Here is a 57,671-nt window from a genome sequence, read left to right on the forward strand (position 1 = left end):
CGCAGGCGTCCGGCCAGGCCGCGGCGCAGGTGTTCGACGTGCAAGTGCCGTCGCAGGCCCTGGGCGCCGCGCTGAACGAGTTTTCGCGCCAGACCGGCGTGCAGGTGTTCGCCGCGGGCGACGTGGTCGCCGGAACGAGCTCGCGCGCCGTGGCAGGCAAGCTGACGGTGGAGCAGGCCCTGCGCCAGATGCTCGCCGGCTCCTCGCTCGAAGCCACGCGCACCGCCAACGGCGGCTTCGCCGTGCGCCGCGCCGCCGACATTTCCGGCGCCCAGAACACGCTGCCCGCCGTGCAGGTGGTGGCCAACGCCGACGAATCGCCGACCGGCCCCTTCCCCGGCTATGCGGCGCGCCGCACCGCCACGGCCACCAAGACCGACACCCCGGTGCTCGAGGTGCCGCAGTCGATCTCCGTCATCGGCCGCGAGGAAATGGACGCGCGCGGCGCGCAGGACGTCATGGAGGCCATTCGCTACACGCCGGGCGTCACCACCGGCATGTACGGCCCCGACAACCGCGGCTGGGAGTACATCCTGCTGCGCGGCTTCTCCACCACCTACGGCGTCTTCAGGGACGGCCTCGCCCAGCCGCCGTTCGGCCCCACCTACTACCTGACCGAGCCCTACGGGCTGGAACGCGTGGAGGTCTTGCGCGGCCCGGCGTCGATGGTGTTCGGCCAGGGCGACGCGGGCGGCATCGTCAACCGCGTGAGCAAGCTGGCCAACGGCGAGCGCATCCGCGAACTCGAGCTCCAGTACGGCAGCTTCCAGCGCAAGCAACTGGCATTCGACCTGGGTGACCAGATCGGCAACAACACCGACCTGAGCTATCGCCTGGTCGGCGTGAGCCTGGACAGCAACGACCAGGACCGCTACCCCGACGGCCGCAAGCTGAACCACACGCGCAGCTACATCGCGCCTTCCGTGCGCTGGCAGCCCAATGCCACCACCTCGCTGACCGTCTTCGGCGAATTCCTCAGGAACAACACGGGTGAGGACCCCTACTACCTCACCCAGAACTACCGTCTCTACCCGATCAAGGTGGGCGACTACAGCTTCGGCCAGCTCAAGCAGACGTCGAGCGCCGTCGGCTACCGCTTCGAAACGGCACTGAACGACAGCTGGACCCTGCGCCAGAACTTCCGCTACAGCCAGATCGACCTGAGCCGGCGCGTGGTCTGGGCCGACTCCCTCGGCGAAGACCAGCACACGCTCTCGCGCATCGCCAGGACCTGGAACGACCCCGTGGACCTGGCCGCGCTCGACACCAACGTCCAGGGCAAGCTGCGCTACGGCTCCGTCGAGCACACGGTGCTGCTGGGTGTCGACTACAGCGACCAGAAGGGCAAGCAGCGCCGCTTCATCGGCGCGGCCCCCGACCTCGACCTGTTCGCCCCCGTCTACGGCCAGGCCGTGACGCTGCCCACCGAGCCGCTGAGCAACCTGTCCCAGTCGACGCGCCAGACCGGCTTCTATGCCCAGGACCAGATCAAGTTCGGCGAGAACTGGGTCGTCACCCTCGGCGGGCGCCAGGACCACGTGCGCCAGATCACCGACAACTACCTGGACTACACCCACACACGCAAATCGGACAGCGCGTTCAGCGGCCGCGCGGGCCTGACCTACCTGCTGGGCAACGGCTGGGCGCCCTACGTCAGCTATGTCACGTCCTTCCTGCCCAACAGCGGTGTGGACGTCAACAGCGAACCCTTCAAGCCCAGCCGCGGCAAGCAGGTCGAGGTGGGTGTCAAGTTCCAGCCCGTGGGCACGCGCACCCTGTTCACCGCCGCGGCCTTCGACCTGCGCAAGACCAACGTGGTCACCGCCGACCCGGCGACCTCCGAGGAACGCCAGACCGGCAAGCAGCGCTCGCGCGGCATCGAGCTGGAGGCCAAGGGCGAAATCGCGCCGGGCCTGAACATTGCCGCCGCCTACACCTGGCTGGACATGAAGGTGCTCGCCAGCCTCGACCCCGACGAGGTCGGCAAGATCCCGCCGCTGGTGCCCAAGCAGTCCGCCTCGGTGTGGCTCGACTACACCCTGGGCAACGGCCTGGGGTTCGGCGGCGGCGTGCGCTACATCGGCAAGCGCCAGAACGACGAGCAGAACACCACGTTCGAACGCGGCGTGACGCTCATCGATGCGTCCGCGCACTACGAACGCGGCCCGTGGCGCTTCGCGCTCAACGTCTCCAACCTGGCGGACAAGAAGTACAACGCGATCTGCTACCACGGCGAGTGCTACCAGGGCACGCGCCGCTCGGCAACCCTGACGGCGCGGTACAAGTTCTGACCTGCCGGCAGCCCGCCGCATGACGAATGCGGCGCCCACCGTCAAGCCGCGGCCGTTGCGTCCCTGAGCTGCGCATCGCACAGGGCCGCATCCAGCTGGCCCAGCAGCGCAGGGTTGCGCACGATGCCCTGGTGGTCGGCGTCCACCTCGAGCGAGGCACGCGCCTCGCCCTCGAACTGCGACAGCAGCGCGGTCTTCTCCGCGGCGGCCCTTCCCTTCTTCCACCAGAAATGCGGCGCCACGTTCAGGCGCGGAAACGCGCCGATCTTCTGCGTGATCGCGTTCATGCGCCGGGTGGCCACGATCCCCTGGACGATGTCGGCCGGCCGCATGCCCATGCCGGTCGCCGCCACGATGTGCTCGACGGCGTCGCGCACGGTCTCGTCGGAGCCTGAGCGGATGGGCTCGAAGCGGTCGAGCATCGCGTCGACGGCTTCGCGGCCCATGCGGGCGTCGGCCGTGTCCCGCACGAAATCCCGGAAGTCGAGGTACCAGCCGTGCGGATCGAAGCGCTCGTCCAGAAGAAAGCTGTCGATCATGCCGAGGAAGGCCACATCGACGCCCTCCTGCTCCAGCAGCCTGGCGACATGCACCGCGACCACCGCGCCCAGCGACCAGCCGACGATGCCGACCGCGCCCTGCGGCCGCGTCCTGCGGATGGCGTCGACGTAGAACCGCGCCATCTGCTCGATGGAGTCCAGCGCGGCAACGTCACCGGTATAGCTCAGGCCGTAGACGGCGCGCGTGCCTTCCAGGTGGCGTGCCATCGGCCGATAGTCGATCGGATGGCGCAGCGCGGGCGGCACGCAAAAGAGCGGCATCGCCTGCGCCGGCCCGGCATGTGCGTTGAGCAACTGGACGGGCTGCGGCGGCGCGCCGATGTCCAGCTGCGCGACCAGCCCGGCAATCGTCTGTTTCTCGAGCAGGTCCTGCAGCGAAATCTGCACGCTCAGCACACGCGACTTGTTGATTCTGGCCAGCAGCCTGAGCGCCACGAGGGAATCGCCACCCAGCTCGAAGAAGTTGTCGTGGCGCCCCACGCGCGGCACGCGCAACACCTGTGCCCAGACGGCGGCCAGCGCGGCCTCCAATGCGCCCTGCGCGCCCTCCTGCGGCGGCTCGTCGGGCGCCTGCGCCACCCCGAACTCCGGCGCCGGGAGCGCCTTGCGGTCCACCTTGCCGTTCGCGTTCAGCGGCAAGGCCGCCAGCGCCACCAGCGCCGCGGGCACCATGTAGTCGGGCAGCAGCTCGCCGAGCCGGAGGCGCAGTGCCGCGGTGTCCAGGCCGTGCCCCGACACATAGCCCACCAGCCGCGCACCCGAAGGGCCTTCGCCGGCCACCACCACCGCCTCGCGCACGCCGGGCTGCGCCAGCAGGCTGGCCTCGATCTCGCCGAGTTCGACCCGGAAACCGCGGATCTTCACCTGGTGGTCGATGCGCCCGAGGTACTCCAGCTGGCCCTGCGCGTTCCATCGCACCAGGTCGCCCGTGCGGTAGAGCCGGCCGCCGGCGTCGTCGAACGGGTCCGCCACGAAGCGTTGCGCACTCAGCTCCGGGCGCCCCAGGTACCCGCGCGCCAGCAGCGCGCCGCCGATGCACAGCTCGCCCACCGCGCCTTGGGGCACGGGGCTGAAATCGGCGCCCACCACGCGCAGCGCGCGCCCGGCCAGCGGCACGCCGATCGGCATGCGCTGCGGCAGTTCGTGGCCGGCCTCCAGGTACGGCGCGCAGTCCAGCACCGACGCGGTGACCGTGGCCTCGGTCGGCCCGTAGGTGTTGAGCAGCGTGACCCCGCCCAGGCCCGCCGTGCGCCAGGCATGGAGCCCTTCGCTCGGCATGGCTTCGCCGCCCGCATGAACCTGCCGCAGCGCGCCATAGGAGCGCACGCCGTGCCGCGCGAAATCCTGCGCGAGCAGCAGCCAGTAGGCGGTGGTGAGGTCGGCCACGCTGATCTGCTTGTCGATGAGTTCGCGGTAGAAGGTGTCGCTGTCCCACAGCAGCGGCCCGCGCAGCACGATCGCGGCGCCCGCGACGAGCGGCGCGAAGGTCTGCTCGATGAAGCCGTCGAAGTTCAGCGTCGAGAACTGCAGCATGCGGTCCGCCGGCGTCAGGCCGAAGAAGCGCACGGACTCCTGCGCGTGCTGCACCAGCGCCCGGTGCGCGATGCCGACGCCCTTGGGCTTGCCGGTGGAGCCCGATGTGTAGATCAGGTAGGCCAGGCTCTCGCCATGCAGCGCGACCTGCGGGTCGTGCGCGGGCCAGGCCGGCTGGCCCGAGGCGTCGAGCTCCGGCGCGTCGCAGTCCGGCGTGTCCAGTTCCAGCACCGCCAGCGCCCGGCCGAAGGGCAGGCGCGCCGCCACGCTCGACTGCGTCAGCAGCAGCGCGATGGCGCTGTCCTCGGCCATGTGGGCCAGCCGGTCCGCCGGATAGCCCGGGTCCAGCGGCACGTAGGCGCCGCCCGCCTTCAGGATCGCGAGGATGCCCACCATCATGTCGATGGAGCGCTCCACCGCGATGCCCACCCTGGCCTCGGGCTTCACGCCCAGCGCCATCAGGCGATGCGCCAGGCGGTTGGCCCTCGCGTTGAGTTCGCCGTAGCTCAGCGTGCGCTCGCCGAACACCAGCGCGGGCGCCAGCGGCCTTTGCGCGGCATGGCGCTCGAACAGGCGGTGCACGGGCTGCGCGTCGTCGTGGCGCCGCGCGTTCACGCCCCAGGCCGACAGCTGCGAGCGCTCGGCCGGGCTCGACAGGTCGACGTCCGAGAAGACCTGGTCCGGATCGAGCGTCAACGCGCCGAGCAGGCGCACGTACCAGCCCGCCAGCCGTGCCACGCTGGCCTCGCCGAACAGGTCGGTGTTGTATTCGATCTGCGCGTGGGCCTTCGTCGGCTCGATGAAGAAATCCAGCGACAGGTCGAACTTGGCGCTCGCGTTGTCCGCGCCGATCTGCTGCGTGCGCGCCTCGCCGAACGCGAGGTCGGCCGCGCTGTCGCTCATCTGCACGCCGAACATCACCTGGAACAGCGGGTTGCGCGACGCATCGCGCTTCTCGTGGCGGCTGGCCAGCAGCGTCTGCAGCGGAAGGTCCGCATGCGCCAGTGCGCCGAGCGCATCGCGCCGCACCCCGCGGCAGATGTCGCGCAACGTGGCGCGCGGCGCCAGGCGCGCCCTGAACACCTGCGTCGTGATGAAGTACCCGACCAGGTCGCGCACCTCCTCCCGATGCCGCCCGGCATTGGCCACGCCGACCGCAAAGTCGTTCTGCCCGCTGTACCGGCCCAGCAGCATCTGCCAGGTCGCGAGCAGGACCATGAAGGGCGTGCACTTCTCGGCGCGGCAGAACTTCTGCAGCGCCGCCGCCAGCGCGGGCTCCAGCGCAAAGCGATGCACGGCGCCGCTGAAGGTCTGCCGCGACGCACGTGTGCCATCGAGCGGCAGCTCCAGCGGCGGCACGTCGGCGCCCAGGTGGGCGTTCCAGTAGGTCAGTTGCGTGGCCAGGCCATCCCCCTGCAGGCGCTCGCGCTGCCACAGCGCGTAGTCGGCGTACTGCACCGGCAAGGCCGGCAGCCGCACGGCCGCGCCCGACGCCGATGCCAGCCGGTAGGCCGACGCGAGGTCCGCCGACAGAAGGGGGTTGGACCAGGCGTCCGACACGATGTGGTGCAGGCAGACCGCCAGCACATGCCTGTCGTCGGACAACCTGATCAGGCGCGCCACCAGCGCGGGGGCGGCCTCCAGGTCGAACACATGCAGCGCCGTCTCGCCCGCGAGCGCGTCGGCGCGCGCCTGCCGCCCGGCCTCGGCCTGCCCGGACAGGTCGACGCGCTGCAGCACGAATGCCGCGTTGCGCAGCATCTGCTGCATGGGCACGCCGTCCTTCTCGAAGAAGCGGGTGCGCAGGATGCCGTGGCGATCGATCAGGGCCTGGAACGCACGCTCCAGCGCATCCGCGTCCAGCGGGCCGTGCAGGCTGAACCTGCGCGGCAGGTTGTAGGCCGTCAGCCCCGGCGCCAGGCGCTGCAGGACCCAGAGCTGCTCCTGCGCGGGAGACAAGGGCACCTCGTCGCCGTCGGAAACCCGGAGCCGGATGCCGTCGTCGACCTCCCACACTTCGCTGCGCGCCCCGTCGTTGATTGCCGAAATCCGCTGCGCCGCGTGGGTGCCGTTCATCGCTGTTCCATCCTGCATGTCGAACCGATCCTGTGCATGTGCATGTGCAACCCGCCGCTCATGCGCCGGGCGCATCCTGGCGCCGGGCCTCTTCGTGCGCGCGCGCACTCGTTTCCATTCGCTCGGCGTCCGCGCCCTCCATCGCCCGAAGCGCCGCCGCCAGCGAGGCGACCGAGGGATGGTCGAACACCAGCCCCGGCGCCACATCGACGCGCAGCAGCTTGCGCAGGCGCGCCACCAGCTTGATCACCAGCAGCGAGTGCCCGCCCAGTTCGAAGAAGTCGTCTTCCACGCCGATGGCGTCGCGCCCGACCAGCGTGGCCATGCACCCGGCCAGCACCGATTCAAGGGCGTCACGCGGCGGCGCCGTCACCGCCGTGGCCACCGTGCCCGCCATGCCCGCGCCCCGCTCGTCGGCGCTTGCCGCGGCCAGCAACGACTGCCGGTCGATCTTTCCGTTCGGCAGCCGCGCGAACTCCGCGACGAAGGTGCAACGCGCGGGCACCATGTGCGCCGGCAGCAGCGCGGCCAGCTGCCCCGTCAGCGCCGCACGTCCGGCCTCGGACGCGAGCGCCGCATCGGCCACGACGAAGGCCCGGAGCTCGGCGTCGGCACCGCCGCCGGCCGGCGCCAGAACCAGAACCGCGGCCTGCCGCACGCCGGGCTGCGACAGCAACACCGCCTCCACCTCGGCCGGCTCCACGCGAAAGCCCCGCACCTTGACCTGGTCGTCGGCGCGTCCCGCCAGGCGCAGGCCCCCCTCGGGCAGCACGCACGCCAGGTCGCCCGTGCGGTAGAGCCTTTGCCCGGGCAGGAACGGATCGGGCACGAAGGCGCCCTCCACCTCCCGGTTCAGGTAGCCGCGGCACAGCTGCGCGCCGCCGACGTACACCACCCCGAGCGCGCCGGCCGGCACCGGTTGCAAGGCCTCGTCCAGCACGTGGACGCGGTTGTTCGCCAGCACGCGCGACAGCGGCAACACCGAAGCCGGGCCCGACAGCGCGGACACGGCCGCCCCGCCGGCGGACACCCGGTGCACCATCACGCCCACCGTCGTTTCCGTGGGGCCGTAGTGGTTGTAGACCACGGTCTTCGGTGCAAGCCGGGCGATGCGCTCGATGAGCGAGCGCGGTGCGGCCTCGCCGCCCAGCACCAGCGTGGCGGGCAGCTGCGGCGCCTCGTCCTCCAGCAGGGCCTCCAGGTGGGAGGGCACGATCTTGAGTGCGTCGATGCGGCGCTCGCGCATGAAGCCCGCGAAAGCGTGCGCGTCCTTCACGTCGCCCGGTCCTGCCACGACGAGGCAGGCGCCGTTGTGGAACGCGCTGAAGAGCGCCGTGTTGCCCAGGTCCGCGACGACCGAGCTGGTGAGCGCCCAGCGGCGGCACCGGCCCAGGTCCATGGCCGACGACACCGCGGCCACGTAGTTGAGCAGCTGGCCCTGCTCGATCACCACGCCCTTGGGCGTGCCGGTCGAGCCCGAGGTGTAGAGCACATAGGCCAGGTCCTGCATCGCGGGCCGGTGTGCCGGCACGCTGCCGGGCGCGCCGTCGAGGTCCTGGTCGTCCATGGCATCCAGCGAAACCTCTCGCCACGGCACGGGGCCGGCCGGCAGCGGCCCGGCGGCATGGAGCACGAGCGACGGCCTGGCATCTTCCAGCACGGCCTGGCGGCGGGCGGCGGGCCACTCGGGGTCCAGCGGCAGGTAGCCCGCTCCGATGCGCCAACTCGCGAACATCGCCACCAGCAGGTCGGCCGAGCGCGCAAGGTCGAGCGCCACCAGCGTGCCGGCCACGGCCCCGCGGGCCCGCAGGCCGTGCGCCATGCGGTCGATCCGCGCATCGAATTCCCGGTAGCTCAGCCGCAGGTCGCCGGCCTCCAGCGCGGGCGCGTCCGGCGTCGTGCGTGCCCAGCCGGCGACCTGCTCGGCCAGCGTGCGGGTTCCGAAGTCGGCCACCGCGCCATGGGCCGCGCGCAGCAGCAGTTCGCGCTCGCGCTCGCCGACCAGCACGAGACCGCCGACCGGCGCATGCGGCTGCGCCAAGGCACTCGCCAGCAAGGCGGCGTACTGCCACAGCAGCCGCTCCAGCGATTGCGGCGAGTGGCGCGCCGCATCGGCATGCACGCGCAGGGAGAGCCCCCGTCCGAGCTGTCCGAGCTGTCCGGCCTGCCCGACCTGCAGCGCCAGCTCGAAGCAAGGCGACGGCCCGGGCGCGGCCTCCACGCGCCACGCCATGCCGCCTTGCAGCCGCACCGGCGCCTCGTCGAACGTGAACCCCACGTCGAGGTGCGCGGACATCGGCGGCGCATCGATCGCCCAGTACTCCTGCGCCTCGGTGTGCGCCTCGAGCGTTGCGCCCAGGCGCGCGAGCCAGTGCGAAAACCGCTCCTCGGGCGCGATGTCCACGACCATCGGCAGGATCTTCTCGAACACACCCACGGCGCCCTGCATCACCTCGTAGTTGCGCCGGCAATCGTTCTGCCAGCCGGCAACGAACGGCCGGTGGCCCGTCAACCGCGCCAGCAGCAGCCACCACACGGCCTGCATCAGCAGCGCCGTGTCGCAGCCGTTCTGCCCGGCCACTTCCTGCGCGCGGGCAGCAAGCGTTGCGTCCAGAGGCAGCGCGTGGCTGATGCAATTGCGCACGCCCGACGGCGCGGCCTCGCGCTCGCCGTCCATGCGGGTGTTCAGCCGTGGCGCCTGCAGCACGTCGGCACGCTCGATGCACGCACGCCAGTAGGCGCGCCCTTCGGCCGCTTCTTCGGCGCCGTCGAGGTCCTGGCGCCATTCGACGAACTGCGCGTACTGAAAGACCTCGTCCGCATCGACGGCCTGCCCCGTCAGGTAGGCCGTGGCCACCTGGTCCAGCAGGCACTGCAGGCTGCCCTTGTCCGCGGCGAACACGCTGGCCACCAACAGCAGCTTGTGCCGCGTTTCGCCGATCCGGGCGAGGCCGACGCGCAGCAGCGCGCCGCTTGCAACGTCCAGCGGCGCCTGGGTGCAGCCGGCGGTCCAGTCGGCCAGCGCGGCCGCGCTGTCGGCGCTGTCGGCGCTGTCGGCGCTGTCGGCCCTGTCGGCCCTGTCGGCCCTGTCGGCCCTGTCGGTGCCATCGCGAAGGTCGACCCTGTGCCAGTGCGGCGGCGGCGCCGCCGCATCGCGCGCCTGTTGCCGCAGGCCGCGGAAGCCGGGAACCTGCAACACCGCCGCGTGCAAGGCGCCATGGGTCCGCACGACCGATTGCACCGCGGCCTCCAGGCGCGCCGCATCGAGCTCGCCTTCAAGATCGGCCAGCAGCACGAGCCTGGGCGCGCCGGTCGCGGCGTGCTCCCCGTGCTGGGCCCAGGCGGCACGCTGCTCCGGGCTGAGCGGCAAGGAGGAAGAAGAGGCAAGGAAAGCCGGGGTCTCGAACATCGCAGCCATCGCTTCAGCCCTCCGACACCACGGGCTGCCCTGCGGCGGCGGGCAAGTTGCCCCCCGCGCCGGCAGCTCGCGCGAGCGTGGCGCGGTCGCACATCGCGCCCATCGCCACCACGATCTTGCGCGGCCCCTCGTACGGGTCGCGCGCGTGCGCCGCGAGCATGTTGTCGAGCATCACCACGTCGCCCTGGCGCCAGTCGAAGCGCACGGCGCAGGCTTCATACGCACGGCCGACGACGGCCATGGTCTGGTCGTCGATCGGCGTGCCGTCGCCATAGGTCACGTGGCGCGGCAGCCGGTCCAGGCCGCCGGCCACGGCCAGCAGGTCTTCGCGCGCATCCGCTTCCAGGCAGCTCGCGTGGTGCAGCTGGACCTGGTTGAAGAACACGCGCTCGCCCGTGACCGGGTGCGTGATCACCGCGGGACAGCGGGTGCGCGTCTGCAGCGTCTCGTCGTCCAGCCAGCGCCAGGCGGTGCCGGCCAGCGCGAGGCGGTGCTCGACCTGCGCCTTGCTGTCGGTCTTGAAGAAGTCCTGCCAGCTCACGTCCAGCCGGGGCATGAAGGTGCGCACGTACAGCAGTTCCTTGCGCTCGAACTCGGCCACGATGTCGGGCGGCAGGTGGCGCAGCATCTCCCGGCAATCGACGATGGGCGTGGCGCCCCCCACGGGCGAAGGCTGCTCGCAGTAGAACCACTGCTTGCGCGGCCAGCGCTCGAGGTGCGAACTCTCGTTGTGAAACAGGATCATCTGGCGCTCGGGGTACGGCGTCGAGCGGTAGGTATTGCGCCCGCCCTCCTTCTTCGGCAGGTCGCCGTAGCCGCCGTAGAGCTCGGGCTCGATCACTTCCGCGAAGGCCTCGAACTCCTGCGGCGTGCGCAGGCCGAAGTTGCGCAGCAGGATGCCGCCATGCGTGCACAGGCTGGCCTCGATGGAGTCGCGCTGCTCCCGGGCCCACGCCACCGCGTCGATGTCGCTGCTCGCGGCCTCGATGACCAGCGGGAACGTCCGCTGCGCCGAAAGGAAGGAGGTGCGCACGGGCGAGCGCGGCGCCGCCGGGGCCCCGCGCTCCTTCTCCGCGAATTTCTTGAGCTTGTGCAACTTGCCCAGCGCGGGCGAACTGGATGACATGGTTTTTGTTTCCGGGTTGGCTTGAATGACGAAATGCGCCAGCAGCCCCTCGGGGGCGGCGACCACCTGCTGCAGCAGGTCGCGCCACGCGAGCGATGCGCGCTCGATGGTTTCGCGCCGGTACAGGCCGGAGGCAAAGGTCCACTCGGCGCGCAGGCCGCGCGCGCTCTCGCTCACGAAGACCGCGAGATCGAACTTCGAGGTGGTCACGGGTTTCGGGATGGGCTCGACAACGACGCCCGGGATCTCGAAGCGCCCTTCGGGCGTGTTCTGCATGACGAACAGCACCTGCACCAGCGGGCTGTGTTCGCGGGTGCGGGGCACGCCGGCCAGCTCGACGATCTGCTCGAACGGCACGTCCTGGTGCTCGAAGGCCGACAGCGTGCTCTCCTTGACCTTCGCGAGCCACTGCACGAACGCCAGCGCGGGCGCGAGCCGGGAGCGCAGCGGCACGACGCCGACGAAGAAACCGATCAGGTCCTCGAGCGCCGGGTGGTCGCGCCCGGCAACGTCGGTGCCGACCACCAGGTCGTCGGTGGCCGCCTGCCGGTGCAGCATCAGCAGGAAGGTCGACAGCAGCACCACGTACAGCGAGGTCTTCTGCGCCCTGGCCAGGCCGTGCAAGGCCTGCGCGAGCGCGTGCCCCACGTCGACGCCGACCGTGTCGCCCGCCGTCGACGCCACGCGGGGGCGCGCGCGGTCCGGGCCCAGCGTGGACACGGCGGGGGCGCCTTGCAGGTAGCCGCGCCAGAACGCGGCATCGCGCGCAAAGCGCTGCGCGATCTTGCGGTGATGCCAGTCGGCGTAGTCCGCGTACTGGATTGCAAGGGGCGCGAGCGGCGAATCCCGCCCGGCCCGCAGCGCCGCGTACAAGGCCATGAAGTCCTGCACGAAGACGGCTTCCGACCAGCCGTCGAACACGATGTGGTGCACGCACAGCAGCAGCACATGCACCTCGGGCTGCAGCCGCAGCACGGCGGCCGCGAAGGCCGGGCGGGCGCCCAGGTCGAAGGCGGTGCCCGCGTGCGCGGCGAGCGCGTCGTGCATCGCGCTGGCCTGGCGTTCGCCCGCGAGGTGCGAGAGGTCCGTCAGTGGAACGACAAGGCCACCGCCCGGCGCGATGCGCGCCACGGGATCGCCGTCGTCGTTCTCGGGGAACCAGGTGCGCAGCACTTCGTGCCGCTGCACGAGCGCATCGAGCGTGGCCCGGACCAGATCGACGTCGAGCGCGCCCGACAGACGCAGCGCCGCGGAGATGTTGTAGGCCGCGTGCTGGCCCGCCGATGCATCGGCCAGCCGGTTCACCAGCCACAGGCGCTGTTGCGCAGGGGAAAGCTTCATCTCGGCCACGCGGCCGATCGGTTGCAGCACCGGCTCCTGGCCGGCCGGCGGGGCCTCGTGCATCGCCTGCCGGGCCACGCCTGCAAGATCGAGCAGCACCGGGTGCTCGAAGATCCGGCGCAGCGGCAGCTCGAAGCCGCCTTCGACGCGGGCCCTCGACGCCAGTTGCGCAGCCAGCAGCGAATGCCCGCCGAGCTCGAAGAAATTGTCGTGCCGCCCCACGCGCGCCACGCCCAGCACCTGGGCCCAGAGGGCGGCCAGCTGCGCTTCCACCGCGTCGGCGGGCGCCTCGTAGGCCCGCTCGCTCGCGAACTCCACCGCGCGCAGTGCCTTGCGATCGACCTTGCCGTTGCCGTTCAGGGGCAGGCGCTCGAGCACGACGACGGCGGCCGGAACCATGTAGTCGGGCAACGCCGCCGCGAGCCGCGTTCGCAGCACGGCGGTGTCCATCGCCTGCCCGGCCTGCAAGGCGATGTAGCCGACCAGCGACGCACCGCCGGTGCCGCCCGCACCATCCGCACTTTCGCGCGCCACCACCACGGCCTCCCGCACCTCGGGCTGTGCCAGCAGCTGCGCCTCGATCTCTCCCAGCTCGATGCGAAAGCCCCGCACCTTCACCTGGTGGTCGATGCGCCCCAGGTACGCCAGTTGCCCCTCGGCGTCCCAGCGCACCAGGTCGCCCGTGCGGTACAGCCGCTCTCCGTTCGCCGCCGCCACGAAGCGCTCCGACGTCAGGGCCGCGCGCTGGAAGTAGCCGCGCGCCAGGCCGATGCCGCCCAGGAACAGTTCGCCCGGCACGCCCACGGGCGCCGGGTTCAGGAACCCGTCCAGCACATGGAGCGTCGTGGCCGCGATCGGCCCGCCGATGCGCGGCGTGCCGCGAACCCGCGCGGCCGTGGACCAGATCGTCGTTTCGGTGGGACCGTACATGTTCCACAGCTCGACACCGAGCGCCAGCAGATCGTCGGCCAGGTCCTGCTGCAGCGCTTCTCCGCCGCACAGGCCCTTGAACTTCGCGCGCCGGCTGCCGTTCCATCCGGTGGCCCGCAAGAGCCGCCAGCCCGCGGGCGTCGACTGCAGCACCGTGGCACCGCAGGCATGCAGGAGCTCGCCGAGCGCGCCGCCGCTTCGCACGGCATCCCTCGACGCCAGCACGATGCGCGCGCCGCTCAGCAGCGGCAGGTACAGCTCCAGGGCCGCGATGTCGAACGACAGCGAGGTGACCGCCACCAGCACGTCGTCCGGTGCCATGCCCGGCGCGTCCTTCATGCTGCGCATGAAGTGGCTGAGCGACCGGTGCCGCACCATCACGCCCTTCGGCTTGCCGGTGGAGCCGGAGGTATAGATGACGTAGGCCAGGTTCTCGCCGTCCAGCGCGACCTGCGGGTTGGCATCGGCGCAGCCGCCGGTGTCCAGCGTGTCCAGCGCCAGCACCCGAAGCGCCCCGGCGCGCGGCCACAGGGCACCCAGGTGGCTCTGCGTGAGCAGCCACCCGATGCCGCTCTCGGCCACCATGTGGGCCAGCCGGTCCGCCGGGTGTTCCGGGTCCAGCGGCACATAGGCACCGCCGGCCTTCAGGACCGCCAGCACGCCCACCACCATGTCGATGGAACGCTCGAGCGCGATGCCTACCCTGGTCTCCGGCTTCACGCCCAGCGCGATCAGGCAATGGGCCAGGCGATTGGCCCGTGCGTTGAGTTCCGCGTAGCTCAGGGCCTGGTCGCCGAAGACCAGCGCGACCGCCTGCGGATGGCGCGCAACCTGGCGCTCGATCAGCCGGTGCACCGGCAGGTCGCCGTCGTATCGCACCGTGTTTTCGCCCCATGCGGCGAGCTGGCGCTGCTCGTCGCCGGACATCAGCTCGAGTTCGCAGACCCGCCGCTCGGGCTGCTGCGCCAGGGCCTGCACGACGGCATCGACGGCGGCGATCATCAAGCCGCACACGCGCCCGGCGTCCACCGATTCGTGAATCTGCGCGGCCAGCGCAAAGCCCTCGCCCAGGTCGTCCACCGCCATCTCGACCGGATAGTTGGTGCGCTCCCTGCTGCCCAGGATCTGCATGCCCTGCCACGGCTGGGCCGCTTCGACGGCCTTGGCCGGCTTGCCCTGCCGCGCGCCGTAGCGGTAGTTCAGCAGCGCCGTGAACAGCGGCATGCGCTGCGGCAGTCCGCTGCAGCGCTGCGCCAGCGACAGGCTGGCGTATTCGTGGTGCATCAGCTCGATCAGCGCCGCATGCGTGTGTCGAACGCAGGCCTGCACGCCTTGCGTTCCCAGCCGGATGCGCACGGGCAGCGTGTTGATGAACATGCCCAGCGCGCGGTCCACATTCGCACCGCCCTGCATGCGGCCGAACAGCACGGTGCCGAACACCACATCGTCCCGGCCCGCGGTCTTGCCCAGCACCATCGCCCAGGCCGTGTGGAACAGCGCGGCGGCGCTCACGCCGTGCGCCTGCGCCTGGTGCCTGACCTGCGCCGCGAGCCCGGTGTCCAGCACCACCGAGGCCTCCCGCACCCGGGTGCCGTCGCCCTGCACGTCGAGCAGGCCGAAGGGTGCCGTCGGCTCTTCCACGTCGGCCAGCATCTGGCTGAAGAAGGCCTGGTGCCCGGCCTGGCCGCCGTCCAGACGGGCCTGGCCGACGAAGCGCCGGAACGGCACGGGCGCCGACAGTTCGGCCCGCCGCCCTTGCTGGATCAGCGCGATTTCCTCGACCACCAGTTCCAGCGTGGTGTGGTCCACCACCAGGTGATGGCTGGACAGCTGGAGCAGCCAGCGGGCGTTCAGCGCGTCATGGGCCGCGACGGCCGCGAGCATCGGCGCCTTGCGCACGTCGATGCGCACGCCGGCCGGCGCGGCATCGGCGAGCCACTGGAGCTCGAGCGCGGCCTGGCGATGCACCACCTGCACCGGCTCGGGGAGTTCTTCCCACATGACGGCGGTTCGCAGGATGTCGTGGCGCGCGATCACCTCGTTGAAGCTGGCGACGAAGCGCAGCAGCCCTTCGCGGCTGTCGAAGCTCAGGCTGTTCAGCGTGACGTAGGCATCCGCCTCGGCATGCAGGCGGTGATGGAAGAGCATGCCCTCCTGCATGGGCACCAGGGGGTAGATGTCCTGGATGTTGGCGGCCCCGCCCGGCACGGCCGCCTCGATGCGCGCGATCTGCGGCGCGTCCAGCGCCACCAGCGTCAGCATCCGCGGCTCGATGGCCCGGCACTGCGCCGAAATGCCGTTGGCCGGAACGACCACCTCGGCGCGCGCCGGCGCCTGCGCCAACGCCTGCGCGAAGGCGCCGAGCCGGGGCTGCTGGAACAGCGTGCGCACCTGCGCGGCCAGGCCCTGGGCGCGCATGCGCTCCAGCAGCCGCAGCGCCAGCAGCGAATGGCCGCCCAGCTCGAAGAAGTCGTCTTCGCGGCCCACGCGTTCCACGCCGAGCACGTCGGCCCAGATGGCCGCGAGCTTCTGCTCGTGCTCGCCCACGGGCGCCTCGTACGCCCGCTCGCTCGTGAACGCCGCCGCCGGCAGCGCCTGCCGGTTGACCTTTCCGTTCGCGTTCAACGGCAACGCGTCGAGCACCATGACCACGGCGGGAACCATGTAGTCGGGCAAGGCCTCGCCCAGCCGCAACTTCAGCTGCGCAGCGTCGGCCACCTGGCCCGCCTGCGCCGACACATAGCCCGCCAGGCGCGTGCCGGCGGGGCCTTCGTCGGCCACCACCACGGCCTCCCGCACCTCGGGCTGCGCCAGCAGTTGCGCCTCGATCTCTCCCAGCTCGATGCGAAAGCCCCGCACTTTCACCTGGTGGTCGATGCGCCCCAGGTACGCCAGTTGCCCCTCGGCGTCCCAGCGCACCAGGTCGCCCGTGCGGTACAGCCGCTCTCCGTTCGCCGCCGCCACGAAGCGCTCCGACGTCAGGCCGGCCCTGTGCAGGTAGCCGCGCGCAAGGCCGGCACCCGACACGTGCAGCTCGCCGGGCACGCCCACCGGCACCAGGTTCAGCTGCGCATCGAGCACCCGCAGCCCGAGGTCCGGAATCGCCAGGCCGACCGGGCTGCGCTGCCGGTCCAGGTCCGCCGCGGTGATCCGGCGGTAGGTCACGTGCACCGTCGTCTCGGTGATGCCGTACATGTTGACCAGCTGCGGGCTGTCGTCGCCGTGGTGCGCGATCCACTGGCGCAGCCGCTGCGGGTCCAGCGCCTCGCCGCCGAAGATCACCACGCGCAGCGACAGGCGGTCCTGCTCGTCCTCACCGTCCCTGCCGTCCCCGCCGTCCCGCCAGGCCTGCGGCAGGCTGGTCAACTGCCCGAACGCCGACGGCGTCTGGTTGAGCACCGTCACCTTGCGCGCCCGCAGCAGTTGCAGGAAGTCCTCCGGCGAGCGGCTGACCCAGAACGGCACGATGACCAGCGTACCGCCGGTACACAGCGCCCCGAAGATCTCCCAGACGGAGAAATCGAAGGCATAGGAATGGAACAGGGTCCAGGTGTCTTGCGGCCCGAACCCGAACCAGGCGTCGGTCGCGTCCAGCAGCCGCGTCACGTTGCCGTGGCACATCTGCGCGCCCTTGGGCCTGCCGGTGGAGCCCGAGGTGTAGATCACGTAGGCAAGGTTCTGGCCGTGCACCGCGACCTGCGGGTTGCCCTGCGGCTGCGCGTGCAGGTCCAGCGTGTCCAGCGCCAGCACGCGCAGCGCCCCGGCACCCGGCACCAGCGACTGCAGGTGGCTTTGCGTCAGCAGCAGCGCCACACCGCTGTCGCGCACCATGTAGGCGAGCCGCTCGGGCGGGTACGCGGGGTCCAGCGGCACATAGGCGCCGCCGGCCTTCAGGATGCCCAGCAGGCCCACCACCATCTCCATGGAGCGTTCCACCGCGATGCCCACCCGGGTCTCCGCCTTCACGCCCAGGCCGACCAGGTGGTGGGCGAGGCGGTTGGCCCTGGCGTTGAGTTCGCCGTAGCTCATCGTCTGGTCGCCGAGTGCCAGCGCCGTGGCGTCGGGATGCGCCGCGGCCTGCCGCTCGATCAGGCGGTGCACCGGCGTCGACTGGTCGAAGCCTTGCGCATTCGCGCCCCAGGCCACCAGCTGCGCGCTTTCGGCCTCGCTCAGCAGCGCCACCTCGCCCACGGTCTGCTCGGGGCGCTGCGCCAGGGCCTGCAGCACCGCCAGGTAGTGGCCCGCCATGCGCTCGATGGTCGAGGCATCGAACAGCTCCGGCGCATAGCTGAACTTCGCATGCAGCCGACCGTCGGGGCTTTCGTCGGTGACCAGCATCAGCTCGAACTGCGCGGCCTGGGTGCCCAGGTCCCACGGCGCCAGCGCCAGCCCCGGCAGCCCTTCCAGGGCCGAGAAGTCCGCGCGCTGGTGATTGAACAGCACCTGGAACAGCGGCTGCACGCCCGGAATGCGCTCGGGCTGCAGGGCCTCGACCAGTTGCTCGAACGGCAGGTCCTGGTGCATCTGCGCGCCCAGTGCCGCCTCCTGCGTGCGCGCCAGCACCTGCAGCAGGCTGCTGCGGCTGTCCACCGCCGCGCGCAGCACCTGCGTGTTGACGAAGAAGCCGACGACGCCCTCGGTTTCCATGCGGTGGCGGTTCGCAATCGGCACGCCCACGCGAATGTCTTCCTGGCCGCTGCAGCGCCCGAGCAGCACCTGGAAGCCGGCCAGCAGCACCATGAACACCGTGCCCCCCTGGCTGCGGGCCCGCTTCTGCAGGCCGTCCACCAGCAGCGCCGGCAGTTCGACCCGATGGCTGGCCGCGCCGTAACGGGCATCGGGCCTTCGGGCGCGGTCCAGCGGCAGCTGCAGCACCGGCTGCGCGTCGCCGAGCTGCGCCTTCCAGTAGGCCAGCTGGCGTTCCTGCTCGCCGGCTTCCAGCCAATGCCGCTGCCACACCGCGTAGTCGGCGTACTGGACCGGCATGGCCTGCAACGCCACCGCTTCGTGCCGCACGCAGGCGCGGTACTGCGCCACGAACTCGTCCACGACGATCTGCAGCGAGCCGCCGTCGGACACGATGTGGTGCATCACCAGCACCAGCAGGTGCGTTTCAGGCGCCAGCCGAACCAGCGCCACCCTCATCAGCGGCCCTTGCGTCAGGTCGAAGGGCGTGTGGCAGATGCGCCGCGCCGCGTCCCGGGCCATGGCCTCGCGCGCGCCGGCATCCGCATCGCCCAGGTCCAGCAGCGTGAAGTCGAGCTCGCCGCTGTCGCGAATCAGCTGCTCGGCGAGTCCGTCGGCATCGGCGCGAAACACCGTGCGCAGCGATTCGTGGCGTGCCACCAAGGCCTTGAAGCTCGCGTGCACCGCGTCCGCATCCAGCGGCCCCGTGAGCTTGAGCGCATCGCTGATGTGGTAGGCCGTGCTCTGCGGATCGAGCTGCCACAGGAACCACTGGCGCAGCTGCGCGTAGGACACGGGGCAGCGGTGCCGTGCCGCGTCCTCGCGCGGCAGGATGGGGAACTGCCCGAGCGTCAGGCCCCGGGAACGGATGCCCTCGTACACCACGCGGCGCTGCTCGCTCGACAGGCGCGAAAAACGCTCGGCGATGCGACGGGTTGCTGCGGTTTCCATCAGGCGGTCTCCATGCTGTCCAGCAGCGAATCGATTTCTGAAAGGGCCTGGGCCGCGGGACTGTCCCGAAGGGCCGCGGCCATCCGCTCGGCCATGGCGGCCAGGGTCGGGTACTGGAAGACGTCGCGCACCGTGAGCCCGCCCGGCATGGCCGCATGCAGGCGCGCCACCAGCCGCGTGGAGAGCAGCGAATGCCCGCCCAGCTCGAAGAAGTTGTCGTCGCGGCCCACGCGCGCCACGCCCAGCACCTCGGCCCAGACGGCGGCCAGCTGTTCTTCGGTCTCCCCCCTGGGCGCTTCGTACGCGTTGCCGGGCAAAAACTCCGGCGCCGGCAGCGCCTTGCGGTCGACCTTGCCGTTCGGGGTCAGCGGCAGCGCGCCCAGCACCACCAGCACCGCCGGGACCATGTGCTCGGGCAACAGCTCGCCCAGGCGCTCGCGCAGCGCGGCCGCGTCGATCGCCCGGCCCCCCTGCGCGGTCACGTAACCCACCAGCCGCGTGCCCCCCGGGCCCTCGCTGGCGAGTGCCACCGCCTCGCGAACCTCCGGCTGCGCCAGCAGGGCGGCCTCGATGTCCCCCAGCTCGATGCGAAAGCCCCGCACCTTCACCTGGTGGTCGATGCGCCCCAGATACTCCAGCTGGCCCTCCTGGTTCCACTTCACCAGGTCGCCGGTGCGGTACAGGCGAGCGCCGTCTTCCGCCGCGATGAAGCGCTCGGCCGTCAGGCCTGCGCGGTTCAGGTAGCCGCGCGCCAGCCCGGCGCCCGACACGTACAGCTCGCCCGCGATGCCCAGCGGCATCGGGTTGAGCTGCCCGTCGAGCACCCGCAGCCCCAGGTCGGGAATCGCGATGCCCACGGGGCTGCGCGCCTGCACCAGGTCGGCGGCGGTGATGCGCCTGAAGGTCACGTGCACCGTGGTCTCGGTGATGCCGTACATGTTGAACAGCCGGGGGCTGTCGTCGCCGTGGCGCTCGATCCAGCCGCGCAGGCGTTGCGGGTCCAGCGCCTCGCCGCCGAAGATCACCGCGCGAAGCGCCAGGCCGCCTTCGTGCGACTGCGGCAAGCCAGCCAGTTGCCCGAAGGCCGAAGGCGTCTGGTTGAGCACGGTCACGCGCTGCGTGCGCAGCAGCTGCAGGAAATCCTCCGGCGAGCGGCTGACCCAGAACGGCACGATCACCAGCTTGCCGCCGGTGCACAGCGCCCCGAAGATTTCCCACACGGAAAAGTCGAAGGCGTAGGAGTGGAACAGCGTCCAGACGTCGTCGGGGCCGAAGCCGAACCACGCGTCGGTGGCGCCGAGCAGGCGGCTCACGTTGCGATGGCAAAGCTGCGCGCCCTTGGGCCGGCCCGTGGAGCCGGAGGTGTAGATGACGTAGGCGAGGCTGTCGGCGTGCAGCCCGACCTCGGGGTTGGCGACGGGCTCGGCGGACAGGTCGAGCGTGTCCAGCGACAGCACCTGAAGCGCGCCGATGGCGGGCGCCTGCAGGTGGGCCTGCGTGAGCAGCAGTGCGATGCCGCTGTCGGCCACCATGAAGGCCAGGCGGTCCGCGGGGTAGTCCGGGTCCAGCGGCACGTAGGCGCCGCCGGCCTTCAGGATGGCCAGGATGCCCACCACCATCTCGAGCGAACGCTCCACCGCGAGGCCCACCCGGGTCTCGGGCCTCACACCCAGGGCGATCAACCGGTGTGCAAGGCGGTTGGCCTGCGCATTGAGTTCGCCGTAGCCCAGCGTCTGCGCGCCGAAGACCAGCGCCACCGCATCGGGGCGCGCCTGCGCCTGGCGTTCGATCAGCCGGTGGATGGGTTGCGCCGTTCCGGCCGCCGCGGTCGCTCCGGCCGCTCCGGCTGCTTGCACGGGTGCGCCCCACGCAGCGAGCTGGGCGCGCTCGGCGTGTGCCAGCAGCACCACGTCGCCCACCGCCTGCGCGGGGCAGTCGGCCAACGCCGCCAGCACCGCGAGGTAGTGGCCCGCCATGCGCGCGATGGTTTGCGGCGCGAACAGCTCCGCCGCGTAGCGCAGGCTCGCCGTCACGCGGCCGTCGTCGCCTTCGCTGGTCTCCAGCGTCAGCTCGAACTGCGCCGCCTGCGCGTCCAGGTCGCATTCGGTCAGCGTGAGCCCGGGCAGCCGGTGCAGTGCCTTCAGGCCGCCCCGCTGGTGATTGAACATGACCTGGAACAGCGGGCTGGCGCCCAGGCTGCGCTCGGGCTGCAACGCTTCGACCAGCTGCTCGAACGGCAGGTCCTGGTGCGCCTGCGCGCCCAAGGCCGCGTCTTTCGCGCGGGCCAGCACGCGCGCCAGGCTCTCGCGCCCGTCGAGCACGTTGCGCAGCACCTGCGTGTTGACGAAGAAGCCGATGACCCCTTCGGTCTCGGCACGGTGGCGGTTGGCCACGGGCACGCCCACGCGAATGTCGGGCTCGCCGGTGTAGCGGCTCAGCAGCACCTGGAAGCCGGCCAGCAGACCCATGAACAGCGTCGCGCCCTGGCCCTGCAAGCGCCGTTGCAGACGCTGCACCAGATCGCCCGGCAGTTCGAAGCCGTGCCGCGCGGCGCTGTAGCGGCCGTCGGCTTTTCTGGCGTGGTCGGTGGGCAGCTGCAGCACGGGCTGCCCGGTGCCGATGTGGTGGGTCCAGTACGCCAGCTGGCGGTCGCGTTCGCCGGCTTCGAGCCAGTCGCGCTGCCACGCGGCGTAGTCGGTGTACTGGATCGGCAACGGCGGCAGCACGACCGCGGCGCCCTGCACATGGGCGCGGTAGTGCGCCACGAATTCGTCGACGAGCACCTGCATCGACCAGCCGTCGGACACGATGTGGTGCATCACCACGACGAGCAGGTGTTCGTCCGTTGCGAGGCGGATCAGCCCGACGCGCAGCAGCGGGCCTGCGGCCAGGTCGAAAGGCGTGTGGCTCAGGCGCAGCGCCTCTTCGCGGCTGCGCACTTCGCGTTCGGCCTCGGTGCGCCACGCGGCAAGGTCGACCGTTGCCAGTTCGAGCGGGCCGGCTTCCTGGACGACCTGCTCGGCCAGGCCCTGCGCGTCGGCGCGGAACACGGTGCGCAGCGACGCGTGGCGCTGCACCAGCGCGTCGAAGCTCGCACGCACGGCCGCTGCATCGAGCCGGCCCACGAGCTTCAGCGCGCCGCTGATGTGGTACGCGGTGCTCGACGGATCGAGCTGCCACAGGAACCACTGGCGCATCTGTGCGTGCGACAAGGCCAGTCTGCCGGCGCGCTGCGCCGCATCCAGCACGGGAATCGCCTGCGTTTCCGCGGGGCGGCCGGCCTGGAGCGCATGCGCGATGCGCGCCACGCTCTGGTGTTCGAACATCTGGCGAGGCGTCAGGTGCACGCCGGCCCGAGCCGCGCGCGCGGTGACCTTGAGGCTGAGGATGGAGTCGCCGCCGAGCTCGAAGAAATTGTCGGTGCGGCCCACGCGGGGCACGCCCAGGACTTCGGCCCAGATCGTCGCAAGCGCTTGCTCGACTTCGCCCTCGGGGGCTTCGTACGCTCGGTCGCTGGTGAACTCCGGCGCTGGCAGCGCCTTGCGGTCTACCTTGCCGTTGGCGTTGAGCGGCAATGCGTCGAGCACCATGATCACGCTGGGGACCATGTAGTCCGGTAGCGTCTCGGCGAGGCGTTCCCTGAGCGTTGCCGTGTCGATGTCGTTGCCCGAGACGTAGGCCACGAGCCTTGCCCCAGATGGGCCTTCGCTCGCTACGACGACTGCTTCACGCACTTCCGGTTGCGCCTGCAACTGCGCTTCGATCTCGCCCAGCTCGATGCGAAAGCCCCGCACCTTCACCTGGTGGTCGATGCGGCCCAGGTACTCCAGCTGGCCCGCGTTGTTCCAGCGCACGAGGTCACCCGTTCGGTACAGGCGCTGTCCGTTGGCGGTCGCGACGAACCGCTCGGCAGTCAGCCCCGCCCGCTTCAGGTAGCCCCGTGCGAGGTTGATGCCGCCCAGGTACAGCTCGCCAGCCACGCCTGCCGGCACTTCGTTCAGGCTCTCGTCGAGGACATACGCTTGTGTGTCGCTGATCGGCCGGCCGATCGGCACCTGGGTGCTGCCGTCATCTCGGCACGTCCACTGCGTCACGTGGATCGTGGTTTCCGTCGGACCGTACAGGTTCTGCAAGGTCGCGCCGCTCAGGCGTTGAAGCGCCTCCTTCTGCGTGGCTGCAGGCATCGCCTCTCCGCCGCAGATGATGTGCTTGAGCCTGGTCGTCGCTTCGATGCCTTCGTAGGCCAGGAAGGCTTGCAGCATCGACGGCACGAAGTTCAGCGTCGTGATCTGGTGCTTCTGGATCAGTTCGACCAGGCGAGCCGGGTCGCGGTGATCTCCTGGGTTGGCAATGACCAGCCTTGCACCGGAAGTCAGCGGCCAGAACATCTCCCACACCGATACGTCGAAGCCGAAGGGCGCCTTATGCAGGACGGTGTCGGCGCCTTCCAGCGTGTAGAACTCCTGCATCCAGGCCATGCAGCTGAACAGCGCTTGGTGCCTGATGGCCGCGCCCTTGGGACGGCCTGTGGAGCCCGAGGTGTAGATGACGTAGGCGAGGTGTTCGCCGTGCAGGTTGACCTGCGGATTGGCATCCGGCTCGGACGACGTATCGAGCGTGTCGAGTTCCAGCACTTCAAGCGCTTCGGCACCGGGAATCAACGAGCGCAAGCCGCTCTGGGTCAACAGCAGCGAGATGCCGCTGTCTTCGACCATGTAGGAGAGGCGGTCCGCCGGGTAGTCGGGATCGAGCGGAACGTAGGCCCCACCGGCCTTCAGCACCGCAAGGATGCCCACCATCATCTCGGTGGAGCGTTCCACGCAGATACCGACCAGCACATCGGGGCCTACGCCCAAGGCAACCAGGCGATGCGCCAGCCGGTTCGCCCGCGCATTGAGTTCCGCATAGCTCAGCGCCTCGTCACCGAAGACCAGCGCAGGTGCAGAAGGCTGCAACTTCGCATGCGCCTCGATCTGCCGATGCACGGGCTGCGCGCCCTCGTGGCGGCGATGGTTCTCGCCCCATGCCGCCAGCTGCTCACGCTCCGCAGCCCCCATCAACACCACGTCGCCGACCGCCACCTCTGGCTCTACAGCCAACGCCCCCAGCACCGCCAGGTAGTGCCCCGCCATCCGCTCGATCGTCTCCCTGTCGAACAGCTCCGCCGCATACAAGAAGGTGACCTCGATCCGCCCATCCTCGAACTCCAGCGTCTGAAGGGTCAACTCGAACTGCGCGTCTTCCTCCTCGAAGTCCAGCCGCTCCACCGACACGCCCGGCCAGCCGGCCAGCGAGCGGTGGTCGCGCCGCACGTGGTTGAACATCACCTGGAACAGCGGGTTCGCGCTCAGGCTGCGTTCGGGCCGCAGCGCGCCGACCAACTGTTCGAACGGCAGGTCCTGGTGGGTCTGCGCGCCGATGGCGGTGTCGCGTGTCTGCACGAGCAGCTCGGCCAGCGTGGTGCGCGCCCCCATCCGCGAACGCAGCACCTGCGTGTTGACGAAGAAGCCCACCACGCCCGCCGTCTCCGCGCGGTTGCGGTTGGCAATGGGCACCCCCACGCGCGCATCGGTCTGCCCGGTGTGCCGGAACAGCAGCGCATTGAAGCCCGCGAGCAACGCCATGAACAGCGTGGCGCCTTGTCCCCGGGCCTGCTGGCGCAGCCGCGCAACGGTGTCTGCCGGCAAGGCGGCGGTGATGCGCGCCGAACCATAGCGCCCGTCGGCATTGCGCGGCCGGTCGGTGTGCAGCGAGATCACCGGCTGCTCCGTGCCCAGGTGGTCGCGCCACCAGGCCAGCTGGCGTTCGCCCTCGCCGCCGTCCAGCCACTGGTTCTGCCACACGGCGTAGTCGGCGTACTGGACCGGCAGCGCCGCCAGTGCCGGGGACCGGCCTTGCACGCGCGCGGCGTACTGCGCGGCGAGTTCGTCGAGCGAGAGCTGCACCGACCATCCGTCGGACACGATGTGGTGCATCACCACCAGCAGCTGGTGCGTCTGCTCGCCGGTCCTCAGCAGCACCGCGCGCATCAGCGGGCCGCGCGTGAGGTCGAAGGGCTCGGTGCGAATGCGCCGCACCTCGGCGCGCACACCCTGTTCGCGTGCCGCGGTGTCCAGCGCGCTCAGGTCGATGCGGGGCAGCTCGACGGTCAGGCCCTGCTGGATGATTTGCACCGCCCCGCCGTCGCCTTCCTCGCGAAAGACGGTGCGCAGCGACTCGTGGCGGTCCACCAGCGCCTGCAGGCTCGCGCGCAGCGCTTTGGTGTCGAGCGGGCCGGTCAGCACCAGCCCGCCGCTCAGGTGGTAGGCCGTGCGCGCCGGGTCCAGCTTCCACAGGAACCACTGGCGGCGCTGCGCGAAGGACAGCGGCGCGCGGTCGCGGTCGCGCTCGGGGCGCGGGGAGATCGCGCTCCCGGCCTGGCGCGCGCCGGTGCCCGCGCCGCGCAGCCGCTGCTGCAGGCGGGCGCGCTGTTCCGCGCTGAGGTTGGCACGGCGTGCGGAGAGATCCTGGATGTCGGGCATGGGGGCTTCTTCAGACGGTGGCGGACAGGCGGTCCGGTGCGGCATCAGTGGGGTCGGCGGGGTCGGCGGGGCCGGCGGGGCCGGTGCCCTCGATCTCTTCGATCAGCCGCGTCTCGACCAGCAAGGCCAGGTCGGCGACGGTGGGCGCCTTGAAAAATGCGGCGGGGTGCAGTTCGATCTCGTAGGCCTTGCGCACGCGCGCCAGGATCTGGATGGCCAGCAGCGAGTCGCCGCCCAGCTCGAACAGGTTGTCGTGCACGCCGACGGCGGCAATGCCCAGCATGTCCTGCCACACGTCGGCCAGGCCGGCTTCCAGCTCGCCTTCGGGGGCGACGTAAGCCGTGGCTAGCGCGGGGCGCGGGTGGTTGCGGCGCGATTCGCGCGACAGGCGCGTGGCGTGGGCGAGCGGGCCGTTCTCGATCAGTTCGAGCATGCCGCTGTCGAGCTCGCCCAGGCGCTGCGCGAGGTCGGTCGTCGAGATCAGCACCTGCGCGTGCGCTGGTCCGTTGACGATGCGTTCCAGCGCCAGCGCGCCCTCGGGGCCGCTCATGCCCACGCCTTCGGGCAGCACCATGCCCGCGGCCATGCCCAGGTCGCGCCAGGCGTCCCAGTTGACCGAGATGACGGGGTAGCCGGCGCCGCGTCTTGCCTGTGCGGCCAGTGCGTCGAGGTAGGCGTTGGCCGCGGCGTAGTCGCTCTTGCCAAGGCCGCCGGCCATGCTGGAGATGGACGAACACAAGAGCAAGAAATCGGGTGCGTCGTCGCACACGGCCGCCAGCAGCGCCTGCGTGCCGCGCAGCTTGGGCGCGAACACGGCGTCGACCAGGGCGCGCGTGCGCTGGCCGATCATGCCGCTGCTGGCATGGCCCGCCGCGTGAATCACGCCGTGGATGGCGCCGAAGCGCGCGCGGGCTTGCGCGGTGGCGGCCTGCATCTGCGCGGCATCGGCCACGTCGGCGCAGAGCGCGAGCACTTCGCCGCCCAGCGCTTCGAGCTCGATCAGCTGCAGCAGCTTCTGGCGCAAGGCCGCGGGCTGCTCGGGCGCGGCGGCCAGCGCCTCCCACGCGCCGCGCTCGGGCAGCGGCGTGCGACCGAGCAGCACCAGCTTCGCCTGCCACGCCTGCGCCAGGTGGCGCGCCACCGACAGGCCCACGCCGCCGAGGCCGCCGGTGACCAGGTACACGCCCTGCGTGCGAAAGCGTTGGTGCGGTCCTTCGCCGCGCGCCGGCAGGGCCAGCGGCTCGTAGGCCTTCACCCAGCGGTGCGGCCCGCGGTACGCCACCAGCGGCTCGCTGCCGCGGGGTGGCGGGTCGGCCGCCAGTTGACGCACCAGCCACGCCTCGGCGTCGCTGCCGGCCGCGGGCAGCACCACGTCGACGACGCGGCAGTCGATGTGCGGGTACTCCTGCCCGATCACCTTGGCCAGGCTGAACAGCGTGGCTTTCTCGGGGCACAGGGGCTCAAGGCCCGTGACGTCTTCCATCTGGGTGGCAACGACCTGCAGGGCCAGCGCGCGCTCGCTGCCGGCCGTGGTGCTGTCCAGCGCCTGCGCCAGGGCCAGGAGGCTGAAGAAGCCGCGCTCCAGCACATCGGCGGACTGCGCAGGCGGCGCCAGTTCGTCGTCCACGCCCCACAGATGAAAGACCCTGGAGACGGGGCCCAACTCGGCCTGCACCTTGCGCAGCACCTGCGCATGGTCGGCGCGCTCGCCGGGGCGCACGGCGTAATGGCGCGGGCTGATCTCGACGAAGGCCGGGCCCTGCTCCACCCACACCACGGGGTGCGCGTCGGCGCCCTGGTGCAGATGGGAAATCAGCCGGTCGGCGAGGCTGCGCGTTTCGCCGAAGACCAGCGTGCAGGTGCCTGCGGGCGCCGGGCTGCGCTGCGCGCGCTGCGGCTCGGTGCGCGTCCAGGTCGGCACGTAGAAGGCGTTGGCCGCCGTGCCTTGGGTCAATGGCGCGGCGCGCTCGAAGCGGCCCGCCTCCACCCAGTACGACTGCCGCTGGAACGGGTAGCTCGGCAACGGCACCTGCCGGCGCGGCTGGCCCGCGCGGCAGGCGGCCCAGTCGATGTCGACGCCGGCGCACCAGAGCGCGCCGGTCACGCTGGCCAGTTGCCGCGCATTGCGCGCCTGCTGCTGCGGATGCGCCTGGCTCGCCCAGATGCCCGCGGCCGACGCGGCCAGCGGATGCTGGCGCGCCAGGCCGGCCAGCGTTTCGCCGGGGCCGACCTCGAGCAGCACGCGCCCGGCCGTGCCGAGCAGCGCGGACAACCCATCGGCGAAGCGCACCGTGCTGCGCAGGTGCCGGCCCCAGTACACCGGGTCCACCGCCTGCGCCGCCGTGATCGGCAGGCCCGTGACGTTGGAGATGAACGCAATGCGCGGCGCATGGCGCGCAACCGACGCCACCACCTGCTGCAGTTCGGCCACGATCGATTCGCTCATGGCGGAGTGCGACGCGATGGCGACGTGCAGGCGGCGCGGCATGAGGCCGCGCGCGAACAGCTGCTGCTCGGCCGCCTCGATGGCCTGCAGCGGGCCGGCGAGCACGCACAGCTGCTCGCCGTTGATGGCGGCGATGTCGCAGCCGGCGGCCAGGAAAGGCGCGAGCCCGGCTTCGGTCAGCGCGACGGCCGTCATGGCACCGGCGGGCATCGACTGCATGAGGCGGCCACGCGCGGTGACGATGCGCAGCGCATCCTCCAGGCTGAACACGCCGGCCAGGCAGGCGGCCACGTACTCGCCGAGGCTGTGGCCCAGCATGACGGCGGGCTGCACGCCGCGCGCCATCCACGCACGGGCCATCGCGTACTCGACGATGAAGAGTGCGGGCTGGGTGTGCTCGATGCACGAGAGCGTCTGGTCCGCCGCGGCTTCCGCGCCGGCCGCGGGGTAGATCAGCTGGCGCAGGTCCATGCCCACCGTATCGCTCAGCAGCGCGCAGCAGCGGTCGACCTCGCCGCGGAACACCGGGTCGTCGCGGTACAGCGCGGCGCCCATGTTCGCGTGCTGCGTGCCGCCGCCGGGGAACAGGAAGGCGACCTCGGGGGCGGCGGCGGGTGCGCGAAGCACCTGCTCGAAGCCGCTCTCGGGCGCGAGCAGCGCCTGCGCGGCCAGCCCATGGCTGTCGGCGACCACCGCGGCGCGCAACGCCATCGGGCGGCGGCCGCTTTGCAGCGTGTGCGCGATGTCGGCCAGCGGCTGGTCGGCCGAGGCTTCGAGGTGGCGGCCCAGTTGCTGCCCGGCCTCCTGCAGCGCGGCAGCATTGCGCGCCGACAGCGGCAGCACCTGCCAGCCGGACGGCTGCGCTGCGGCGAGCCTGGCGGCCGGCGCCTCTTCGAGCACCACGTGCACATTCGTGCCGCCGATGCCGAACGAGCTGACACCGGCGCGGCGCGGCGTGGCACCGGCGGGCCAGGGCTTCGTCGTGGCGTTGACGTAGAACGGGCTGCCTGCGAAATCGATCTGCGGGTTGGGCCGCTCGAAATGCAGGCTGGCCGGCAACGTGCGGTGCTTCAGCGCCATCACCGTCTTGATGAGCCCGCTGACGCCGGCCGCCGCGTCGAGGTGGCCGATGTTGGTCTTCACCGAGCCGACGGCGCAGTAGCCGGTGCGGCCGGAGCCGGCCTGGAAGGCCTGCGTGAGCGCGGCCAGCTCGATGGGATCGCCCAGCACCGTGCCCGTGCCGTGCGCCTCGATGTAGCCGATGGACTCGGCGCCCACACCGGCAATCAGCTGGGCCGCGCGAATCACCTCGGCCTGCCCGTTCACGCTGGGCGCGGTGAAGCCGATCTTGTCGGCGCCGTCGTTGTTTGCGGCGCTGCCCTTGATGACGGCGTGGATGGTGTCGCCGTCGCGCAGCGCGTCGTCCAGCCGCTTGAGCACCACCAGGCCGGCGCCGCTGCCGATGACCGTGCCCGCGGCCTTCTCGTCGAAGGCGCGGCAGTGGCCGTCGGGCGAAAGGATGGCGCCCTGCTGATACAGGTAGCCGCCGTCCTGCAGCAGGTTGAGCCACACGCCGCCGGCCAGCGCCATGTCGCAGTCGTAGCCCAGCAGCGCCTGGCAGGCGGTGTGCACCGCGGCGAGCGAGGTCGAGCAGGCGGTCTGCACCGTGACGGCCGGGCCGCGCAGGTTCAGCTTGTAGGCCACGCGCGTGCACAGCGAGCCGCCGGAGTTGCCGCTCATGAGGCCCAGCAGGTCGGCAATGCCGCGCCCCTCGCCCAGGCCGAAGGCGGGCAGCAGGTGGCGCATGAGGTACAGGTTGGGGCCCTCGCCCGCGTACACGCCGACCTTGCCCGGCCACGTGTGCGCGTCGCAGCCCGCGTGCTCCAGCGCGGCCCAGGCGCACTCCAGGAAGATGCGCTGCTGCGGGTCGAGGTACTCGGCCTCGCGCGGCGAATAGCCGAAGAAGCCCGCGTCGAACTGGTCGAATCCCTTGAACTGCGTGCCGGCCTTCACGTACGCGGGGTCGTCGAGCAGTTCCTGCGACACGCCCTGCGCGCGCAGTTGCGCGTCGGTGAAGCCGGCCACGGACTCCACGCCGTCACGGACGTTGCGCCACAGCGCGTCGACGTCGTCGGCGCCGGGGAAGCGGCCGGCCATGCCGACGATGGCGATCTCGATGCCGGTGGCGGCGCTGGTGGTGAACGGTTCAGTGGGGGCGTCGGGGGTGTGCATCAGTTGACTCTTTCCGCGGCTTTGCGGCGTTGAAGCAAGGCGGCGCGCTGGCGCAGCGCGCGGTCGTCACCGGCCGCGGTCGACACGGCGGGTGCGGCGGCGCCACGCGCCATCCACTGGGCGAGCGAACCGACCGTGGGGTACTTGAAAAGCTGCACCAGCGGCAGCGTGGTGCGCAGCCTGTCTTCCAGCAGGCGGTGCACGCGGACCACCAGCAGAGAGTGCCCGCCGAGGTCGAAGAAGTTGTCGTGGATGCCGACCTTGTCCATCTGCAGGACTTCGGCCCAGACGGCGGCGACGGTTTCCGCGATGTGGCCCTGGGGGGCTTCGTAGGGTTTGTCGCTGGTGACGGTGGCGGCGGGGAGCGCCTTGCGGTCTACCTTGCCGTTGGCGTTGAGCGGCAATGCGTCGAGCACCATGATCACGCTGGGGACCATGTAGTCCGGTAGCGTCTCGGCGAGGCGCTCTCTGAGTGTTGCCGTGTCGATGTCGTTGCCCGAGACGTAGGCCACGAGCCTTGCGCCCGATGGGCCTTCGCTCGCTACGACGACTGCTTCACGCACTTCGGGCTGGGCTTGCAGTTGCGCTTCGATCTCCCCCAGCTCGATGCGAAAGCCCCGCACCTTCACCTGGTGGTCGATGCGGCCCAGGTACTCCAGCTGGCCTTCGTTGTTCCAGCGCACGAGGTCACCCGTGCGGTACAGCCTGTTTCCGCTTTCTGTTGCGATGAACCGCTCGGCAGTCAGCCCCGCCCGCTTCAGGTAGCCCCGTGCGAGGTTGATGCCGCCCAGGTACAGCTCGCCAGCCACGCCGACCGGGACTTCGTTCAGGCCCGCGTCGAGGACATACGCTTGTGTGTCGCTGATCGGCCGGCCGATCGGCACCTGGGTGCTGCCGTCATCTCGGCACGTCCACTGCGTCACGTGGATCGTGGTTTCCGTCGGGCCGTACAGGTTCTGCAAGGTCGCGCCACTCAGGCGTTGCAATGCTTCTTTCTGCGTGGCTGCAGGCATCGCCTCTCCGCCGCAGATGATGTGCTTGAGCTTGGTCGTCGCCTCGATGCCTTCGTAGGCCAGGAAGGCTTGCAGCATCGACGGCACGAAGTTCAGCGTCGTGATCTGGTGCTTCTGGATCAGTTCGACCAGGCGAGCCGGGTCGCGGTGATCTCCTGGGTTGGCAATGACCAGCCTTGCACCGGAAGTCAGCGGCCAGAACATCTCCCACACCGATACGTCGAAGCCGAAGGGCGCCTTGTGCAGGACGGTGTCGGCGCCTTCCAGCGTGTAGAACTCCTGCATCCAGGCCATGCAGCTGAACAGCGCTTGGTGCCTGATGGCCGCGCCCTTGGGACGGCCTGTGGAGCCTGACGTGTAGATGACGTAGGCGAGGTGTTCGCCGTGCAGGTTGACCTGCGGATTGACATCCGGCTCGGACGACGTATCGAGCGTGTCGAGTTCCAGCACTTCAAGCGCTTCGACGCCGGGAATCAGTGAGCGCAAGCCGCTTTGGGTCAGCAGCAACGCAATGCCGCTGTCTTCGACCATGTACGCCAGCCGGTCCGACGGGTAGTCAGGGTCAAGGGGTACGTACGCCCCGCCCGCCTTCAACACCGCAAGGATGCCCACCATCATCTCGGTGGAGCGCTCCACGCAGAGGCCGAGCAACACGTCCGGACCAACGCCCAAGGCGATCAGCCGATGTGCCAGCCGGTTCGCACGCACATTGAGCTGCGAGTAACTCAGCGCCTCGTCACCGAAGACCAGCGCAGGTGCAGAAGGCTGCAACTTCGCATGCGCCTCGATCTGCCGATGCACCGGCTGCGCGCCCTCGTGGCGGCGATTGTTTTCGCTCCAGAGCGCAAGCTGCTCACGCTCTTCGGGCCCCATCAACACCACGTCGCCGACCGCCACCTCAGGCTCTACAGCCAACGCCCCCAGCACCGCCAGGTAGTGCCCCGCCATCCGCTCGATCGTCTCCCTGTCGAACAACTCGGCCGCATAGACGAAGCCCACCGTCAACTGCCCACCCGGCGTCTCGCGCGCTTCGAGCACCAGCTCGAACTGCGCCTCGCCATCGGGCAATGCGTGATGCGCCACCTCGAGCCCCGGCAGTTGCGCCAGCGCCCGGTAGTCCTCGACCAGGTGGTTGAACATCACCTGGAACAACGGGCTCTGGCCCAGGCTGCGCTGCGGCTGAAGGGCCTCGACCAGTTGTTCGAACGGCAGGTCCTGGTGCGTCTGCGCGCCGAGCACGGCTTCCCTGGCCTGCTTCACGACGTCCGACAGGCGCATGCGCGCGCCGACCCGGTTGCGCAGCACCAGCGTGTTGACGAAGAAGCCGATGACACTTTCGGCCTCGACCCGGCCGCGGTTCGCCACCGGTGCACCGACGCGAATGTCTTCCTGCCCGGTGCAGCGGTGCAGCAGCGCCTGGAAGCCGGCCAGCAGCACCATGAACAGCGTCGCACCCTCGCTCGCGGCCGACCGGCGCAAGCCGTCCAGCAGGGCCGCAGGCACCTCGACGCTGTGCCGCGCCGCGCGGTAGCCGATGCGCGCGGTGCGCGGGTGGTCGGTCGCCAGCGCCAGCACGGGATGGTCTTCACCGAGTTGCGTGCGCCACCACGCCAGCTGCCGCTCGCCCTCGCCGCCAGCCAGCCAGGCGCGCTGCCATGCCGCGTGGTCGACGTACTGGATGCGCGCGCCCGCATGGCGCTGCATGTCGCCCCGCAGCCGCCCGGCATAGCCGGCCGCGAGCTCGTCGAGCAGCAGTTGCATCGACGCGCTGTCCGACACGATGTGGTGCATCACCACCACCAGCAGGTGCACGGCATCCGAAAGGCGCAGCAGCGCCACGCGCACGAGCGGGCCCTGCGTCAGGTCGAAGGGTGTGGCGTGCAGGCGCTGCACTTCCTCGTCGGCGCGCGCTTCGCGCTCTTCGAGCGCGAGGTGGCGCAGGTCGACGAACTTCAGCAGCGGCGCCCACGACGGGCTGACCAGCTGCCCGGCCTCGCCGTCGGCGCCGGCCAGGAACACCGTGCGCAGCGACTCGTGGCGCGCGGCCAGGTCTTCGAAGGCCGCATGCATCGCGGCGGCATCGAGCGTGCCCGACAGGCGCAGCGCGCCGCTCATGTGGTACGCCGTGCTGTGCGGCGCGAGCTTCCACAGGAACCACTGGCGCTGCTGTGCGTGCGACAGCGGCAGGGGCCGCAGCCGCTGCTCGGCCGACAGCGGCTCGATGGGCGCCACCGCGAGCACCTGGCGCGGATGGTCCTTGCGGCTGCGCACGATGTCGGCGCAGGCGCTCAGCCGGGGCTGCTCGAAGAGGTCGCGCAGGTCGAACGCGATGTTCCAGCGCCGCGCGATGCGCGCACACGCCTGAACGCCGGCCAGCGAATTTCCACCCGAGGTGAAGAAGTGCGCGTCGGGCAGCAGCGCACGTTCTTCGGGCCACTTGAGCACTTGCTTCCAGATGCCGGCGACCGATTGCGCGACCTCGTCGAGCACCGGCGCTTCCGACGGGCCCGAAGCGCTGCCGCCGAGCGTGAAGCCGCCGTGCTCGTGGATCGCATAGGCGTCCAGGCTGCGCGCCGCCAGGCCCGCGCGGCAGGCCTGGCGCTGCAGCTTGCCACTGGAAGTCTTGGGCAGCGCGCCCGGGTTCAGCAGCACGATGGCGGCCGGCGCTTCGCCGAACACCTCGCTCACAGCCGCGCCCAGCGCGTCGACGAGCACGTGCGGCGGTACCAGCTTCTGCATGCTGCGCGACACCTCGGCCGCCACGCCGACGCCTTCGCCCTGCGAACCCGCCACCGCGAACGCGGCCACGCGGCCCTTGCGCACGGCCTCCACCTCGGCCTCGACGGTGCGCTCGATGTCCTGCGGATAGATGTTGTGGCCGCGCACGATGATCAGGTCCTTGATGCGGCCGGTGACATAGAGCTGCCCCGCATGCTGGAAGCCCAGGTCGCCGGTGCGCAGCCAGCGGCGGCCTTCATGCGCGACGAAGGTCTGCTGCGTTTCCTCGGGCTTGCCCCAGTAGCCGGCGCAGATGCTCGGTCCGCCGGCCCAGATTTCGCCGACGCTGCCGTCGTCCAGCGCGGCGAGCGAAGCGGGGTCGGTGATGCGCACCGCGTGCCCGGCGGGCACCGCCCCGCAGCCCACCAGTTGCATGCCGTCCGCACTTTCCACGCCCTGCCCCCTGGCCAGCGCATCGGCGGAGAAAGCAGGCGCGACCAGCCCGCCGCCGCGCCGTCCGCCGGTGACGAACAGCGTCGCCTCGGCCAGGCCGTAGCAGGGGTACACGGCGCCGGGATCGAAACCCGCGGGCGCGAAGCGTTCGATGAATTCGGCTTCGGTGTCCGCGCGCACGGGCTCGGCGCCGGTGTAGGCCACGCGCCACGACGACAGGTCGAGCCCCGCGAGCCGCGCGCCCTTCACGCGCTCCAGGCACAGTCGATAGGCAAAGTCGGGGCCGCCGCTCAGCGTGGCGCGGTGGCGCGAGATGAGCTCGAGCCACCGCACCGGGCTTTCGAGGAAGTAGCGCGGCGAGGCCAGCACCAGCGCAATGCCGCTGTACAGCGGCTGCAGGAGGCCGCCGATCAAGCCCATGTCGTGGTACAGCGGCGCCCACGAGACGAACTTGTCGCCGGGCCCGATGCCCATGCCGTCGCGAATGGCGCGCTCGTTGGCCATGAGGTTGCCGTGCGTCACGATCACACCCTTGGGCGCGGAGGTCGAGCCCGAGGTGTACTGCAGGAACGCCGGGTCGTCGCTCGCGGGCGAGAACGGCGTCCATGACGCTGCGAGCGCGATGTCCACCGTGTCGACCGCGACCATCGACGCCTGCGCGAACGACGCCGAAGCGTCCGCCATCGAGGCGAGCATCGACGCCGAGGTGAGCACGCAGCGGGCCTGCGAATCGAGCGCAATGCCTGCCAGGCGCGCCAGGTGCTGGGGCCGCATGGATTCGGGCGGAAACACGGGCACCGCGATCACGCCGGCATGGAAGCACGCGAGCATGCTCACGGCGTAGTGGTCGTCGTTGTCGAGCATGACGAGCGCGCGCTCGCCCTTGGCGAACTGCTGCTGCAGGCGGGCCGCCAGCGCGCGCACGCGCGCAGAGAACGCGGCGTACGTCACCTGCTTCTCCACGCAGGCGCCGTCGGCTTCGCCCTCTACCGTGAGCCAGACTTCGTCAGGCCGGGCCTGCGCCAGCGCCTGCAGGTGCGCCACGAAGTTCGCGGACGCCGGATGCCCATCGTTCGGTGTTGTTGTCGGCGTGCGTGCCATCTCGCTCACTCCATGTCCATTGAAAAAAGGCAAAGGTCGCAACCGGCGCAGCGCCGGCCGCTTTCGCTCATCCGGGTGCCCTGGCACGCCATGCCAATGCGGCGGCATAACCGTCGGGGGCCGGCAACGCGATGGCGCTGAAGGCGGCCCACCCGGGCACGTCGGACGCGACGGCCAGGCCACCGTCGGCCTGCGGATGAATGCCCACGCACAGCAGGTGCTCGGGCACGCCCACCCCCACGGCCTTCAACAGGGCTTCCTTGCCGACCCAGCGCGTGTACAGCGCACGAAGCGGGTCTTGCGCGTCGCGCACTTCGCGCGACTCCTGCGCGGTGAAAGCCATCTCGAGAATGGCCTCGGTGTCGACGTCGTCGCGGCAGTGCTCGATGTCGATGCCCACCTCGGCCACCTCGCGCCCGTCGGCCACGACGATCAGCGCGTGGCCGCCCGAATGGGACACGTTGAACAGCGGCATCTCGCCGGCCGCATCGACGAAGGGCTTGCCGTGCACGCCGGGCGACAGCGGCACCTCGGCGGCGCCGCAACCGATGCAGCGCGCCAGCAGCCGGCGGGCGGCGGCGCGGGTGGCGGCGAAGCGCACGCGGTCGGCGCGCCGAACGAAACGGCAGGCGCGTTCGCGCTCGGCCAGCGTCAGCACGGCCCATTCGTCGCAGTCGTCGCGCGTCAGGTCGAAATCCAGGCGATGCACCTCCATGCCCCTCGGCAAGGCGTCATGCCAGGGCATGAGGCGCATGCCGCCCTCCAGCCACGGCCGCGGCCTGCGCCTGGGCTTGAACCTGGGCCAGGCGCCGCGTCAGGGCGTCGAGGAACGCCGTTTCATGCTGACGCAGGAAGAAGTGGCCGCCGTCGAACCAGTCGAGCGTGAACGCGCCGGCCGCATGCGCCGACCAGGCCTCGATGCGCTGCGCGTCGATGTCGTCCTGGCGGCCCGCGAACACGTGCAGGGGCATCGGCAAGGGCGCTTCGGCCGTGTAGCTGAAGCTCTCGCAGACGCGGTAGTCGGCGCCCAGCGTGTCGAGGGTGATGCGCATCAGCTCGGGACTGGCAAACACCTCTTCGGGCGTGCCGCCCTGCTTGCGCAGGTCGGCGGTGAGCGCGGTGTCGTCGTGCGTGTCGGGCAGCCGGGCGGGGTCGCGCTGCGACGGCGCCGGACTGCCCGAGGCGAGCAGCGCGCACGGCAACGGCCGGCCCAGCGCACGCAACCGCTGGGCGACGCCATAGGCCAGCAAGGCGCCCATGCTGTGGCCGAAGAGCACGAAGCCGCGCTGCATGGCCCGCGCCTGCTCGACGCAGATGCGTTCGACCTGCGCATCGAAGTTCTCGACGAAGGGCTCGCCCATGCGCGCGCCGCGGCCCGGCAGCTCGACGGGCACGACCTCGATCCAGCGCGGCAGCAGGCGCCGCCAGCGCAGGTACATGGACGCGCTGGCGCCTGCGCACGGCAGGCACAGCAGCGAGACGCTCGCCGGCATGGCCATCAGAGCACGGCGGTGGTTGCGAAGGGCGCGGCTTCCTGCGCCGCCATCCAGTCGCGCAGCGACCTGGGGCGCATGTCGGTCCAGTTCTGTTCCACGTAGTCGAGCGCGGTCTTCTTGTCGCCCTTGACGCCGTCGACGGCCTTCCAGCCGCTGGGCACGGCCTTCCAGTGGGGCCAGATGGAGTATTGGTCTTCGTGGTTGACCAGAACGATGAAGGTTTCGTCTTCGCGGTCGAAGCAGCTGGTGGACATGGTGCGTGGCCTTGTGCGGTTGATCGGGGAAGCGCTCGCGCCACGGGCCGGCGGCCGGTGGCAGCGTTTGCTGCGCTTCTGATCAACATGACGGTCCGCACGCGAATCTGTTCACCGCCCCGATGCGCACCGAAGGCGGCGCGCGCGACGATCAGGCGTCGTCGCCGGGCGCGGGGTCGCCCTGGGTCTTGCGGCTTTTCTTCCAGGCCTCGACGTCGATGCGCGTGGGCACCAGGCCCGCGAGCAGCAGAAGGCGCGCGGCCTTGTCGTAGGCCTTGCGATGGGCGGGGTCGGCAAGACACCCGAAGGCCGGTCCGGCGTCGGCCGGGAATTCGCGTCAGTCCTCGATCAGGTGGTGCATGGCGCCGATGGACTCGTCGGCCTCGGCGATCAGGCGGTTCACCAGGCCGAGCGCACAGCCGAGCTGGACCGCGATGTCGCGCTGCGTGAGGCCCTCGAGCCGATAGAGCTGGAAGGCCACCCGCGTTCGTGCCGGAAGCTGCGACAGCACCTGGTCGATGAGCCCGACAACCTGGCGGTCGCGCATCAGGCGGTCCGGCGAGGCCGGGCCGGGCACGTCCAGCGTCTCGATGTCGACGTCGAAGGTGCGGTAGGTGGCTTCCAGCGACTGGCGGCGGCAGTGGTCGAGCGCCAGGTTGCGCACCACCTGGCAGCAGTAGCCCATGGGCTTGTCGACCTTGCGGTCGCAGGCGCCGTCGGCAATGCGCAGGTAGGCGTCCTGCACGACGTCGTCGGCCAGGTCGGTGGTGCGCACGATCCTGCGGGCAACGTGCAGCAGCTGCGCGCGGTTGGCGACGAAGACATCTCCCAGCGATGACTCGGACGAAAGTGACAGCATCTTTGAACAACTCCAGATGAGGGGATCGGGCGTCGAATGTGGAAACGGCGTGCGCGAGGCACGCCGCCGGAGATGCAACCCGTCCTGCTCCGGTGCACGGGTTGCATGAAGTAAATAAGAATCATTACTATTTGAAAAAGGAATGACACCTCGGATTTGCGATGTCTCCTTATCCCTATAGACGTTTCGCCGCCCCAAACAGAGACACCCGACCGGCGCCGCGCCGCCCGCTCGCCGCGCCCCTCTAGAATCTTGCCCCTTTGCCTGCTGCGCCCCCCGCCTCCTCATGAACATCGTCGTCAACGAAGAACTCAAAGCCTATATCGACCCCCTGACGCCGGAGGAATACGAATCCCTGGAACGCAGCATCCTGGCCGAAGGCTGCCGCGACGCGCTGGTGCTGTGGGGCGACGTGCTGGTGGACGGCCACAACCGCTACGGCATCTGCCAGAAGCACGGCCTGCCGTTCCAGACGGTGCAGAACACGCGCTTCAAGTCGATCGACGACGTGCACCTGTGGATGATCGACCAGCACCTGGGCCGGCGCAGCATCTCGGACTTTCTGCGCGGCGTGCTCGCGCTGCGAAAGAAGGACATCGTCGACCAGCAACGCTCTCGCACCATGGCCGAGCCGGTTGTTGCCAGCGACCCGAACGACCCGCCGTTCGACGTCGATCCGCCCGCCGACGACGCCGCCCCTGCAATGCCCCCGCAAGCCCCGCTGAGCAGCCGCGAAGCCATTGCGCGCGCCGCACGCCTGAGCAGCAACCAAGTCGGCATGATCGAAAAGATCCAGAAGCAGGCCGCGCCAGAGCTCGTGGCGGCGGTGAAGTCGGGTGTGATCTCGATCAACACCGCGGCCGCGGTGGCCTCGCTTCCGGCCGACGAGCAGGTGTCGGCCGCAAACGCCGGCAAGGACGAGCTGAAGCAGGCCGCCAAGCGTGTGCGCGATTCGAAGAAGAAGCCGCGCGAGGAGTCGACCGAAGCAGGCTCCGACGAAGCGCAGGCCAAGCCCGACACCGTGCAGGCGCTCGAGCAGCGCGTGGCCGAACTCACGGCCGAAAACGCGAGCCTGCGCGCAAAAGTGGCCGAGCTGCAAGCGCAACTCGGCCACTGAAAACGCCTTGCCCGCGCCGCGGCACGGGCAGGTGTTTGCCTCTTAGAGCTGGATTTCGCTGATCTTCGCGCCCGACAGCGACACGCCGGCCTCCAGGCCCACGTTGGTCATCACGAAGCCGATCACCGGCTGGCGCAGCGTGTTGGTGTCGATGCTGCCGTTGGCGCCGAGGGTGGCGAGCGCCACCGTGGCGTCGGCACCGGCCGTCCAGCCCTTGCTGTTGCGGAACTTGTCCAGCGCCGCCTGCGTGGTGAACAGGTAGACCACCGCCTTCGACTGGGCGCCGGCCTGGAAGCCCACCGATCCAGCGGTGGTGCTGTAGTAGGACTGCGTGCGCCCGTTCACGCGCAAGGCGCCGCGGCCGTATTCCGCGCCCACGCCCAGGCTGCCGCCGACCACGGCCGGAAACACCAGCACGCCGCTCGAACGGGCGACCAGTTCGCGCGAACCCTTCACGGACTCGTAGAGCTTGGACAGGGCGGCATCGGTCTGGGCGTCGATCGAAGCGCGGGACGACACGCTGCTGGACTGGTCTCCCGGGCGCGTGGTGGTGCAACCCACGAAGGCCAGGCTGCAGGCGACCATGGCGGAAGAAAGTGCAAACGTGCGGAAGTTGATGGTTTTCATGGCGAAATCCTTTGCTGAAAACGTGAATCGACGAGGAAATATCTGTCCTTGTCTGCCTTCTTCGGCAGATGCGTTCCATCGTAATTCCGCTGAAACAGGGTATTCCGAGCTTTGGGTATCGGCCTACGCGAAGTGGCGGTGTTGGCGAAAACGCCCTCGTGCCCGCGTTGCAGCAGCGCAAAATTCGTCTGTAATCTAGTGTTTTTAATTGAAACAGATGTTATATTTTTAAGTTACAAACGGTAATAAACCCTTAGTACTCACTTGATTTGCGCCCTGCGCCGACAGGTGAAAAATTCCAGCCACGGGAGCCTCAAGTTGCAATCACGACGGCATTTGCGCCTCCACTGCCTGCCTCGGGTTCCACGCGGCACCGCTCGCCGCAGACCGCCGCACCGGGCATGAGCACCGCCACCCACCCCGTCGTCAAGGGCCAGCGCGCCCTGCTGAGCTTCAGCGTCGAGGGGCTGCCGCCCCGCGAAGAGCTGCTGTTCAAGTCGCTGGTTCGCCTGCTGGACCATCGAACCCACCAGCACTGGGCCTGGCGAGCCGACCAGGCCGATCTCCGGGTCGTCGGCCAGGACGCCCCCGCCGACCCCAACGCCCCGCTCCACGCCGTGCCCGTGCTGGCCGTCGGCCAGGCCGATGCGCCGCGCGGCGGGTATTTCCTGGCGCTGCCGCTGCACGCCGAAGCGCTGGAAAGAACGCTCAACCAATTGGGTGCGATGGTCGTTCTCGCCCGCGAGCTCGGTCTGGCAGCGGCCGATGCGGCGCCGGCGGACGACGAGGAATTCCGCCTGCTGCGCTGGCCCCCGGTCGCCCTGCTCGAAACGCCGCACCGCATTCGCCTGGCCACGCTCATGACCGGACAGCCGACGTCGCTCGGCGTGCTGCGCCAGCGCTCGGGCCTCGCGGCGCAGGACTGCCTCGCGTTCATCGCCGACCTGCGCCGCAGCGGCCTGCTCGCGAACGTCCGCGAGGCGGTTCAGGTTCCACAGGCGGCACAGGTTGCCCAGCCCCCCTCCGATGCCCCACAGCCCACGGCCGCGGCGCCCGCCACGCCGCCAGCGCGTGACCCCGTGCAACCCGGCCTGCTGGCCCGCATCCGCATCCGGCTCGGCCTGCTGCCGGCAGGGCACCCATGACCGTCGAACACAAGATCCTCTTCACCGGCACCATGGGCGCCGGCAAGACCACCGCCATCGGTGCGGTGAGCGAGATCCCGCCGGTGAGCACCGACGTGCGCAACAGCGACACCTCGGTCGCCAAGGCCACCACCACCGTCGGGCTGGACTACGGCGAACTCACGCTCGACAACGGCGAGAAGCTGCGCCTGTACGGCACGCCCGGACAGATGCGCTTCGACTTCATGTGGCGCATCCTGGCGCGCGGCGCGCTCGGCGTGGTGGTGCTGATCGACAACAGCCGCCCCGACCCGCTGGCCGACCTGGACGTGTACCTCGACGGCTTTGCCGAACTCATCGCGCAGACCGCCTGCGTGGTGGCGGTAGGGCGCATGGAAGCGCACCCGCAGCCGGACATCGACGCCTACGCCCGGCGCATGCAGGCCAGGGGCGTGCTGTGCCCGGTGCTCGCGGCCAACGTGACCGACCCACGGCAAGTCGTTCAGCTGCTGGAGCTGCTCCTGCTCCAGCTCGAGGCCTGAACCCCCTCCCCTTCATTCCAGGGCAGCCATGAACATTTCTCCCCGCATCAAGCTCGCCGCCGAATCCGCCATCGACACGCTCATGCGCGAGATCAAGGGCGTGAAGGCGGTGGTCATCTCGACCGAAGACGGCCTGGAACTGGCCGCGCGCGCAGAGAACACGGCGCAGGTCTCGCGGCTCTCGGCCATTGCCAGTTCGCTGGCAGCACTGGGCGCCGTGGCCGGCGAAGAGAGCGACCTGGGCGACTGCGACAACGTGACCATCGAGGCCACCCACGGCCACATCCTCATGCTGCAGGCACGCCACCCCGAGATGACGCTGATCGTGAGCGTGGTCGCAGGCAAGGAAGCCATCATCGGCCAGGTCCTCTACTTCGCGAAGCAGGCCACGCTGTCGCTGCAGCAGGCCTGAGACGGCGCATGGCCGTCACCCGACCGGCATCGGTTCGACACCGGCAGCCGCCCACCCTTCGCCCGGGTGGCTGCCGACTTTCAGGGGCGAGGGACTACGAAAGGTTTCGATGGCAAACATCAAGCAATCCATGGACGACCTGATGACCTGCGACGGCGCCATGTGCGCCGCGCTGGTCGACTCGGGCAGCGGCATGATCCTGGGACAGATCGGGTCTGGCGTGGACCTCGAGGTGGCGGCCGCAGGCAACACCGAGGTGGTTCGCGCCAAGCTGCGCACCATGCGCGACCTGGGCCTGAACGACGTGATCGAAGACCTCCTCATCACGCTGGGCAAGCAGTACCACATCATCCGCCCGATGCAGAAGAAGGAAGGCCTGTTCGTCTACCTCGTGCTGGACAAGGCCAAGTCGAACCTGGCCATGGCGCGCCGCAAGACGCTGGACGTCGAGCAGAACCTGGCGGTCTGAGCCGCCCTGCCGCACTCCACGTCAGCGGCGGCTCAGACCTGGCCGCCGCGCGGCTGCATCAGCGTGTTCGACGGCAGCGTCTCGTCGAGCAGCTTGCGCGCCGTCTCGATGCCCGCCACCGGCAGCAACTTGGCATCGAGCAGACCGACCTGCACCAGCACGCTGGCCTGGTCCCAGTAGATGTGCTCGTGGTAGAGCTTGTCGCCGCGGAACTTGATGACCGCCAGCAGCGGCACTTCCACGCGCTTGCCGGTGGGTGCCACGCCCGGCAGCATCCACGGGATCTCGGTGGTGTGGGTGAAGGAGAACAGCATCTCGTCGACCACCTGCGTGGCGCCCACCGTGCGCGAAATCGGCACCAGCGCGGTGTCGGGCGGGTTGCTGTTGACGAAGTGGTTCGTATAGAACGCGTGCAGGTCCTTGTAGCCCACGCCGCCGGTCATGGTGGGGATGTGGTTGACGTAGGGCTCGGCCACCATGGTGCCCATGGTGTCGTCGACGTTGCGGGTGCCGAACTCGTACTCGCAGTGCTTGTCCCACAGCGCCGACAGGTCGTAGTGCGGGCCGATGGCGCCCTTCAGCGTGGCGATGCTGCGCTCGTGCGCCATCAGCGCCGAGGGCTTGTGAAAGTGCTCGCCGCCGGTGCGCGCGAAGGCGTGGTCCATGCCGGGGTACACGTACAGCGCCACACCCGGGCGGCCCTTGAGCGTGGCGACGATGCGCTCGCGTGCTTCGGGTGGGCAGAATTTGTCGAGCTCGGCGACGTGCAGCGTCAGCGGGCACTTGATCTTGTCGGCCTCGTCCAGCGCGGCGTCGATGCCCACGCCGTAGTAGCCGACCGCGGCGTCCGCATCCGTGCGGCAGGCGGCCAGGTAGGCCAGCTTGCCGCCGAGGCAGAAGCCGAGCACGCCGACTTTGTTTTCAGGCACTTCGGCGCGGGCGCGCAGCGTGTCGATGGCGCTCTGCATGTCCTGCATGCCCTTAGCCTCGTCGAAGCCGCCGTAGAGCGCGAAGGCGCGCTGCCAGTCGGCTTCGCTGTAGCCGAGCTCCACGCCGGGCTCCTGGCGCCAGAACAGGTCGGGCACCAGCACCACGTAGCCTTCTTCGGCGTAGTAGTCGGCCACCTCGCGCATGGTGTGGTTCACGCCGAAGATTTCCTGCGCGATCACCAGGCCCGGGCCGCTGCCCGAGCGGGGCAAGGCCAGGTAGCCGCTGAAACTGCCGCTGCCGTCCGCGGCCTCGATGCGGATGCGCTGTCCGTGGGCCGTTGTCTGTTCCTGCATGGGGTGTTCTCCGATCGATGGATTGAAAGGGCTCGTCAGCGTTCTCACTGGGCGCATTCCGGATGCCGGGTCGTCACCTGGTAGCAGCCCGAGTGAAACACCAGCGGCTCGCCGTCGAAGCGATCGTAGCGCTCGACCTCTCCGATGAAGATCAGGTGGTCGCCGCCGTCGTACTGCTTCACGTTGCGGCACACGAACCGCGCGATGGCCCCGTTCAGCAGCGGCACGCCGGCCGTGCCGTCGCAGCAGTCCACACCGTCGAACTTGTCGGGCTGCGGTGTGGAGAACTGGCGCGACAGGCGGTGCTGGTGCGCCGCCAGCACGTTGATCGCGAAGTGGCTCGCACCGGTGAAGTCTGCCACGCTGGGCGCGTGGCGCGCAAGGCTCCACAGCACCAGCGGCGGCTCCAGCGAGACCGACGAGAACGAGTTGGCCGTCATGCCCACGCGCCGGCCGTCGCTCGCGCGCGTGGTGACGACCGTGACGCCGGTGCTGAACCGGCCCAGCGCCTTGCGGAAATCCTGCCGGTCGAAGCGCTCGGGCGCTGCGATGGTGCTTGCGCGCGTCATGCAGCCTCGGCCCAGGTCTCGATGTAGCGGTCGGCCTCGACGGGGTCGGCGAACCACGGGAAGAAGGTGCGCGGATCGTCGAAGCCGTTGGCAATGGCGCTGGCCAGCGGCGGCACCGCGCCCGCCGTGCCCAGCAGCTTGAGCACGTGGTCCGGCGGCGGCATGAGCAGCATATTGGTCCACTGCGTGACCCATTGCGAATAGCCGAACCAGTAGCGGTCGAAGGTCTGCTGCATCCATGCGGCGTCGCCCATGCCCTCGCCGCGCGCAACGATGCTCTTGAGGTACACGTCAGCGCACTTGGCCGCGTTGTTCGAGCCCTGGCCGGTGATGGGGTCGTTGAGCACCACCACGTCGGCCAGCCCCAGCACCTTGCGGCCCGACGGCAGCGTGGCCACGGGCTTGCGCACCGTGGGCGCGAAGCGGCCCGCGAGGATGCCGTTGTCGTCGGTGAGTTCGATGTCGCGGCAGCGCTCGGCCTCCCACGGCACGAAGGTGTCGAGCACCCACTTGCTGCGCGCCAGGTGCTCCTGCGGTGTCTTCACGTCGGCCCAGCAGTCGATCGGACCGCCGGGCACGCCTTCGAACACCATGATCTCGCACGGGCCCGAGGTGGTCAGCGCGGGAAAGACGAAGTACTCGCCCACGCCCGGAATCAGGTTGAAGCTCACGCGCGAGAAGGGCTCGGCGGGCTTCATGCCCTTCACGTAGGTGAGCGCGAGCGCGCGCTGCGGCGCGTCGAAGCGCGACTTGTGCGTATCGCGCTCGAAGAGCTTCGAGATCTCGCCCTTGCCGCTCGCCACCAGCGTGAGGTCGTGGCTGAGGGTGCAGGCCTCCAGCTCGTCGATGTCCGCGTCCTTGAACACCAGCTCGCCGCCCTTCTTCTGAAACTCGGCCATCCACGCCGGGATCTTCACGCGCTGGTCGACCGACTGCGCGCTCGAATGCAGCCGCGCCGCCCAGTCGATGGCCTTGGCGCCCTTCTGCTCGGGGTGCGGCACCGCCAGGCCAATGCCGTCCACCGTGGGGCATTCCTTGGCCCAGTGGTCCAGCCCCAGGTCGCGCTCGATCTGCAGCGAGGTGTGGAACATGCACTGGCTCGACATCACCTTGCCGCGGCGGATGTCTTCCCCCGTGCGGTTGCTGAACATCGTGACCTCGTAGCCCGCGCCCAGCAGCCCGAGTCCCAGTTGCAGGCCCGACTGGCCCGCGCCGACGATTGCGATACGTTTCATTGCCTTGGCTCCTTGATCAGTCCATCAATTGGGGAATGGCCGGTACGGCCTGCTCGGGGCCCATGGCGGAGTAGCCGCCGTCCACCGCGTAGTCCGCGCCGGTCACGAAGCTCGCGTGGTCCGAGCACAGGAACAGCACCACCTGCGCCACCTCGTCGGGGTCGCCGACGCGCCCCAGCAGGTGGAAAGGCGCGGCCACGCGGTCGGTCTTGGCGCGGTCGCCACCGCTCAACTTGTCCATCACGGCGGACCAGGTCCAGCCCGGCGACACGCTGTTCACGCGGATGCGGTCGGCCGCCAGGTCCATCGCCATGTTGCGCGTGAGCTGCGCCATGGCGGCCTTGCTGACCGGGTAGAGCCAGCGCCCCGTCTGCGCCACGCGCGACGAGATGCTCGTGAAATTGACCACCGCACCGCCGCCCGCGGCCACCATGTGCGGATGCACCGCCTGCAGCATGGCCACGGCGCTCGCGACGTTCACGTTGAACGAGGTGAGCCAGTCGGCGCGCGGCGACTTGAAGCCGTCGTCCACGTACGAGCAGGCGAGGTTCACCAGAAAGTGCACGCCGCCATGGTGCTGCACCGCCTGCGCCACGCAGGCCTCGACCTGCGCGTCGTCGGTGATGTCGGTGCGCACGAAGCGCACGCCGGCGCCAAGGGCATCCGCCAACGCCTGTCCGTTGGCTTCGTCGATGTCGGCAACGACGACCTTCACGCCGGCCGCGTGCAAGGCCCGCACCACGCCGGTGCCTATCAATGTGGCGCCGCCCGTGACGATGGCGCTCCTGCCTTCGAGTCCCTTGAACATGAGCTTGGCTCTCCTGGGTAGTGAACAGTGGCTGCAGGCCGGGGCGGCCTGTGGGACGTACGTTAGGCGCGCAGGGGCGGCTGTCGCATCCCGCAAGCGCAGGCGATGTCCCTGGCGCGCAGGTTTTTGCCGAGGGGCGATCCGAATTGTGGGCAGGGATGGTTTTTGCTACGGTGACCCCAACCCCCAGTCGTCCATGGAAACTGCCGTCACCACCCCAGGGCTGCCACTGCAGCGCTATCGCCTGTTCGAGAGCCACGACATGGACGAGGCGCGCGAGAGCGTGGCGCGGGTGTTTTGCCCGCACGGCCTGACCATGCTGCAGCCCCGCACCGAACTCGACGCCTGCCACCACAGTGCGCAGCTGCACCGCGACGTGAGCCTCAACTACGTGCAGTACGGCCCCGGCGTGCAGATCGACCCGGGCTACCTGCAGGACTTCTTCCTGTTGCAGATTCCGTTGCGCGGCGGCGCCAGCATCCGCTGCGGGGGCCAGCAGATCGACGCCACGCCCAGCCTGGCCTCGCTGCCCTCGCCCACCGAGCCGCTGTCGATGCGCTGGGCCGACGACAGCCCGCACCTCATCGTGCGGCTCGCACGCGCGGCGCTGCTCTCGCGGCTCGAGTCGCTGCTGCAGGCGCCGGTGAAGCAGGCGCTGGTGTTCGAGCTGGGCGTGCCGCTCGACAACCCCGCGCTCGCACCGCTGGTGCATTTCATCGACTACCTGCGGCTCACGCTCGACGCCGGCAATGCGCTGCACGCCGGCGGCCGCCTCGCCGAGCATGCCGAGGAGTACCTCATGTCGAGCCTGCTGATGTCGGCGGGCCACAACCATTCGCGTGCGCTGGCGGGCGACACGCAGCGCCAGCTGCTGCCGCGCGTGGTGCGCAAGGCGCAGGAGTACATGGCGGCGCATGCCGAGCAGCCGCTGTCGCTGGCCGACGTCTGCGGCGAGGTCGGGTGCAGTGCGCGCGCGCTGCAACTCGCGTTTCGCCAGCACGCGGGCCAGGGGCCGATGGAGTTCCTGCGCGAACTGCGGCTCGACCGCGTGCGCGAAGAACTGAAGGCCTCGGCGCGCGTGCCTGGCACGGGCGTGCGCGAAGTGGCGCAGAAATACGGCTTTCTGCACCTGGGGCACTTCGCGGCGCAATACCGCGCACGCTTCGGCGAACGGCCTTCGGAGACGCGCGAGCGGCTGGCTCCGGGCCACTGACCCGCCGCGCGGGGCGAGCGCTCGCCACGCAATGTTGGCGCAATGCCGGTTCGTAGCATCGCGCGTCTGGCGCGGGCTGCTTCGCATGGCAGCTCGCCACAGGGTTGCCAGCCCGACTTTGCGGACTCCCATGACCTTCACCCCTGCCCACACGCCACGTCATTCGACGTCCGGCGGCCTGCGCCGCATTGAACTCCTCGACGCGCTGCGCGGCTTCGCGCTGCTGGGCGCGTCGATGCTCGCGCTGCACCGCATCCCGCTGTTCGACGCGAAATCGGTGCTGCTGCTTGTCGTGCTCTTCGGCGTGGGCCGGGTGGGCGTGTTGCGGGAATCGGTGGCGCACCGGCGCTTCTGGCGCGGGTTGCTGGCCGTGAGCTTCGTCGTGACTGTGCTGCTCGTTCTTCGCCATGCCGGCGCCAGCACCTTGGCAGACCGCCTGCTGCTGCAGGCCGCATCGCTGGCCCAGGGGCTGTTCTGCATCGCCGCGTTCGTGCTGCTGTTCCAGCGCACCGCATGGCGGCGCCAGTTGCGCAAGCTCGCGCCGATGGGCCGCATGGCGTTCACCCACTGCCTTGCGCTGGCGCTGATCGGGCTGGTGATCGTCCCCCGGCTGGGCCTCGACGTGGGAAGCTTCGCGGGTGCTGCCATGCTCGGCGCAGGTGTCTTCGCGCTGCAGGCGATGGCGAGTTGCTGGTGGATGGCGCGCTTTCGACAGGGCCCGCTCGAGGGGGCATGGCAACGCCTGATCCTGGCCCGGCAGCGGCCGGTGCAGTGGCTCAGGGCCTTTCGGGGTTCCTGACACCCGGGCATCCGCACACGAAAACGGCCGCGCCCGCCGCGCAATCGGGCCATGGCCTACACGCGCCGCCGCAGCCCGATGACCCCACGCGCCGGCCCCGAGCGTAAGCTGAGCTACAACCCATTCAGTAACCCCGCAACCCGAACCCGAGGAGCGCACCCATGGCAGCCAATGCGAAAGTCACCGGAGATGTCGAATACAGAGCCGGCGACGGCCCCCTGATCCTCATTCCTCAAGGCCCTATCGAGGTGCAACTTGCACCTGACAGCGCCGTGTTGAGCTGGGGCGACGCCGGCAACATCCAGACGACGGCCATCCCCTTGTCCGAATACCAGCGCTACCTGGGCGAGGGCGTCATCAAGCCCGATTGACGCCGCGCATTGCGCACGCGCTGCGCCCGTGAAAAAACGGCCCGAAAGGGCCGTTTTTATTGGGTGCATGCACGGCCGCTGAGGCCGCGGCGCATCGCTTACTTCTTCTTGGCAGCGGCCTTCTTGGCGGGCGCTGCTGCCTTCTTGGCAGGCACGGCCTTCTTGGCTGCGGACTTGGCGGCCGGCTTCGCGACGACGGCCTTGTCAGCCTTGCGCTTGGCAGCCTTCGGGTCGACGGCGGCCTTGAAGGCGGCGCCCGGCACGAACTTCGGCACCTTCTGCGCGGCGATCTTGATCTTGGTACCGGCGCTGGGGTTGAAACCCGAGCGTGCGGCACGAGCGACTTGCTTGAAGGTGCCGAAGCCGACGATCTGCACGGGGTCGCCCTTCTTCACTGCGGCAACGATCGAGCCGGTGATGGTCTCGAGGATGCGCGCGGCTTCTGCCTTGCTGACGTTGTGGGCGGTTGCGATTTTTTCGACGAGTTCGATGCGGTTCAACTGAGTTCCTAATAGGTTTAATTTCGCCATGTTGCCTATGGCGGCGCAGCACGAATACAAGCTGCAAGCGGGGCGGAGTTTATTCGACTGCGAGAAGGCCTATGTAACGCGGCCACTTAAAATGGTATCGATGAGGCATTGAACAGGGGTTTCGTGAGCGTTGTGGACACCTGGCAAGGAGGGAAAGCTCCTCTGCATGCACGGTCCTTTGCGCTCGTGTCGCCTCCTCGTCAGTGCTGCAAGGTCATCGCCATCAGCATCGAGTTAAGGCGTCGACCAAAGTAGGCAAGCGAATCGTGGACCGCGCTCGCCTCATCCAACAGACGGCCACGCTAATCGGCTCCCTGCAGGCATGGCGGACAAAGGAAAATATGGGGGATGCGTGGCCGATCGTCGCGACAGCCAACAGCCGATTCCGAAAAGACAAAAGGGTTAGCAGACGAATCTGCTAACCCTTGTCGGAACTGGCGGAGTGGACGGGACTCGAACCCGCGACCCCCGGCGTGACAGGCCGGTATTCTAACCAACTGAACTACCACTCCTGGTAGACAACTTTCACTCGTTTTACCGAGCCAAGTGTTGCCACTTGTGCCTGAGTCACTTGCGTGAAACTGGCGACCCTACGGGGATTCGAACCCCGGTAGCCACCGTGAAAGGGTGGTGTCCTAGGCCTCTAGACGATAGGGTCAAAACCTTAGGAACCGTGCTGAGATCAGCACTTATCTTCTTCTCTCGACACTTTATGGTGGAGGTAAACGGGATCGAACCGATGACCTCTTGCATGCCATGCAAGCGCTCTCCCAGCTGAGCTATACCCCCTGTGGGTGTCGAGCCTCAAATTATAGCCCGTTTATCAGGCCTTTTTCAATCTTTCGATAACTTTTTCTTTCGAAAAAATCTCGAGGACTGCATCGAGGGACGGTGTCTGCGATGTTCCCATCACAAGCAAACGTACTGGCATCGCAAGCATCGGCATTTTCATGCTGTGCGCTGCGAGCACTTCCTTGATCATAACTGCGATTGAGGCCTTATCCCAGGTCGCCGTCATCAATTTTTCTGCCAATGTTGCAATCGCGGGCTTAACGGCCTCGGTGATGTGCTGTGCGCGGTCGGCTTCGGACACCGTGACGTCAGCGTAAAACGCAGCCGCCCAGTCCGCGAGAGCCACGGTCGTGTCGCAACGATCCTTGAAAAGCGTGCAGATCGCAGGCAAGCGCTCATCGGCCACGATGCCGCGCTTTTGCAACTGCGCCGCAACCAGCGGCGCGAGTTCATCGCCGTTCTTCGCCTTGATGTACTGCGCATTGACCCACGCCAGCTTTGCCGCATCCCACTGCGCAGGGCTCTTCGAGAGATGCGTGCCGTCGAACCAGCTCACCATCTGATCGCGTGTGAAGAGCTCGTCGTCGCCATGGCTCCAGCCAAGGCGCGCGAGGTAGTTCAGCATCGCTTCGGGCAGGTAGCCGTTCTCTTCGTAGGCAGTGACGCTCACAGCGCCGCGGCGCTTGGACAGCTTTTGTCCGTCGTCGCCAAGAATCACCGGCACATGGCCGAACTCGGGCAACGGCGCACCGAGCGCGCGGAAGATGTTGATCTGCCAGGGCGTGTTGTTGATGTGCTCGTCGCCGCGGAACACGTGCGTGATGTTCATGTCCCAGTCGTCGACCACCACGGCAAAGTTGTACGTCGGCACACCGTCGGGCCGCAGGATGATCAGGTCGTCGATCTCGCGGTTGTTGATGGTGATCTCGCCCTTGACGAGGTCGTTCCACGTCACGTCGCCTTCGGGCGGATTGCAGAAGCGCACCACCGGCGGCACGCCTTCAGGCACGGGTGGCAGCACCTTGCCCGGCTCGGGACGCCAGCGGCGGTCGTACAGCGTCTTCTCGCCGCGCTCGCGTTGCGCTTCGCGCATGGCGTCGAGCTCTGCGGGCGTGCAGTAGCAGTGGTAGGCCGTGCCTGCGGCGAGCATCTGGGCGATGACTTCGCGGTAGCGCTCCAGGCGCTGCATCTGGTAGATCGGGCCTTCGTCGTAGTCCAGGCCGAGCCAGTGCATCGACGCCAGGATCTGGTCGGTCGAGTCCTGCGTGGAGCGGGCCACGTCGGTGTCTTCGATGCGCAGCACGAACTCGCCGCCGTGGTGGCGTGCATAGGCCCACGAATAAAGCGCGGTGCGGGCCGTGCCCAGGTGAAGGAAGCCGGTGGGAGACGGTGCGATGCGGGTGCGAACTTTGCCGGTCATGAAATCGATTCAGGTATTCAGTGTGCTCAGGCCACGAAGACCTCTTGAGAGGTCGGCCGTGATGTCGTCGATGTACTCGAGGCCGACCGCGAGGCGGATCAACCCCTGGCTGATGCCGGCCGCCTGGCGCTGCGCTTCAGTGAGGCGGCCGTGCGACGTCGTGCCGGGGTGCGTGATGATGGACTTGGTGTCGCCCAGGTTGGTGGCGATGCTGACCACGCGCGTGCTGTTGATCACGTGGAAGGCGTTGGCGCGTGCGGCTTCGGGCGTGTCACCGACCAGGTCGAACGACACCACCGCCCCGCCCTGCCCCGACTGCTGGCGCATCGCCAGTTCGTGCTGCCCATGCGACGCGAGACCCGGGTAATAGACGCGCGCGATGCCGGGCTGCTTCTCGAGCCACTGCGCCACGGTCAGCGCATTCGCGCACTGCGCCTGCATGCGGATGCCGAGCGTTTCCATGCCCTTGAGCACGACCCACGCATTGAACGGCGACAGCGCCATGCCGGCGGTGCGCACCACAGGGCCGAACACGTCGACGATGAGCTTGGACGGCCCGCAGATCGCGCCGGCCATCACGCGGCCCTGGCCGTCGAGGTACTTGGTGCCCGAATGAATGACGAGGTCGGCGCCCAGTTCGGTGGGTCGCTGCAGGATCGGCGTGCAGAAGCAGTTGTCCACCGCCAGCAGCGCGCCCGCACCATGCGCCAGGTCGGCCAGCGCCCGGATGTCGCACACCTCGGTGAGCGGATTGGTCGGCGTTTCGGCGAACAGCAGCCTGGTGTTGGGCTTCATCGCGGCGCGCCATTCGCCCACGTCGGTCTGCGACACGAAAGTGGTCTCCACGCCGAACTTGGCGAACTCCTTGCCGAACAGGTTCAGCGTGGAGCCGAACACCGAGCGCGAGCAGATCACGTGGTCGCCGGCCTTCAGCAGGCCCATGCACATCATGAGGATGGCGCCCATGCCGGTCGAGGCGCCGATGGCGGCCTCGGTGCCTTCGAGCGCCGCCAGGCGTTGCTCGAAGCTCGTCACCGTGGGGTTGGAGGTGCGCGAGTAGGTGAAGCCCGCCTCGGTGCCCGCAAAGCGGCGCGCCGAGGTTTCGGCGTCGGGCTGCACAAAGCCGCTCGTGAGGAACAGCGCTTCGGAATGTTCGCCGTACTGGCTCGGCGCCAGCCCGCTGCGCAGCGCGAGCGTGTCGCGGTGCAGGCCGGGCGGCAGGGTTCGTTCGTCGGTCACTTCGACACTCACTCGCTGAAGTTGGGCAGTGCGAGGCGCGAAGAGTCTTCTTCGGTCTCTTCGATGCGGGGACGGTTGCCGTTCATGCGCGAGATGGCTTCGGTGTCGATGTCGCCGGTCACGTACACGCCGTCGAAGCACGAGGCGTCGAAGCCGTCGAGCTTGGAGTTGAGCGAGCCGATGGCGCGCTTCATGGCGTCGACGTCCTGGTAGATCAGCGCGTCGCAGCCGATCAGCTGGCGGATCTCTTCGATGGTGCGGTCGTGCGCCACCAGTTCACCCTTGGTCGGCATGTCGATGCCGTAGACGTTGGGGTAGCGCACCGGCGGCGCGGCGCTGGCGAGGTACACCTTGCGGGCACCGGCGTCGCGCGCCATCTGAACGATCTCCTGGCTGGTGGTGCCGCGCACGATCGAGTCGTCGACCAGGAGCACGTTGCGGCCCTTGAATTCGCTGGCGATCACGTTGAGCTTCTGGCGCACCGACTTCTTGCGCACGCCCTGCCCCGGCATGATGAAGGTGCGGCCCACGTAGCGGTTCTTCACGAAGCCTTCGCGGTACGGCACGCCCAGCAGGTGCGCGAGCTGGGTGGCGCTCGGGCGGCTCGATTCGGGGATAGGAATGATCACGTCGATCTGGTTCGGCGGCACGGTGGACACCACGCGTTTGGCCAGCGTTTCGCCGAGGTTCAGGCGCGCCTGGTAGACCGAGATGCCGTCGAGCACCGAGTCCGGACGCGCGAGGTACACGAATTCGAAGATGCAAGGGTTGAGCGACGGCGATTCGGCGCACTGCATCGAATGCACCTTGCCCTCGAGGTCGATGAACACCGCCTCGCCGGGCGCGATGTCACGCTCGAACACATGGCCGGAGCCTTCGAGCGCGACCGATTCGCTGGCCACCATGACGGCGCCGTCGGCGCTGCGGCCCATGCACAGCGGGCGAATGCCGTACGGGTCGCGGAAGGCGAGCAGGCCGTGGCCGGCAATGAGCGACACCACGGCGTACGAGCCGCGCAGGCGCTTGTGCATGTTCTTGACCGCGGCAAACACCTCGGCCGGGTGCAGCGGCACGCCGCGCGACGAGCGCTCCAGCTCGTGCGCCAGCACGTTGAGCAGCACTTCGGAGTCGCTCTCGGTGTTGGTGTGGCGGTGGTCGGTGGAGAACAGCTCCGAACGCAGCGCATGGGCGTTGGTCAGGTTGCCGTTGTGCACCAGCACGATGCCGAAGGGCGCGTTCACGTAGAAGGGCTGCGCCTCTTCCTCGCTGTACGCATTGCCGGCGGTCGGGTAGCGGACCTGGCCCAGGCCCACGTTGCCCGGCAAGGCGCGCATGTTGCGCGTGCGGAACACGTCGCGCACCATGCCCTTGGCCTTGTGCATGAAGAACTTGCGCTCAAGCAAGGTGACGATGCCAGCCGCATCCTGGCCGCGATGCTGCAGCAGCAGCAGTGCGTCATAGAGCAACTGGTTGACGGGTGCGTTGCTGACAACGCCGACGATTCCACACATGAACGATTCCTCTCAGGGCAGGTAGCTTGCCAACTTTTCAGGCAGCGCGGGTTTCAGGCCCTGCAATGCCGCATCGAGAACAACGGCGCTGCGCGATTCGTGCCACCAGGCACTGTCGCTCAACACCAGCAAATGAACAACAACGGCCAGCACGAGCAGGGCCACAGCACCCCGCGCCGCGCCGAACGCCGCTCCCAAAATCCGGTCCACCGGCCGCAGACCCACGACCGTGATCAGCTTTCGCGTCAGCGCGGCCACCAGGCCCACGCCGAACGCCACGGCCACGAACACCAGCACGAAGGCCAGCGGATAGCGCCACGCCGCCTGCGGATCGCCGAACGGCAACCATGCCGCCACACCGGAAGCCAGCCATTGGGCGGCGATGAAGGCGGCCACCCAGCCGATCAGCGAAATCACTTCGAACACCAGCCCGCGCATCAGGCCGAAGAGCATCGACACCCCGATGAGTGCGACGGCAATCCAGTCGAGCAAGGCCACGGCGACAGGCGGTGACGCTGGCTTACAACGTGAGGATCGCGGCCGCCAAAGACAAGCCCTTGACCTTCTCGGCGGCGCGGTCGGCCTCGGCACGCGAGGCGAACGGGCCGACACGCACACGCGTGCGTTCGCCGTCGGCCGTCTTGGCCACGTGCACATAGGTCTTCAGGCCGGCCCGCTCGAGCTTCTGGCGTACTTCGCGCGCCTTGTCCGCATCGGCGAACGCGCCGACCTGCACCACGAAGCGGCCGGCGGCTTCGTCGCCGGCCTTGGGTGCGGCGGCGGCAGCGGTCGCGGGCTTGCCTTCGAGCAGCGCACGGGCACGCGCGCCGTCGTCTGCGGTGGCAGCCGACTTGGGCTTTGGCTCGGGCTTCGGCTCAGGCTTGGGTTCCGGCTTGGGCTTGGGCTCGGGTTTGGGTTCAGGCTTGTGTTCGGGCTTCGGTTCCGGTTTCGGTTCCGGCTTGGGATCGGGCTTGCGTTCCACCGGGGCGGCCGGAGCGGGCGTGCTGGCGACCGGCTTGCCGGTATCGATCTCGGTGCCGTCGGCAGACTCGGTGATCATGCCGCCGGCCGAGGCCACGCGCGACGCGTTGTCGGGCGCGGCCGGGGCGGTGCTCGTCGCGGGCGCCGGCGTGGCAGGCACGGGCAGCGGCTTGACCTTGTTGCGGTCGGGAATCTCGATGGGAATGTCGACCGACACGGGGCGTGGCTGGGTGTCGAACAGCAGCGGAAAACCGATCACGCCGAGCAGCACCAGCACCGCGGCGCCGAGCAGCCGGTGGCGCGCACGCCGACGCATGGATTCGACACTTTCCGCCGGCACGGCAGCCGGTGCGCTGCGTCCTTCGTTGCCTTGTGGGCCGCGCGTGCGGAACTTGAAAAACGCCATGAAGTTCGATCCCTGGAGGAGTGCAGCGAGGTGTGCCCGATGGTGCCGGATGGGTGTGTGGACAGCCCGGCGATCAGCCGCCCGGCAGCAGGTGTTTGGCTTGCAGGCGGGGGGTGCCGTTTTCGAGCACGCCACCGACGGTGAAGAACGATCCGAAGACGACGATTCTATCAGCGGGGTCTGCGTGCTCGATGGCTGCGCGCAACGCGTCCATCGGGCCCGCATGCACGCTGCCGGAGGCATCGGCGCGCGTGTTCTGCGCCTGCCAGGCGGCCAGCAGATCGGCGCCCTTGGCCGCGCGCGGCGTGGGCAGGTCGGTGAAGTACCAGCGGTCGATCAGCGGCCCGATGCGCGCCAGGATCGGCGCGAGGTCCTTGTCCGCCATGACGCCGAACACGCCGTGCGTGGTCGGGTAGAAACCCATCGCGTCGAGGTTTTCGGCCAGTGCGGCCACGGCGTGCGCGTTGTGGGCCACGTCGAGCACCAGCGTGGGTTCGCCCGGCACGATCTGGAAGCGGCCCGGCAGCTCGACCATGGCCAGCCCGCTGCGCACGGCCTGCGCCGTGATCGGCAACTGGGGCCGTACCGCCTCGAGCGCCGCGAGCACGCCCGCCGCATTGATGAGCTGGTTGGCGCCGCGCAGCGCCGGATAGGCCAGCCCGCTGTAGCGCCGCCCGCGCCCCGACCAGCCCCACTGCTGCTTGTCGCCCGACACGTTGAAGTCCGTGCCGAAGCGCCACAGGTCGGCGCCGATGGCGTTCGCATGGTCGATCACGCTCTGCGGCGGCATCGGGTCGCTCACGATGGCGGGCTTGCCGGGGCGCAAGATGCCGGCCTTTTCGAAGCCGATGCTCTCGCGGTCGGGCCCGAGGTACTCCATGTGGTCGAGGTCGATGCTGGTGATGACCGCGCAGTCGGCGTCGATGATGTTGACGGCGTCGAGCCGCCCGCCCAGGCCGACTTCGAGGATCGCCACGTCGGGCTTTTCCTCGATCATGCAGTGCAGGATGCCGAGCGTCGTGAACTCGAAATAGGTGAGGCTCAATTCGCCGCGCGCCTGCTCCACCACTTCGAAGCTTGCTATCAATTTGGCAGCATCGACGGCTTCGCCCTTGAGCCGCAGCCGCTCCTCGAAGCGCACCAGGTGGGGCGAGGTGAACACGGCCGTACGGTAGCCCGCATGCGTCAGGATCGATTCGAGCATGGCGCAGGTCGAGCCCTTGCCGTTGGTGCCCGCCACCGTGATGACGGGGCAGCCGAAGCGCAGGCCGAGGCGCTGCGCCATCTCTTTGGCGCGCTCGAGCCCGAGCTCGATGTTCTTTGGGTGCAGTTGCTCGGCGCGAGCGAGCCAGTCGTTAAGGGTTTCCATGGAGGCGGGCATTGTCGCCGACCCGACGATCGCGGCATCATGGCGTCCATGACAACCCTATACGGCATCCCGAACTGCGACACCGTCAAGCGCGCCCGCACCTGGCTCGAAGAACACGGCGTCGCCTACACCTTCCACGATTTCAAGAAACAGGGCGTGCCCGAGGCCCAGCTCGACCAATGGCTGAAGAAGCCCGGCTGGGAGGCGCTGGTCAACCGCAAGGGCACCACCTGGCGCAAGCTGGACGAAGCCGCCCGCCAGGCCGTGGTCGACGCCGCGTCCGCCCGCCCGGTGCTGCTGGCCAACCCCAGCCTGATCAAGCGCCCCGTGGTCGACTGGGGTCCGAAAAAAGCGGTAACCACCGGATTCGACGCCGAAGCCTGGGCTGTCAACGCCGTGTAAACCCCGGAACCCGCCCGGTCGAAGCACCTCCAACCGCCATCCGCAGGAGAGACACACCATGAACAAACTCGCTTTTCGCACTCTCGCCGGCCTTTCCGTGGCCGGCGCACTCGCGGCGGGCACCGGCCTCGTGCATGCCCAGCCACAGGGACAGGTCGTCCAGGCGCGGGTGATCTCGGCCACCCCCCTCCGTGAAACCACCGGCAGCGACGTCAGCTACAACGTCACCTACGAGTACAACGGGCAGCAATACACCACCCGCATGAACAGCCGGCCCGGCGCGACCATCCCGATCCAGGCCAGCGGTTACGGCGTGACGACCTCGGCGGTGGCGCCGCAAGCGCAGGTGCAGACCTACCCGGTCGAGGCCAGCAACGGCGGCTATCCGCAGCAGTCCGGCGGCTCGCCCTGGGACAACGTGGTGCCCGAACCCGGCGTGGTGGTCGG

Annotated in this window: 33 protein-coding genes and 3 tRNA genes (2 of these 36 only partly in view); 11 read left to right on the plus strand and 25 right to left on the minus strand. The window is 69.5% G+C overall.

Annotation, left to right across the window (positions count from 1 at the left end; translation table 11 throughout):
* Positions 1 to 2,291: the 3' portion of a TonB-dependent siderophore receptor gene (locus ACSFBM_RS11835; protein WP_435484513.1), read on the plus strand. 91 nt of this gene lie to the left of the window's left edge; only the last 2,291 of its 2,382 coding nucleotides appear in the window; the start codon falls outside the window, past its left edge; it ends in the stop codon at positions 2,289 to 2,291.
* A gap of 41 nt (positions 2,292 to 2,332) precedes the next feature.
* On the opposite strand, the gene ACSFBM_RS11840 is transcribed toward ACSFBM_RS11835, so the two are convergent.
* The 10 genes from ACSFBM_RS11840 to ACSFBM_RS11885 form a co-directional block, all read right to left on the minus strand.
* A complete protein-coding gene (locus tag ACSFBM_RS11840) occupies positions 2,333 to 6,460 on the minus strand; it encodes an amino acid adenylation domain-containing protein (RefSeq protein WP_435484514.1) in 4,128 nt (1,375 codons plus the stop codon).
* Positions 6,461 to 6,518: 58 nt separating this feature from the next.
* Positions 6,519 to 9,869 (minus strand): non-ribosomal peptide synthetase, encoded by a 3,351-nt coding sequence (locus tag ACSFBM_RS11845; RefSeq protein WP_435484515.1) that lies wholly within the window; start codon positions 9,867 to 9,869, stop codon positions 6,519 to 6,521.
* A 13-nt stretch (positions 9,870 to 9,882) separates the two neighbouring features.
* Positions 9,883 to 18,912, minus strand: coding sequence for an amino acid adenylation domain-containing protein (locus tag ACSFBM_RS11850; RefSeq protein ID WP_435484516.1), 9,030 nt, complete (start codon positions 18,910 to 18,912; stop codon positions 9,883 to 9,885).
* Positions 18,912 to 25,433, minus strand: coding sequence for an amino acid adenylation domain-containing protein (locus ACSFBM_RS11855; protein WP_435484517.1), 6,522 nt, complete (start codon positions 25,431 to 25,433; stop codon positions 18,912 to 18,914). Before ACSFBM_RS11855 ends, ACSFBM_RS11850 begins: the two co-directional genes overlap by 1 nt.
* A gap of 10 nt (positions 25,434 to 25,443) precedes the next feature.
* Positions 25,444 to 30,111: a type I polyketide synthase gene (locus ACSFBM_RS11860; protein WP_435484518.1), complete on the minus strand. Its 4,668-nt coding sequence runs from the start codon at positions 30,109 to 30,111 to the stop codon at positions 25,444 to 25,446.
* Positions 30,111 to 35,396 (minus strand): amino acid adenylation domain-containing protein, encoded by a 5,286-nt coding sequence (locus ACSFBM_RS11865; RefSeq protein WP_435484519.1) that lies wholly within the window; start codon positions 35,394 to 35,396, stop codon positions 30,111 to 30,113. The genes ACSFBM_RS11860 and ACSFBM_RS11865 overlap by 1 nt, the downstream gene beginning before the upstream one ends.
* Before the next feature lie 67 nt (positions 35,397 to 35,463).
* Complete coding sequence (locus ACSFBM_RS11870) at positions 35,464 to 36,150, minus strand: 4'-phosphopantetheinyl transferase family protein (protein WP_435484520.1); 687 nt, start codon at positions 36,148 to 36,150, stop codon at positions 35,464 to 35,466.
* Positions 36,128 to 36,889 carry a thioesterase II family protein gene (locus ACSFBM_RS11875; protein WP_435484795.1) on the minus strand — a complete coding sequence of 254 codons (762 nt, stop codon included), beginning with the start codon at positions 36,887 to 36,889 and terminating at the stop codon, positions 36,128 to 36,130. Before ACSFBM_RS11875 ends, ACSFBM_RS11870 begins: the two co-directional genes overlap by 23 nt.
* Before the next feature lie 5 nt (positions 36,890 to 36,894).
* Positions 36,895 to 37,146 (minus strand): MbtH family protein, encoded by a 252-nt coding sequence (locus tag ACSFBM_RS11880; protein ID WP_435484521.1) that lies wholly within the window; start codon positions 37,144 to 37,146, stop codon positions 36,895 to 36,897.
* A gap of 337 nt (positions 37,147 to 37,483) precedes the next feature.
* Positions 37,484 to 38,005 (minus strand): sigma-70 family RNA polymerase sigma factor, encoded by a 522-nt coding sequence (locus ACSFBM_RS11885; RefSeq protein ID WP_435484522.1) that lies wholly within the window; start codon positions 38,003 to 38,005, stop codon positions 37,484 to 37,486.
* A gap of 286 nt (positions 38,006 to 38,291) precedes the next feature.
* On the opposite strand from ACSFBM_RS11885, the gene ACSFBM_RS11890 reads away from it, so the two are divergent.
* Complete coding sequence (locus tag ACSFBM_RS11890) at positions 38,292 to 39,122, plus strand: plasmid replication/partition related protein (RefSeq protein WP_435484523.1); 831 nt, start codon at positions 38,292 to 38,294, stop codon at positions 39,120 to 39,122.
* 42 nt (positions 39,123 to 39,164) lie between these two features.
* Here ACSFBM_RS11890 and ACSFBM_RS11895 read toward each other — a convergent pair whose 3' ends face one another.
* On the minus strand, positions 39,165 to 39,749 hold the full coding sequence (locus tag ACSFBM_RS11895) for a BPSL1445 family SYLF domain-containing lipoprotein (RefSeq protein WP_435484524.1): 585 nt from the start codon (positions 39,747 to 39,749) through the stop codon (positions 39,165 to 39,167).
* 401 nt (positions 39,750 to 40,150) lie between these two features.
* Between ACSFBM_RS11895 and ACSFBM_RS11900 the strand changes: the two genes are divergently transcribed.
* The 4 genes from ACSFBM_RS11900 (at position 40,151) to ACSFBM_RS11915 (ending at position 42,296) form a co-directional block, all read left to right on the plus strand.
* A complete protein-coding gene (locus tag ACSFBM_RS11900; RefSeq protein WP_435484525.1) occupies positions 40,151 to 40,894 on the plus strand; it encodes a hypothetical protein in 744 nt (247 codons plus the stop codon).
* Positions 40,891 to 41,415, plus strand: a complete 525-nt coding sequence (locus ACSFBM_RS11905) for a GTP-binding protein (RefSeq protein ID WP_435436338.1) — start codon at positions 40,891 to 40,893, stop codon at positions 41,413 to 41,415. Before ACSFBM_RS11900 ends, ACSFBM_RS11905 begins: the two co-directional genes overlap by 4 nt.
* 28 nt (positions 41,416 to 41,443) lie before the next feature.
* Positions 41,444 to 41,827, plus strand: coding sequence for a roadblock/LC7 domain-containing protein (locus ACSFBM_RS11910; RefSeq protein ID WP_435484526.1), 384 nt, complete (start codon positions 41,444 to 41,446; stop codon positions 41,825 to 41,827).
* A 109-nt stretch (positions 41,828 to 41,936) separates the two neighbouring features.
* Positions 41,937 to 42,296: a hypothetical protein gene (locus ACSFBM_RS11915; RefSeq protein WP_435436336.1), complete on the plus strand. Its 360-nt coding sequence runs from the start codon at positions 41,937 to 41,939 to the stop codon at positions 42,294 to 42,296.
* 32 nt (positions 42,297 to 42,328) lie between these two features.
* On the opposite strand, the gene ACSFBM_RS11920 is transcribed toward ACSFBM_RS11915, so the two are convergent.
* From ACSFBM_RS11920 to ACSFBM_RS11935, 4 genes are read right to left on the minus strand one after another with little or no spacing between them, the layout of a single operon-like run.
* Entirely contained in the window at positions 42,329 to 43,579 is a 1,251-nt protein-coding gene (locus tag ACSFBM_RS11920; protein ID WP_435484527.1) for a dienelactone hydrolase family protein, read from the minus strand.
* Positions 43,580 to 43,623: 44 nt separating this feature from the next.
* Positions 43,624 to 44,148 carry a flavin reductase family protein gene (locus ACSFBM_RS11925; protein ID WP_435484528.1) on the minus strand — a complete coding sequence of 175 codons (525 nt, stop codon included), beginning with the start codon at positions 44,146 to 44,148 and terminating at the stop codon, positions 43,624 to 43,626.
* Complete coding sequence (locus tag ACSFBM_RS11930) at positions 44,145 to 45,383, minus strand: styrene monooxygenase/indole monooxygenase family protein (protein WP_435484529.1); 1,239 nt, start codon at positions 45,381 to 45,383, stop codon at positions 44,145 to 44,147. Before ACSFBM_RS11930 ends, ACSFBM_RS11925 begins: the two co-directional genes overlap by 4 nt.
* A 16-nt stretch (positions 45,384 to 45,399) precedes the next feature.
* Positions 45,400 to 46,191 carry an SDR family oxidoreductase gene (locus ACSFBM_RS11935; RefSeq protein WP_435484530.1) on the minus strand — a complete coding sequence of 264 codons (792 nt, stop codon included), beginning with the start codon at positions 46,189 to 46,191 and terminating at the stop codon, positions 45,400 to 45,402.
* Between the two features lie 196 nt (positions 46,192 to 46,387).
* On the opposite strand from ACSFBM_RS11935, the gene ACSFBM_RS11940 reads away from it, so the two are divergent.
* The 3 genes from ACSFBM_RS11940 to ACSFBM_RS11950 all read left to right on the plus strand — a co-directional run bounded on the left by ACSFBM_RS11940 (position 46,388) and on the right by ACSFBM_RS11950 (position 48,574).
* On the plus strand, positions 46,388 to 47,404 hold the full coding sequence (locus ACSFBM_RS11940) for an AraC family transcriptional regulator (RefSeq protein WP_435484531.1): 1,017 nt from the start codon (positions 46,388 to 46,390) through the stop codon (positions 47,402 to 47,404).
* Positions 47,405 to 47,534: 130 nt separating this feature from the next.
* The gene (locus ACSFBM_RS11945) at positions 47,535 to 48,203 is read left to right on the plus strand and encodes a DUF418 domain-containing protein (protein ID WP_435484532.1); all 669 of its coding nucleotides are present in this window, start codon (positions 47,535 to 47,537) and stop codon (positions 48,201 to 48,203) included.
* Between the two features lie 161 nt (positions 48,204 to 48,364).
* Entirely contained in the window at positions 48,365 to 48,574 is a 210-nt protein-coding gene (locus tag ACSFBM_RS11950) for a hypothetical protein (RefSeq protein WP_435484533.1), read from the plus strand.
* A gap of 98 nt (positions 48,575 to 48,672) precedes the next feature.
* On the opposite strand, the gene ACSFBM_RS11955 is transcribed toward ACSFBM_RS11950, so the two are convergent.
* The 10 genes from ACSFBM_RS11955 to folC form a co-directional block, all read right to left on the minus strand.
* Entirely contained in the window at positions 48,673 to 49,104 is a 432-nt protein-coding gene (locus ACSFBM_RS11955) for an HU family DNA-binding protein (protein ID WP_435484534.1), read from the minus strand.
* 435 nt (positions 49,105 to 49,539) lie between these two features.
* Positions 49,540 to 49,616 (minus strand) — tRNA-Asp (locus ACSFBM_RS11960).
* 70 nt (positions 49,617 to 49,686) lie between these two features.
* Positions 49,687 to 49,762: transfer RNA gene (locus tag ACSFBM_RS11965), tRNA-Glu, on the minus strand.
* Between the two features lie 55 nt (positions 49,763 to 49,817).
* Positions 49,818 to 49,893, minus strand: a tRNA-Ala gene (locus tag ACSFBM_RS11970).
* 34 nt (positions 49,894 to 49,927) lie between these two features.
* Complete coding sequence (gene gltX / locus ACSFBM_RS11975) at positions 49,928 to 51,316, minus strand: glutamate--tRNA ligase (RefSeq protein ID WP_435484535.1); 1,389 nt, start codon at positions 51,314 to 51,316, stop codon at positions 49,928 to 49,930.
* 9 nt (positions 51,317 to 51,325) lie between these two features.
* Positions 51,326 to 52,555 (minus strand): O-succinylhomoserine sulfhydrylase, encoded by a 1,230-nt coding sequence (locus ACSFBM_RS11980; RefSeq protein WP_435484536.1) that lies wholly within the window; start codon positions 52,553 to 52,555, stop codon positions 51,326 to 51,328.
* Positions 52,556 to 52,563: 8 nt separating this feature from the next.
* On the minus strand, positions 52,564 to 54,066 hold the full coding sequence (gene purF, locus ACSFBM_RS11985; protein ID WP_435484537.1) for an amidophosphoribosyltransferase: 1,503 nt from the start codon (positions 54,064 to 54,066) through the stop codon (positions 52,564 to 52,566).
* Positions 54,067 to 54,078: 12 nt separating this feature from the next.
* On the minus strand, positions 54,079 to 54,564 hold the full coding sequence (locus ACSFBM_RS11990; RefSeq protein WP_435484538.1) for a CvpA family protein: 486 nt from the start codon (positions 54,562 to 54,564) through the stop codon (positions 54,079 to 54,081).
* A gap of 22 nt (positions 54,565 to 54,586) precedes the next feature.
* Entirely contained in the window at positions 54,587 to 55,453 is an 867-nt protein-coding gene (locus ACSFBM_RS11995) for an SPOR domain-containing protein (RefSeq protein WP_435484539.1), read from the minus strand.
* Positions 55,454 to 55,526: 73 nt separating this feature from the next.
* Positions 55,527 to 56,834 carry a bifunctional tetrahydrofolate synthase/dihydrofolate synthase gene (gene folC, locus ACSFBM_RS12000; protein ID WP_435484540.1) on the minus strand — a complete coding sequence of 436 codons (1,308 nt, stop codon included), beginning with the start codon at positions 56,832 to 56,834 and terminating at the stop codon, positions 55,527 to 55,529.
* Between the two features lie 36 nt (positions 56,835 to 56,870).
* Between folC and ACSFBM_RS12005 the strand changes: the two genes are divergently transcribed.
* Positions 56,871 to 57,224 carry an ArsC family reductase gene (locus ACSFBM_RS12005; RefSeq protein ID WP_435484541.1) on the plus strand — a complete coding sequence of 118 codons (354 nt, stop codon included), beginning with the start codon at positions 56,871 to 56,873 and terminating at the stop codon, positions 57,222 to 57,224.
* Positions 57,225 to 57,282: 58 nt separating this feature from the next.
* Positions 57,283 to 57,671, plus strand: partial view of a hypothetical protein gene (locus ACSFBM_RS12010; RefSeq protein ID WP_435436321.1) — the 5' portion only. 199 nt of this gene lie beyond the right edge of the window; only the first 389 of its 588 coding nucleotides appear in the window; its start codon is at positions 57,283 to 57,285; its stop codon lies beyond the right edge, outside the window.

Origin of the sequence: Variovorax pasteuri, from assembly GCF_051216435.1 — a bacterium.
GTDB lineage: Bacteria > Pseudomonadota > Gammaproteobacteria > Burkholderiales > Burkholderiaceae_C > Variovorax.

What these genes read in the sequence shown, in the direction of transcription:
- ACSFBM_RS11935 (WP_435484530.1), bottom strand. Translation starts at nt 46,191, where the DNA reads ATGTTCAAGGGACTCGAAGGCAGGAGCGCCATCGTCACGGGCGGCGCC.
- ACSFBM_RS11890 (WP_435484523.1), top strand. Translation starts at nt 38,292, where the DNA reads ATGAACATCGTCGTCAACGAAGAACTCAAAGCCTATATCGACCCCCTG.
- ACSFBM_RS11845 (WP_435484515.1), bottom strand. Translation starts at nt 9,869, where the DNA reads ATGTTCGAGACCCCGGCTTTCCTTGCCTCTTCTTCCTCCTTGCCGCTC.
- ACSFBM_RS11840 (WP_435484514.1), bottom strand. Translation starts at nt 6,460, where the DNA reads ATGAACGGCACCCACGCGGCGCAGCGGATTTCGGCAATCAACGACGGG.
- ACSFBM_RS11865 (WP_435484519.1), bottom strand. Translation starts at nt 35,396, where the DNA reads ATGGCACGCACGCCGACAACAACACCGAACGATGGGCATCCGGCGTCC.
- ACSFBM_RS11850 (WP_435484516.1), bottom strand. Translation starts at nt 18,912, where the DNA reads ATGGAAACCGCAGCAACCCGTCGCATCGCCGAGCGTTTTTCGCGCCTG.
- ACSFBM_RS11955 (WP_435484534.1), bottom strand. Translation starts at nt 49,104, where the DNA reads ATGGCGAAATTAAACCTATTAGGAACTCAGTTGAACCGCATCGAACTC.
- purF (WP_435484537.1), bottom strand. Translation starts at nt 54,066, where the DNA reads ATGTGTGGAATCGTCGGCGTTGTCAGCAACGCACCCGTCAACCAGTTG.
- ACSFBM_RS11895 (WP_435484524.1), bottom strand. Translation starts at nt 39,749, where the DNA reads ATGAAAACCATCAACTTCCGCACGTTTGCACTTTCTTCCGCCATGGTC.
- ACSFBM_RS11950 (WP_435484533.1), top strand. Translation starts at nt 48,365, where the DNA reads ATGGCAGCCAATGCGAAAGTCACCGGAGATGTCGAATACAGAGCCGGC.
- ACSFBM_RS11945 (WP_435484532.1), top strand. Translation starts at nt 47,535, where the DNA reads ATGACCTTCACCCCTGCCCACACGCCACGTCATTCGACGTCCGGCGGC.
- ACSFBM_RS11860 (WP_435484518.1), bottom strand. Translation starts at nt 30,111, where the DNA reads ATGCACACCCCCGACGCCCCCACTGAACCGTTCACCACCAGCGCCGCC.
- ACSFBM_RS11855 (WP_435484517.1), bottom strand. Translation starts at nt 25,433, where the DNA reads ATGCCCGACATCCAGGATCTCTCCGCACGCCGTGCCAACCTCAGCGCG.
- ACSFBM_RS11905 (WP_435436338.1), top strand. Translation starts at nt 40,891, where the DNA reads ATGACCGTCGAACACAAGATCCTCTTCACCGGCACCATGGGCGCCGGC.
- ACSFBM_RS11875 (WP_435484795.1), bottom strand. Translation starts at nt 36,889, where the DNA reads ATGCCGGCGAGCGTCTCGCTGCTGTGCCTGCCGTGCGCAGGCGCCAGC.
- ACSFBM_RS11940 (WP_435484531.1), top strand. Translation starts at nt 46,388, where the DNA reads ATGGAAACTGCCGTCACCACCCCAGGGCTGCCACTGCAGCGCTATCGC.
- ACSFBM_RS11870 (WP_435484520.1), bottom strand. Translation starts at nt 36,150, where the DNA reads ATGCGCCTCATGCCCTGGCATGACGCCTTGCCGAGGGGCATGGAGGTG.
- ACSFBM_RS11995 (WP_435484539.1), bottom strand. Translation starts at nt 55,453, where the DNA reads ATGGCGTTTTTCAAGTTCCGCACGCGCGGCCCACAAGGCAACGAAGGA.
- ACSFBM_RS11920 (WP_435484527.1), bottom strand. Translation starts at nt 43,579, where the DNA reads ATGCAGGAACAGACAACGGCCCACGGACAGCGCATCCGCATCGAGGCC.
- ACSFBM_RS11925 (WP_435484528.1), bottom strand. Translation starts at nt 44,148, where the DNA reads ATGACGCGCGCAAGCACCATCGCAGCGCCCGAGCGCTTCGACCGGCAG.
- gltX (WP_435484535.1), bottom strand. Translation starts at nt 51,316, where the DNA reads ATGACCGGCAAAGTTCGCACCCGCATCGCACCGTCTCCCACCGGCTTC.
- ACSFBM_RS12005 (WP_435484541.1), top strand. Translation starts at nt 56,871, where the DNA reads ATGACAACCCTATACGGCATCCCGAACTGCGACACCGTCAAGCGCGCC.
- ACSFBM_RS11915 (WP_435436336.1), top strand. Translation starts at nt 41,937, where the DNA reads ATGGCAAACATCAAGCAATCCATGGACGACCTGATGACCTGCGACGGC.
- folC (WP_435484540.1), bottom strand. Translation starts at nt 56,834, where the DNA reads ATGCCCGCCTCCATGGAAACCCTTAACGACTGGCTCGCTCGCGCCGAG.
- ACSFBM_RS11930 (WP_435484529.1), bottom strand. Translation starts at nt 45,383, where the DNA reads ATGAAACGTATCGCAATCGTCGGCGCGGGCCAGTCGGGCCTGCAACTG.
- ACSFBM_RS11885 (WP_435484522.1), bottom strand. Translation starts at nt 38,005, where the DNA reads ATGCTGTCACTTTCGTCCGAGTCATCGCTGGGAGATGTCTTCGTCGCC.
- ACSFBM_RS11900 (WP_435484525.1), top strand. Translation starts at nt 40,151, where the DNA reads ATGAGCACCGCCACCCACCCCGTCGTCAAGGGCCAGCGCGCCCTGCTG.
- ACSFBM_RS11880 (WP_435484521.1), bottom strand. Translation starts at nt 37,146, where the DNA reads ATGTCCACCAGCTGCTTCGACCGCGAAGACGAAACCTTCATCGTTCTG.
- ACSFBM_RS11910 (WP_435484526.1), top strand. Translation starts at nt 41,444, where the DNA reads ATGAACATTTCTCCCCGCATCAAGCTCGCCGCCGAATCCGCCATCGAC.